General features: G+C 57.6%; 56 protein-coding genes and 2 tRNA genes (2 of these 58 cut by a window edge). 23 read left to right on the top strand and 35 right to left on the bottom strand.

Annotated features, from left to right (window positions below):
* The 3 genes in view from OKC43_RS15365 to OKC43_RS15355 are tightly spaced (at most 1 nt apart) and all read right to left on the bottom strand, a layout consistent with a single transcriptional unit that may run on beyond the window.
* On the bottom strand, positions 1-152 hold the 5' end (the start) of the coding sequence (locus tag OKC43_RS15365) for a type IV pilus modification PilV family protein (RefSeq protein ID WP_236271708.1). 241 nt of this gene lie to the left of the window's left edge; the window shows 152 of its 393 coding nt (coding positions 1-152); the start codon lies at positions 150-152; the stop codon falls past the left edge of the window.
* Positions 149-568 (bottom strand): GspH/FimT family pseudopilin, encoded by a 420-nt coding sequence (locus tag OKC43_RS15360; protein ID WP_236271707.1) that lies wholly within the window; start codon positions 566-568, stop codon positions 149-151. Before OKC43_RS15360 ends, OKC43_RS15365 begins: the two co-directional genes overlap by 4 nt.
* Before the next feature lies 1 nt (position 569).
* Positions 570-959, bottom strand: coding sequence for a type IV pilin protein (locus tag OKC43_RS15355; RefSeq protein WP_236271706.1), 390 nt, complete (start codon positions 957-959; stop codon positions 570-572).
* A gap of 408 nt (positions 960-1,367) precedes the next feature.
* Between OKC43_RS15355 and OKC43_RS15350 the strand changes: the two genes are divergently transcribed.
* Both OKC43_RS15350 and OKC43_RS15345 read left to right on the top strand, forming a co-directional pair.
* The gene (locus OKC43_RS15350; RefSeq protein WP_236271705.1) at positions 1,368-2,912 is read left to right on the top strand and encodes an AlkA N-terminal domain-containing protein; all 1,545 of its coding nucleotides are present in this window, start codon (positions 1,368-1,370) and stop codon (positions 2,910-2,912) included.
* Positions 2,909-3,382, top strand: coding sequence for a methylated-DNA--[protein]-cysteine S-methyltransferase (locus OKC43_RS15345; RefSeq protein WP_236271704.1), 474 nt, complete (start codon positions 2,909-2,911; stop codon positions 3,380-3,382). The genes OKC43_RS15350 and OKC43_RS15345 overlap by 4 nt, the downstream gene beginning before the upstream one ends.
* A gap of 66 nt (positions 3,383-3,448) precedes the next feature.
* Here the strand turns inward: OKC43_RS15345 and OKC43_RS15340 are convergent, their stop codons facing one another.
* From OKC43_RS15340 to OKC43_RS15330, 3 genes are all read right to left on the bottom strand, one after another.
* Entirely contained in the window at positions 3,449-5,308 is a 1,860-nt protein-coding gene (locus tag OKC43_RS15340; protein WP_236271703.1) for a peptidase U32 family protein, read from the bottom strand.
* A 97-nt stretch (positions 5,309-5,405) separates the two neighbouring features.
* A complete protein-coding gene (locus OKC43_RS15335) occupies positions 5,406-6,014 on the bottom strand; it encodes a LysE family translocator (RefSeq protein WP_203119562.1) in 609 nt (202 codons plus the stop codon).
* Positions 6,015-6,141: 127 nt separating this feature from the next.
* Positions 6,142-7,083: a LysR family transcriptional regulator gene (locus tag OKC43_RS15330; protein ID WP_236271702.1), complete on the bottom strand. Its 942-nt coding sequence runs from the start codon at positions 7,081-7,083 to the stop codon at positions 6,142-6,144.
* A 226-nt stretch (positions 7,084-7,309) separates the two neighbouring features.
* Between OKC43_RS15330 and OKC43_RS15325 the strand changes: the two genes are divergently transcribed.
* The 11 genes from OKC43_RS15325 (at position 7,310) to OKC43_RS15275 (ending at position 19,542) form a co-directional block, all read left to right on the top strand.
* Complete coding sequence (locus tag OKC43_RS15325; protein ID WP_042080660.1) at positions 7,310-8,398, top strand: ketoacyl-ACP synthase III; 1,089 nt, start codon at positions 7,310-7,312, stop codon at positions 8,396-8,398.
* A 252-nt stretch (positions 8,399-8,650) separates the two neighbouring features.
* Positions 8,651-9,865, top strand: coding sequence for a methyl-accepting chemotaxis protein (locus OKC43_RS21705; protein WP_322112496.1), 1,215 nt, complete (start codon positions 8,651-8,653; stop codon positions 9,863-9,865).
* Between the two features lie 9 nt (positions 9,866-9,874).
* A complete protein-coding gene (locus OKC43_RS15315) occupies positions 9,875-10,243 on the top strand; it encodes a response regulator (protein ID WP_236271701.1) in 369 nt (122 codons plus the stop codon).
* A 13-nt stretch (positions 10,244-10,256) separates the two neighbouring features.
* On the top strand, positions 10,257-10,583 hold the full coding sequence (locus OKC43_RS15310; protein WP_179903249.1) for an STAS domain-containing protein: 327 nt from the start codon (positions 10,257-10,259) through the stop codon (positions 10,581-10,583).
* Between the two features lie 22 nt (positions 10,584-10,605).
* Positions 10,606-12,816: a chemotaxis protein CheA gene (locus tag OKC43_RS15305; RefSeq protein WP_236271700.1), complete on the top strand. Its 2,211-nt coding sequence runs from the start codon at positions 10,606-10,608 to the stop codon at positions 12,814-12,816.
* A gap of 10 nt (positions 12,817-12,826) precedes the next feature.
* A complete protein-coding gene (locus OKC43_RS15300) occupies positions 12,827-14,752 on the top strand; it encodes a HAMP domain-containing methyl-accepting chemotaxis protein (protein ID WP_236271699.1) in 1,926 nt (641 codons plus the stop codon).
* Between the two features lie 12 nt (positions 14,753-14,764).
* Complete coding sequence (locus OKC43_RS15295; protein ID WP_042080654.1) at positions 14,765-15,334, top strand: chemotaxis protein CheW; 570 nt, start codon at positions 14,765-14,767, stop codon at positions 15,332-15,334.
* A gap of 43 nt (positions 15,335-15,377) precedes the next feature.
* On the top strand, positions 15,378-17,132 hold the full coding sequence (locus OKC43_RS15290) for a methyl-accepting chemotaxis protein (protein WP_179903246.1): 1,755 nt from the start codon (positions 15,378-15,380) through the stop codon (positions 17,130-17,132).
* Positions 17,133-17,188: 56 nt separating this feature from the next.
* Positions 17,189-17,992, top strand: coding sequence for a CheR family methyltransferase (locus tag OKC43_RS15285; protein ID WP_040068586.1), 804 nt, complete (start codon positions 17,189-17,191; stop codon positions 17,990-17,992).
* Positions 17,993-17,995: 3 nt separating this feature from the next.
* Positions 17,996-18,487, top strand: coding sequence for a chemoreceptor glutamine deamidase CheD (gene cheD / locus OKC43_RS15280; RefSeq protein ID WP_042080650.1), 492 nt, complete (start codon positions 17,996-17,998; stop codon positions 18,485-18,487).
* Positions 18,484-19,542: a protein-glutamate methylesterase/protein-glutamine glutaminase gene (locus OKC43_RS15275; protein ID WP_042080649.1), complete on the top strand. Its 1,059-nt coding sequence runs from the start codon at positions 18,484-18,486 to the stop codon at positions 19,540-19,542. Before cheD ends, OKC43_RS15275 begins: the two co-directional genes overlap by 4 nt.
* Positions 19,543-19,640: 98 nt before the next feature.
* Here the strand turns inward: OKC43_RS15275 and pnp are convergent, their stop codons facing one another.
* The 15 genes from pnp to rlmE form a co-directional block, all read right to left on the bottom strand.
* Positions 19,641-21,788 (bottom strand): polyribonucleotide nucleotidyltransferase, encoded by a 2,148-nt coding sequence (gene pnp / locus OKC43_RS15270; RefSeq protein WP_236271698.1) that lies wholly within the window; start codon positions 21,786-21,788, stop codon positions 19,641-19,643.
* Positions 21,789-21,955: 167 nt separating this feature from the next.
* Positions 21,956-22,225 carry a 30S ribosomal protein S15 gene (gene rpsO / locus OKC43_RS15265; RefSeq protein ID WP_005338797.1) on the bottom strand — a complete coding sequence of 90 codons (270 nt, stop codon included), beginning with the start codon at positions 22,223-22,225 and terminating at the stop codon, positions 21,956-21,958.
* A 144-nt stretch (positions 22,226-22,369) separates the two neighbouring features.
* Positions 22,370-23,320 carry a tRNA pseudouridine(55) synthase TruB gene (gene truB, locus OKC43_RS15260; RefSeq protein WP_005338798.1) on the bottom strand — a complete coding sequence of 317 codons (951 nt, stop codon included), beginning with the start codon at positions 23,318-23,320 and terminating at the stop codon, positions 22,370-22,372.
* 1 nt (position 23,321) lies between these two features.
* The gene (gene rbfA / locus OKC43_RS15255) at positions 23,322-23,759 is read right to left on the bottom strand and encodes a 30S ribosome-binding factor RbfA (protein ID WP_005338799.1); all 438 of its coding nucleotides are present in this window, start codon (positions 23,757-23,759) and stop codon (positions 23,322-23,324) included.
* Between the two features lie 55 nt (positions 23,760-23,814).
* Positions 23,815-26,508 (bottom strand): translation initiation factor IF-2, encoded by a 2,694-nt coding sequence (infB, locus tag OKC43_RS15250; protein ID WP_005338806.1) that lies wholly within the window; start codon positions 26,506-26,508, stop codon positions 23,815-23,817.
* A gap of 20 nt (positions 26,509-26,528) precedes the next feature.
* A complete protein-coding gene (gene nusA / locus OKC43_RS15245; protein WP_005338808.1) occupies positions 26,529-28,031 on the bottom strand; it encodes a transcription termination factor NusA in 1,503 nt (500 codons plus the stop codon).
* A gap of 14 nt (positions 28,032-28,045) precedes the next feature.
* Positions 28,046-28,504, bottom strand: a complete 459-nt coding sequence (gene rimP, locus OKC43_RS15240; RefSeq protein WP_005338809.1) for a ribosome maturation factor RimP — start codon at positions 28,502-28,504, stop codon at positions 28,046-28,048.
* 166 nt (positions 28,505-28,670) lie between these two features.
* Positions 28,671-28,747 (bottom strand) — tRNA-Met (locus OKC43_RS15235).
* Between the two features lie 92 nt (positions 28,748-28,839).
* A tRNA-Leu gene (locus OKC43_RS15230) sits at positions 28,840-28,924 on the bottom strand.
* A gap of 7 nt (positions 28,925-28,931) precedes the next feature.
* A complete protein-coding gene (gene secG / locus OKC43_RS15225; protein WP_005338811.1) occupies positions 28,932-29,258 on the bottom strand; it encodes a preprotein translocase subunit SecG in 327 nt (108 codons plus the stop codon).
* Positions 29,259-30,023 carry a triose-phosphate isomerase gene (gene tpiA / locus OKC43_RS15220; RefSeq protein WP_236271697.1) on the bottom strand — a complete coding sequence of 255 codons (765 nt, stop codon included), beginning with the start codon at positions 30,021-30,023 and terminating at the stop codon, positions 29,259-29,261. It lies immediately after the preceding gene.
* Positions 30,024-30,154: 131 nt separating this feature from the next.
* The gene (glmM, locus tag OKC43_RS15215; RefSeq protein ID WP_270659433.1) at positions 30,155-31,489 is read right to left on the bottom strand and encodes a phosphoglucosamine mutase; all 1,335 of its coding nucleotides are present in this window, start codon (positions 31,487-31,489) and stop codon (positions 30,155-30,157) included.
* 15 nt (positions 31,490-31,504) lie between these two features.
* Positions 31,505-32,350 carry a dihydropteroate synthase gene (gene folP, locus OKC43_RS15210; RefSeq protein ID WP_236271696.1) on the bottom strand — a complete coding sequence of 282 codons (846 nt, stop codon included), beginning with the start codon at positions 32,348-32,350 and terminating at the stop codon, positions 31,505-31,507.
* Between the two features lie 59 nt (positions 32,351-32,409).
* Positions 32,410-34,356 carry an ATP-dependent zinc metalloprotease FtsH gene (gene ftsH, locus OKC43_RS15205; protein ID WP_042060094.1) on the bottom strand — a complete coding sequence of 649 codons (1,947 nt, stop codon included), beginning with the start codon at positions 34,354-34,356 and terminating at the stop codon, positions 32,410-32,412.
* A gap of 45 nt (positions 34,357-34,401) precedes the next feature.
* Positions 34,402-35,031, bottom strand: coding sequence for a 23S rRNA (uridine(2552)-2'-O)-methyltransferase RlmE (gene rlmE / locus OKC43_RS15200; RefSeq protein ID WP_005338828.1), 630 nt, complete (start codon positions 35,029-35,031; stop codon positions 34,402-34,404).
* Between the two features lie 97 nt (positions 35,032-35,128).
* Between rlmE and yhbY the strand changes: the two genes are divergently transcribed.
* Positions 35,129-35,425: a ribosome assembly RNA-binding protein YhbY gene (yhbY, locus tag OKC43_RS15195; RefSeq protein ID WP_005338829.1), complete on the top strand. Its 297-nt coding sequence runs from the start codon at positions 35,129-35,131 to the stop codon at positions 35,423-35,425.
* Positions 35,426-35,528: 103 nt separating this feature from the next.
* Complete coding sequence (locus OKC43_RS15190) at positions 35,529-36,110, top strand: hypothetical protein (protein WP_043822834.1); 582 nt, start codon at positions 35,529-35,531, stop codon at positions 36,108-36,110.
* 76 nt (positions 36,111-36,186) lie between these two features.
* Here the strand turns inward: OKC43_RS15190 and greA are convergent, their stop codons facing one another.
* From greA to pomA, 3 genes are all read right to left on the bottom strand, one after another.
* On the bottom strand, positions 36,187-36,663 hold the full coding sequence (greA, locus tag OKC43_RS15185) for a transcription elongation factor GreA (RefSeq protein WP_005338833.1): 477 nt from the start codon (positions 36,661-36,663) through the stop codon (positions 36,187-36,189).
* 156 nt (positions 36,664-36,819) lie between these two features.
* Complete coding sequence (locus tag OKC43_RS15180) at positions 36,820-37,713, bottom strand: flagellar motor protein MotB (protein ID WP_103250974.1); 894 nt, start codon at positions 37,711-37,713, stop codon at positions 36,820-36,822.
* A gap of 8 nt (positions 37,714-37,721) precedes the next feature.
* A complete protein-coding gene (gene pomA, locus OKC43_RS15175; protein ID WP_005349525.1) occupies positions 37,722-38,480 on the bottom strand; it encodes a flagellar motor protein PomA in 759 nt (252 codons plus the stop codon).
* Positions 38,481-38,691: 211 nt separating this feature from the next.
* Here pomA and xseB point away from each other — a divergent pair, with 211 nt between their 5' ends.
* The 3 genes from xseB to dxs are packed head-to-tail and all read left to right on the top strand — an operon-like array spanning position 38,692 to position 41,724.
* Positions 38,692-38,943 (top strand): exodeoxyribonuclease VII small subunit, encoded by a 252-nt coding sequence (gene xseB / locus OKC43_RS15170; protein WP_005338838.1) that lies wholly within the window; start codon positions 38,692-38,694, stop codon positions 38,941-38,943.
* A complete protein-coding gene (gene ispA, locus OKC43_RS15165; protein WP_270659429.1) occupies positions 38,944-39,834 on the top strand; it encodes a (2E,6E)-farnesyl diphosphate synthase in 891 nt (296 codons plus the stop codon).
* Positions 39,835-39,855: 21 nt separating this feature from the next.
* Entirely contained in the window at positions 39,856-41,724 is a 1,869-nt protein-coding gene (dxs, locus tag OKC43_RS15160) for a 1-deoxy-D-xylulose-5-phosphate synthase (RefSeq protein WP_236271694.1), read from the top strand.
* A gap of 161 nt (positions 41,725-41,885) precedes the next feature.
* On the opposite strand, the gene ushA is transcribed toward dxs, so the two are convergent.
* The gene (gene ushA / locus OKC43_RS15155) at positions 41,886-43,610 is read right to left on the bottom strand and encodes a bifunctional UDP-sugar hydrolase/5'-nucleotidase UshA (RefSeq protein ID WP_236271693.1); all 1,725 of its coding nucleotides are present in this window, start codon (positions 43,608-43,610) and stop codon (positions 41,886-41,888) included.
* 268 nt (positions 43,611-43,878) lie between these two features.
* Between ushA and OKC43_RS15150 the strand changes: the two genes are divergently transcribed.
* From OKC43_RS15150 to OKC43_RS15140, 3 genes are all read left to right on the top strand, one after another.
* On the top strand, positions 43,879-44,223 hold the full coding sequence (locus tag OKC43_RS15150) for a DUF2956 domain-containing protein (protein WP_005349520.1): 345 nt from the start codon (positions 43,879-43,881) through the stop codon (positions 44,221-44,223).
* A gap of 144 nt (positions 44,224-44,367) precedes the next feature.
* Positions 44,368-44,703: a hypothetical protein gene (locus OKC43_RS15145; protein WP_005335280.1), complete on the top strand. Its 336-nt coding sequence runs from the start codon at positions 44,368-44,370 to the stop codon at positions 44,701-44,703.
* Positions 44,704-44,816: 113 nt separating this feature from the next.
* Entirely contained in the window at positions 44,817-45,686 is an 870-nt protein-coding gene (locus OKC43_RS15140) for a hypothetical protein (RefSeq protein WP_236271692.1), read from the top strand.
* Between the two features lie 55 nt (positions 45,687-45,741).
* Here OKC43_RS15140 and OKC43_RS15135 read toward each other — a convergent pair whose 3' ends face one another.
* Both OKC43_RS15135 and fkpA read right to left on the bottom strand, forming a co-directional pair.
* Positions 45,742-47,148 (bottom strand): sigma-54-dependent transcriptional regulator, encoded by a 1,407-nt coding sequence (locus tag OKC43_RS15135; RefSeq protein WP_100654426.1) that lies wholly within the window; start codon positions 47,146-47,148, stop codon positions 45,742-45,744.
* 151 nt (positions 47,149-47,299) lie between these two features.
* Positions 47,300-48,103 (bottom strand): FKBP-type peptidyl-prolyl cis-trans isomerase, encoded by an 804-nt coding sequence (fkpA, locus tag OKC43_RS15130; RefSeq protein WP_005335283.1) that lies wholly within the window; start codon positions 48,101-48,103, stop codon positions 47,300-47,302.
* A 118-nt stretch (positions 48,104-48,221) separates the two neighbouring features.
* On the opposite strand from fkpA, the gene OKC43_RS15125 reads away from it, so the two are divergent.
* Positions 48,222-49,190: a hypothetical protein gene (locus OKC43_RS15125; RefSeq protein WP_021230804.1), complete on the top strand. Its 969-nt coding sequence runs from the start codon at positions 48,222-48,224 to the stop codon at positions 49,188-49,190.
* Positions 49,191-49,204: 14 nt separating this feature from the next.
* Complete coding sequence (locus tag OKC43_RS15120; RefSeq protein WP_005335285.1) at positions 49,205-49,420, top strand: SlyX family protein; 216 nt, start codon at positions 49,205-49,207, stop codon at positions 49,418-49,420.
* Positions 49,421-49,547: 127 nt separating this feature from the next.
* Here the strand turns inward: OKC43_RS15120 and OKC43_RS15115 are convergent, their stop codons facing one another.
* The 8 genes from OKC43_RS15115 to ribH form a co-directional block, all read right to left on the bottom strand.
* Positions 49,548-50,489: an ABC transporter permease gene (locus OKC43_RS15115; protein WP_040068611.1), complete on the bottom strand. Its 942-nt coding sequence runs from the start codon at positions 50,487-50,489 to the stop codon at positions 49,548-49,550.
* 2 nt (positions 50,490-50,491) lie between these two features.
* On the bottom strand, positions 50,492-51,466 hold the full coding sequence (locus OKC43_RS15110; protein WP_236271691.1) for an ABC transporter permease: 975 nt from the start codon (positions 51,464-51,466) through the stop codon (positions 50,492-50,494).
* Positions 51,467-51,565: 99 nt separating this feature from the next.
* The gene (locus OKC43_RS15105) at positions 51,566-53,122 is read right to left on the bottom strand and encodes an ABC transporter substrate-binding protein (RefSeq protein WP_236271690.1); all 1,557 of its coding nucleotides are present in this window, start codon (positions 53,120-53,122) and stop codon (positions 51,566-51,568) included.
* A 70-nt stretch (positions 53,123-53,192) separates the two neighbouring features.
* Complete coding sequence (locus OKC43_RS15100) at positions 53,193-54,917, bottom strand: dipeptide ABC transporter ATP-binding protein (RefSeq protein WP_236271689.1); 1,725 nt, start codon at positions 54,915-54,917, stop codon at positions 53,193-53,195.
* 487 nt (positions 54,918-55,404) lie between these two features.
* Positions 55,405-55,899: a phosphatidylglycerophosphatase A family protein gene (locus tag OKC43_RS15095; RefSeq protein ID WP_216977131.1), complete on the bottom strand. Its 495-nt coding sequence runs from the start codon at positions 55,897-55,899 to the stop codon at positions 55,405-55,407.
* Positions 55,896-56,855, bottom strand: a complete 960-nt coding sequence (gene thiL, locus OKC43_RS15090) for a thiamine-phosphate kinase (protein WP_026034998.1) — start codon at positions 56,853-56,855, stop codon at positions 55,896-55,898. Before thiL ends, OKC43_RS15095 begins: the two co-directional genes overlap by 4 nt.
* A 57-nt stretch (positions 56,856-56,912) precedes the next feature.
* Positions 56,913-57,326: a transcription antitermination factor NusB gene (gene nusB / locus OKC43_RS15085; RefSeq protein ID WP_005343514.1), complete on the bottom strand. Its 414-nt coding sequence runs from the start codon at positions 57,324-57,326 to the stop codon at positions 56,913-56,915.
* Positions 57,327-57,340: 14 nt separating this feature from the next.
* Positions 57,341-57,671, bottom strand: partial view of a 6,7-dimethyl-8-ribityllumazine synthase gene (ribH, locus tag OKC43_RS15080; protein ID WP_005338866.1) — the 3' portion only. Its footprint extends 140 nt past the window's final position; 331 of the gene's 471 nt are visible here — the last part of the coding sequence; its start codon lies off the right edge, out of view; it ends in the stop codon at positions 57,341-57,343.

The raw sequence follows: 57,671 nt of genomic DNA, 5'->3' as shown, positions 1-57,671 counted from the left end.
GCCAGCGTGCTCTGCAAGCTGTAATGCGCCTGCTGCAACGAGACCACCTGCCCCTTGGCGAGACCGAGAAACACCATCACCGCCAACACCATGGAAACCATGATCTCCACCAGATTGAAGCCTTGCTGGCGGGCAAGTGCGGCGTATCTCATGAGCAGCTCCCTTGCAGCAGCTGGCCGCTCGGGGCCACGCAGAGCACCCGCTGCTCACCGAGGCGATTGGCCAGAATGATCTCGGCGTGGCTGCTGCTGCCGGTTGGCGCGAGCTGGATGGGGTCAAACGGCTTGATCACCACGCCGCCACCAGGAGCCGATGCCTGACGCAACCGCTGGCTGTCGGCCATCACCTCCCAGCCACCGTTCTCGGTGCCCTGCAGCACCACCGGCAGGGTCAGCTTGACCGCTTCGCTGCGGGCAAAGCGGTAGGCTGACGCGAGTTCGGTCGCACTGCGATCGAGCCGTTCGGCCGCGAGGCGCTGACTCATGGAGGGCAACCCGACCAATAGCAAGATGGCGGCGATGCCGACCGTGATCATCAACTCAATCAGAGTAAATCCGCGCACATTCATCTTATGATCCCCAGCAGTCATGGCGATTGGCCGCGCGATAACCGGTCTGGTCGAGGGTCAGAGTGCCGCACTCATCCTGTTGTCGCGTCGTTGGAATGGCTTTGAGCAGGTAGTCGCCAGCATCTTGCTGGCTGTAGCTGAACTGGTAGAAATCCGTGTTGGAAGGGGTAGCGAACGTATCGGGATAACGGCCCTGTTGGGTATAGATACGTTCGAGGGCGAGCGCCTGCTCCAGCAATTGCTGCTGCGCTTCGTAACGACGTCCCTGTTGCATATAACCCTGATACGCTGGCAACGCGATGGCCGCGAGAATGCTGACAACCGTCATGGCGATCAACAACTCGATCAGACTAAACCCACGGCAATGGGGCCATGCCTTACAGTCGTTCACTTATCATCCTTGGCAAGTGTTGTTATTGGTCGGCCCTGGGCCGCAAATGCGATGACTTAATAATCATCAAAAATTAACTGACTCGATTGAACAACACAAAATCGCCACACTCAATGTAAAAAAGATAGTTATGTGATCTGTTATTAATTTTTAAGCAGTTTTCGCCGCCACTAATCTCGCTAAGCAAATAAAGCTAGGCCAATCGTGCCTACGACCCGTCCGTTATGCCCCCTTCTGTCGAGCCGCGATACATGAATAACAGCGTGACGAAGAGTGAAACCCGGCCGTGCAATAAAAGAGCAAAAAAACCTTTGGCCAATTTTTGCTATCCCTGTCCGTTTCTGGCTAGTCACAGCCCCTGAGCCCCCTTACTCTCTTGCCATCTATTCCAGCAAAGCCGCCCACACCATGAATGCAAAGCCCAGCCCAGAGTCGTCACAAGATGAGGTGATCAACCCCCTCAGCCGTGAGCAGTGCCATGCCGCACGGCTCGCCCGCGATGCTCGCTTTGATGGCCGCTTCTTTACCGGCGTGCTCTCGACCGGCATCTACTGCCGGCCAGTCTGCCCGGCACGGCCACCGCACGAGCACAATGTGCGCTACTTCCAAAGCGCCGCGGCCGCCGAGCAGTATGGGCTGCGCCCCTGCCTGCGCTGCCGCCCCGAGCTGGCCCCCGCCGCCCGTGGCGATCTGCCGGTTGAACTGGCACGTCTGCTGGCGCGCATCGATCGCGGCGAGCTGGCTGAGGGCACGCTCGCTGAACTCGCCGCTGAGGCAGGGATCAGCGAACGCACCCTGCGCCGCCAGTTCGAGCAACATCTAGGCGCCTCGCCAAAACAGGTGGAGCAAACACGCCGCCTGCTGCTTGCAAAAAGGCTGCTGACCGAAACCGGGCTGCCCATCACCGACATCGCGTTTGCTGCCGGCTTTGCCAGCATCCGCCGCTTCAATGACGCCTGGCTCAACGCCTACGGACTGGCCCCGCGCTCCCTGCGCCAGCAGGAGCAGCACGATGACGCGCCAGAGCACATGAGTGCGCAGCCCCGCGGCGCCCCCCTGACCCTGCAACTGCCCTACCGCCCCCCATATGACGTGGCGGCCATGCTGGCGTTCTACCGGCTGCGGGCGATCCCCAGGCTGGAGCGGGTAGATGGTGAGGTGTATGAGCGGCGCTACCGGGTCGGCGATCAGGTCGCGCTGGTGCGCATCGCGCAGGGCAAGGGGCACAGCTTGCAACTCACAGTCCATGATCTGCCGCTCGCAGCGCTGCCCGATCTGCTCTATCGGGTGCGCAGGATGTGGGACCTCGATGCCGACATGCAGCGGATCGGAGATCTGCTCGGTCAGGATCCGCTGCTCGCCCGCTTGCAGGCGCGCTGGCCCGGCGTGCGGCTGCCTGGTGGTTGGGATGAGTACGAAGTAATGCTGCGCGCCATCGTCGGCCAGCAGGTGTCGGTCAAGGGAGCCATCACCATACTCGGGCGACTGGTAGCCCGTACCGAGGCGCAATTCGGGGTGGCGCAACTACCGGTCCCCGCCCAGTTGTGCGAACTCGATCTCGACGGTATCGGCATGCCCGGCAGCCGTATTCGTACCCTGCGAGGAGTGGCGAAGGCACTGGCCAGCGGTGAGCTGACCCTCACGACAGCCAGTGATGAGCAGTTGCTGGCACTACCGGGCATAGGCCCCTGGACGGTCTCTTACTGGCGTCTGCGCTGCGGGCTGGATACCGATGCCTTCCCCGCTTCCGATCTAGTGCTGCAAAAGGCACTCGGCGGCGGCACCAAGCTGCCGGTAAAAGAGGTGTTGGCGCAAAGCGCAGTATGGCAGCCGTGGCGCAGCTATGCGGCCAGCTGGCTGTGGCACGCCATGAGTGAAGCGCCCGATTTGCTGTTCCGTGCTACCGGCAATGAACAACAGCCAGATATCCAACAACAGGAGAGAACCCCATGATCCGCTACGATATCCTGCCGACCCGCTGCGGCGATCTGCTGGTTGCCATCAATGAATCTGGTCTGGTGCACGTAGACTTTGTGGCGGGCCTGCGGGCACTGCCCGATATGAGTGGCTGGCAGCAAGATCACAGAGCACTGGCTCCCTTCCTCGCCGAATTTGACGCCTATTTTGCCGGTCGCTTGCAGCGCTTCTCCCTGCCCCTTGCCGCCCGCGGCACCGCATTTCAGCAAGCGGTATGGCAAGCATTGTGCGACATCCCCTACGGCGAGACCCGCAGCTACAGCGATATCGCTCGCACCATCGGCAAACCTGATGCGGTGCGGGCAGTGGGCGCGGCGAATGGCCGCAATCCGCTCTCGATCATCGTCCCCTGCCATCGGGTGATCGGCCAAAACGGCAGCCTGACCGGCTATGCGGGGGGATTGGAGATTAAAAAAACGCTGCTGGCGCTGGAGAGGGACAATTAAAGGAGGGTAGGCAGAGAACCTGCGATAAAAATTGCCCCTTTCCGGATGGAGAAAGGGGCTCATTGATCAGCGTTTCAGGCTGCCCATCACATGCATTTCGCAGCGGTTGCAGTCAAAGCGCAGGCGGAAGGTATCTTTACCCATCTTGAGCTCCAGCGGCTCGGCCTTGAGACCGGGCACCTCGTTCGGACAGAGGTTCTGGCTATAGCGGATGCAATGCTTGGTGATCATCAGCACCACTTCCCGCTCCTCCTTGTTCGCCTCATAGGCGGGAGCGATGCGCTCCACCCCGTGCTCGCGGAAGAACTGTTCGGCCGCGCTGTTCAGCACGTTGCCAAGGTAGGAGAGGCGGTGCTGGGGATAGTTGATATCCCGCAGGGCGATGCGTCGCTCAGGGCGCTGGTAGCTGGCCACCCGTGCCGCCTCCAGCGCAGCGATGCCGTCCCGACGCAGACCGTTGAGCTGTGATGCGGCGATAAAGAGCGGGTGAGTGAATGCCAACTCAATCTTGCGCGCCACAAACAGGGTATTGCCGAGTTTGCCAAGTTGATCCCGCGCCTGCTGCAGCGCCCGCTCCGGGTTGTCGGCAGGCTGTTTGTCGCAAGGCAGGGTCACCGTGGCACTAATGCCCTGCTCGTCGGTGAGCGTGAGGATCACGCCCTCATCGCACTCAGCCAGCACCATATCGACTCGGATGCGGCGATCCGCGCTCGCCTTCTCCAGCATCTTGCTGAAGGCCTGATCGTGGTTGCGGTAGATTTCTGTCCCCACCTTCAAACCCGGCATGCGTTCTGACAGGAGTAACTGCTTACCTTCGACCTTGTTGAGGCGCATCCCCACCAGCTCGTTGTTCGGCTTGAAGAAGCCCAAACCGTCGCCGTTGTTGAGGGTGACCTGTTTGCCGTCGATCTCGATGCCGTCACGGGTCACCTTGGTAACACGCCCCAGCGGTTCGCCCACATATTTTGGGCTTTTGGTGGAATCGATCCCCTGCTGGCGGCCATGGAGGAAATAATCGGTGCTGCCGCGGTTGAAGCTCTTCTTGGGGTCAGGCGTGAAGCTGTAGCTGCAACGACCCGCAGAGGCTGCGACCAGATCGGAGCGACTATCGAGAATGGCGTCCAGCTTCTGGCGATACCAGGCAGTAACGTTTTTGACGTAGTCGAGCCCCTTGAGGCGCCCTTCAATCTTGAAGGAGCGGATCCCCGCCTCGATCAAGGCCTCCAGGTTGTCGGTCTGATCCATATCCTTGAGGGACAACAGGTGGCTGTCGGCCACCAACACTTCGCCATCCGGCTTTTGCAGCGAGCAGGGCAGACGGCAGAGCTGGGCACACTCGCCACGGTTGGCGCTGCGGCCGGTACGGGCATGGCTGATGTTGCACTGACCGCTGTAGGAGACACAGAGCGCGCCGTGGATAAAAAACTCCAGCTGCACATTGGTCGCCGCACTGATCTCGCGGATCTGCGCAAGAGACAGTTCGCGCGCCAGCACCACCTGAGAGAAACCCACATCCTGCAGAAACTTCACCTTCTCCGGCGTGCGGTTGTCGGTCTGGGTACTGGCATGGAGCGCGATGGGAGGCAAATCCAGCGCCAGCAGTCCCATATCCTGCACGATGAGCGCATCGGCACCGGCTTCGTAGATCTGGTGGGTCAGCCGCCGGGCCTGCTCCAGCTCATGATCATGCAGCAGGGTGTTGAAGGCGACAAAGACCTGGGCACCGAAGCGATGGGCGTGGCGCGCCAGCGCTTCGATATCTTCGATGGTGTTGCCCGCCGCACTGCGGGCGCCAAAGGCAGGGCCGCCCATGTAGACGGCATCGGCGCCATGGTTGATGGCTTCGATGCCGTAGGCGAGGTTCTTGGCCGGAGCCAGCAGCTCCAACCGGTTGTTGTGGCTTAACGGGTGCTTGTTCTGGTGCATGGTCTCGGGATCAGGGCGGACAGCAAATGGGCGCTACTCTAGCCCATTCACCACCCGCGTGCCTTGATCCCGCTTAAGGTATCTGCGAAATACAGGATTACATGACCACCTTGAGTGCCAGCCCGAGCAGCACCAGCCCGCTCACCTTGTCGATGACAAAAGATTTGGCTTTAAGCCACGCCAGCACCGGCCCGCGGGAGAGCACCAGCGCCACCAGCACGTACCAGACTGCATCGATCCCGCCAGCGGTAAGCATCATGATGCCCCCTTCGCTCCAACCGGTATCGGCCCGCACAAACTGGCTGAACAGGGCGATGAAGAAGACCGCCAGCTGGGGATTGAGGAAGGCCACCATAAAACCTTCAAAGGCCCCTTGCCGACCACGCAGCTGGTGCACCTCTTCACTCGCTTCACCACTGGCTGGTTTTGCCAGCAGGGCTTTCACCCCAAGCCAGGCAAGAAACGCTGCACCGCCGTAGCGGATAAGATCAAACAAGATCGGGGTCTGGGTGATCAAAATGGAGAGGCCCAGTGCGGTAACCAGCGCATAGATACCAACCCCGAAGCCGTGGCCGAGCGCGGTTGCGACGCCATGCCCCTGCCCACCCTGCACCGTGTTGCGGATGATCAGCGCCAGACTCGGCCCCGGGCTGATGGCGCCCATCACGCAGATTGCGGCCAGTGCCAGCCAACTCGTCAGTTCCATGTTTTTCCTCTTTATATGCTCGATAGGATGCCTGCATTCAGGGTACGGGCTGAGCCGTTATGCCAGTAGTGAAAGTTATGAATAGAACCCATAACCCATGGCTATAACGCAACACAACTGACCGAGGCTAACCGCCGAGATCAAGCAGCTTGCGACTCTCGCCGACGGTATGTTGCAGGTGATCCCGCAGGAAGGGGTAGGCCAGCTCGCGAAACCAGCGGTGGGCCGGATCCTGATGGTGGCGCTGGTGCCACAGCAGATGATACTGCTGGTCGCGGGCCGCAAAGGGCAAGTCGACAAAGGTGAGCTCATGGCCGCAGGAGAGCTGCCAGGCGATATGAGCAGGGGTGGTCATCAGGCAATCGGTGCGCAGCAACACCTCCACTGCCGCCTGAAAGAAGGGAACTCTGGCAAACCAGTGCCGACTCAGTCCCTGCGGCGCCAATACCTGCTCCACCGGGCTGTCCTTGTCACCTCCCCCGCTCACCTGCAGGTGAGGCCAGGCGAGATAGTCATCGAGACTCAGCGCCTTGCCCGCCAACGGGTGATGACGTCCCATCAACACCGCCAGCCGATCTTCCCCCTGATGCAGACCGCGTATCTGCTCCGGTACCTGCTCGGTGATGGTAGAGACCAGATCGAGCTCGGACTGCCACAACTGCGGCAGCTGACGCTTGTCCCACAGGCTGTACTCCAGCGCCGCCAACGGCGCCTCTTTGGCGAGCGCGGCACAGATATCGGGCAGGATATGCTGGGCAACATAATCAGAAGAGGCGAGTCGAAATACCCGCTCGCAGCGGCTCGGGTCAAATCCGGGCGCCTCGTAGAGCCGCTCCAGCGCACCGAGAGAATCCGCCAGCTGGGCGGCCAACATTTCGGCCCGTGGCGTCAGCAACCAGCGTTGCCCCTCCCGTACCAGCAACTCGTCATCAAACTCGCTGCGCAACTGGGCAAGCTGCTTGCTGATGGAGGGCTGACTCAGGTGCAGCAGCTCGGCGGCGCGGCTGATATTGCGGGTCTCCAGCAGCACCTTGAGGGTCGGCAACAAGTTGAGATTGGCTCTGAGCAAGGAGATACCCTCATCGGTGGCGAAATGCCTATCTTAGGGCAGAGGAGTCCCGCGCTTTAAGCGAAATTTCCTGCCATGTTCGGCACATTGCAGCCCTTTGCGACCAGATGGCGCAGCCGCTCGCCCTGCACATAACCATGACCACAAGATGACAGTGGTTGTCTCGTACGGCATAATTGCACGATTTTCCGCCCGCGGGCGATCCACTTTGAGAAGCGGTAACAAGATGAAATACGCCAATATCACCGGCTGGGGCAAATGCCTGCCTCCCTCCGTGCTGACCAACGATGACCTCAGCACCATCATGGATACGTCAGACGAGTGGATCTATCCGCGCACCGGCATCAAGGCCCGCCGGATCTCCCATGTCAGCACCTCGGATCTCGCCACCCTGGCCGGTCGCCGCGCGCTGGCCTGCGCCGGTCTGGAAGCGAGCGATCTCGATGGCATCATCCTGGCGACCGCCACCCCGGACAACCTGCTGCCAAGCGCAGCCTCTGCGGTGCAGAAGAAGCTTGGCGCCGTCAACGCCGCTGTGTTTGACCTCAACGCTGCCTGCACTGGTTTCGTCTACTCCCTTTCCGTCGCTACCTCGCTGGTGCAGACCGGCATGATGAAGAAGGTGCTGGTGATCGGCGCCGAGCGCCTCACCTACCTGCTGGACTGGGCGCGCCGCGATACCGCCGTGCTGTTTGGCGATGGTGCCGGTGCCGTGGTAATCGAGGCGAGCGAGCAGGAATGTGGCCTGATCGCCAACAAACTGGGCTGTGACAGCGAAGCGCGGGAGATCCTGCACGTACCGAACTTCGGTACCGATCGGGTGCGTTTTGCCGATATCGATGGGCTATTCACCTTCAACTTCGAAGGGCCGGAGATCTTCAAACGCGCCGTGCGCGGCATGGGTGAGGCCACTAGCACTGTGCTGGCGCAGGCCGGTATTGCGCCGGAGCAGGTCGACCTGATCGTTCCCCATCAGGCCAATATCCGCATCATCGAGACCCTCGCCAAACGGATGAATGCGCCGATGGAGAAGGTGATGGTCAACATCGAAAACTACGGCAACACCTCCGCCGCCACTGTACCCATCGCCCTGTGCGAAGCGCTGGAGCAGGGCCGCGTCAAACCGAACTCCTATCTGCTGACCGCCGCTTTCGGTGCCGGCCTGACCTGGGGTGCCGCCATCATCAAGTGGGGAGATCGCGTCACCCCCATCAAGGCGTGTGATGCCGAACTGCCCCCCTGCGACCAGAGTGCGCTGGAGCTCATCGCCCATGCTGTGGAAGGTTGCCAGAAGGCTCACGCCAACGAGGCCTGATCCTCATCAGGAGCCTGAATCCTCAGGCTCCTTCTCTCCTTTTCATCCCCACCTAGCTCTGCCACCACCTCGCAAGCCGCTTGATACGGCAATCGCTGATACAAACAACTCCTATTTGCAGCCAATTAATTTTTTTCCGCTAACCTTATTGTGCCAACTATAAATAAAGAAAAGAGCGTCAAGGGGCACCATGACTGTTTCGGTCCTGCGCCTTTACCTCTTACCAAATAATTGCACAGGGATAAGCTACGTATGGCACAACACAAAAGTGGCGTGAACACACCGCTTTGGGAACCGGTTTGCTGGATTTGCTGCATCGGGCTTGCTCTGCTGAGCTGCCTGTTGCTGCAGCTCGCCGATGCGCTGTCACCTCTCTACCTGCTGCTCAATGTGCTGGTTGCCATTGCCGCCGCGCTCTGGACATCGAGTCACTTCCACCAGCACACACTCCCACATCGTGCAGGAGAGGAACAAACCGTCGCAACCGATCCTCTCGCCCACTCCATCATCGGGCTCGAACAGGTGTGCGAGAAGGCTCTACCTATCTGGTCCCAGCAAATTGAAAGCTCTCGTCAACAAACCGAAGCCGCGATGATTGACCTGACTCAACGCTTCAGCGGCTTGGCCAACAAGCTGGAAGAAGCAGTCAATGCTTCTCATCTGGCAGCCGGAGAATTGGGTGATGCCAATTCCCGTGGCATGGCTGGAGTCTTGAGCGAGAGCCAGCAGCAGCTCAATGAAGTGGTTGCCATCCTGCATTCCGCCCAGGCCAATCGAGACGCCATGCTGGGTGAGATAAAAAGCCTGACCACCTACACCATAGAGCTCAACAGCATGGCCATGGATGTGGCCAAAATCGCCTCCCAGACCAACCTGCTGGCCCTCAACGCCGCCATTGAAGCGGCCCGCGCAGGGGAAGCAGGCCGTGGCTTTGCTGTGGTCGCTGATGAAGTGCGCAACCTCTCCCGCCTCTCCAGCGAAACCGCCCAGAAGATGACCGACAAGGTAGACACCATCAATACTGCTATCGGCCGCGCATTCCAGATTGCCGAAAATGCTGCCGCACGGGATCACGCCTCGGCACTCAACTCGGAGCAGACAATCGAACAGGTACTGGCCCGTTTTCGCCATGCCACTGACAGCCTGGCGGAATCCGCCTCCCTGCTGCAAAACGAGAGCACCGATATCCATCGCGAAATCTCCAGCGTCATTGTCTCGCTGCAATTTCAAGACAGGGTCAGCCAGATCCTCAGCCACGTCAGACAAAACATGGAGAGCCTCTCAAGCCATCTGGTTGCTTCGGAGAAGAGCAGCAATGCGACAGGGCCAATCCAGATCGATGCCAATCGCTGGCTGGCAGAGATGGAACTCTCATACGCCACCGACGAACAGCGCAATATTCACCATGGTCGCACCACCCGTTCTGTCAACGCGCAACCAAGCAGCGCCGACATCACATTTTTCTAGGAGAGAGATATGGGCAAAACGATCCTGATCGTGGATGACTCGGCAACTATTCGCCAAGTCGTGGGCATGACCCTCAAGGGCGCCGGTTATGAGGTCATGGAAGCCTCTGACGGCAGAGATGCGCTCAACAAACTTGATGGCAAGAAGATCAACCTGATCATCAGTGACGTCAACATGCCGAACATGGATGGCATCACCTTCGTCAAAGAGGCCAAAAAGCTGGCCAACTACAAATTTACCCCTGTCATCATGCTGACCACCGAGTCTCAGGACAGCAAGAAGCAGGAGGGACAAGCCGCAGGAGCCAAAGCCTGGGTGGTCAAACCCTTCCAGCCCGAACAGATGTTGGCCGCAGTCGCCAAGCTCATCATGCCGTGATCCGGAGCACATCATGCAACTACAGAGTGAGCAACTCGACAACAAGGTAGTGGTGACCATGCCGGACGAGATCACCATTTATACAGTCAGCGAGCTGAAAGATGCTCTCTCGCCCTTATTGCATCAGGGGAACGAACTGGAGCTGAATCTGGCGGCGGTATCCGAGATAGACAGCGCCGGGCTGCAACTGCTGCTGGCAGCGAAGAAGACCGCTCTGCAGCAGGGCACCTCCCTGGCGCTGGTCTGGCACAGCCATGTTGTGCTTGAACTGCTGGAGCTCTGCCAGCTCTCGGCCTTTTTTGGCGACCCCACCCTCATCACCCATGGCGAACGGCCCTGAGCCACCATGACAAGGAGTCACCGTGAGCATCGATCTTGATCAGGCTTTACAAACCTATATCGCCGAGGCACGCGAGTTGCTTGAAGAAATGGAGTCAGCCCTTCTATCACTGGAATCTGACCCTGACAATAGCGAGCTGATTGGTGCCATCTTTCGTGCTGCTCATACCATCAAGGGGTCAGCTGGCCTGTTTGGTCTGCAACCCATCGTCGGGTTTACCCATATTGTCGAGGATCTGCTAGACCAGATCCGCAATCAGCAGCTCACCGTCACCTCTCCTCTGATTAAGGATCTGCTGGAGAGCTGTGACCATATCCAGACGCTCATCAGTGTCGTTGCAGAACAGGGCAGCACGTTAAGCGAGGGCGATGCCAACCAAGATGAACGGCTGAGGCTCACCCTCACTCGTCATCAGTGCGTCCCCCATGCCACGCTGCCAGATACTGTGCATACGCCGGAACCCAAGATCGAAAAAGAGGGAGGAATTACCAGCTCCGCCTCCTTGTGGCATATATCCCTGCGTTTTGGTCCCGATGTGCTGCGCAATGGCATGGATCCGGCCGCATTTCTGCGCTATCTCGGCACCCTCGGAACCATATGCTCGGTGGAGACCATCCATCAGGCGTTACCGGATTGGGAACAGTTCGATCCGGAGAATTGCTACCTAGGCTACGAGATAGACTTCGACTCGCAGGCAGACAAGACGGCCATCAGCGATGTCTTTGAATTTGTCAGAGATGACTGCCAGATCACCATCTTGCCACCCCACAGCAAGATCGCCGAGTTCATCAACCTGATCGAGTCGCTGCCGGAAGATAGCGCCATGCTGGGGCAGTTGTTGGTCAACACCGGCGCCCTGACCGCAGAGGAGTTAGCCAGCGGTCTGCAGGCACAACAAGCGACCCCGGCAGAGCAAGCGCCCAAACTCGGGGAGATCCTGATTGCGCAGGGTGCCGTCAACGAAGCCGTCGTCGATGCCGCCCTGAAAAAACAGAACCAGACCAAGGAGAGCAAGAGCAAAGAGGGCCGTTACGTCAGGGTGCATGCCGACAAGCTGGACGATCTGATCAATCTGGTCGGGGAGTTGGTAGTCGCCAGTTCAGGAGCCAATCTGCTGGCCCAACGCACCCGCGAAAGCCAACTGCAGGAAGCCACCTCGGTCATTGCCATGCTGGTGGAAGAGATCCGCGACAGTGCACTGCGCCTGCGAATGGTGCCTATCGGCGATACCTTCAACCGCTTCCAGCGGGTGGTGCGCGATGTCAGTCAGGAACTGAACAAGGATATCACTCTGGTGATCTCCGGAGCCGAGACTGAACTGGACAAGTCGGTGGTAGAGAAGATCGGCGATCCGCTGATGCATCTGGTCAGAAACTCGATGGATCATGGCATTGAATCGGCAGAGCAACGGCTGCTGGCAGGAAAACCCCCCCGTGGCACCCTGAATCTCAATGCCTATCACGACTCCAACAGTATCGTCATCGAAATTCGGGATGACGGTGCAGGTCTCAACAAAGCCAGGATCCAGCAAAAAGCCATCGAGCGCGGTCTGATCAGCCCAACCACCACGCTGACGGATCAGGAGATATACAACCTGATCTTCGAGCCGGGGTTCTCTACGGCCGAGGCGATAACCAACCTCTCCGGTCGCGGGGTGGGCATGGATGTCGTCAAACGCAACATCACTGCCCTGCGCGGCACGGTCGATCTGGACAGCATCCCGGGAAAAGGAACCCGTGTGCAGATCCGCCTGCCGCTTACCCTTGCCATCATCGACGGCTTCCTGGTGCGAGTCTGCGACACCCACTATGTCATTCCCCTCGATATGGTGATCGAGTGCGTTGAATTGACCCAGAGTGCACTGGCCGATACCCAGGGTCGTAATTACATCAATTTGCGTGGCGAGGTGCTGCCCTTTATCCGCCTGCAACACTACTTCGATACCAATGGCAGCAAGGGGCGGCGCGAGAACATTGTCGTGGTCAGCCACGCAGGCAAAAAATCCGGACTGGTAGTGGATGAACTGCTGGGAGAATTCCAGACCGTCATCAAACCGTTGGGAAAATTGTTCCAGCGCCTACAGGGCATCAGTGGCTCAACCATTCTGGGGGGGGGAGAGGTCGCCCTGATCCTCGACATTCCTTCGCTGATCCAGCACGCAATCACTCAGGAATCCTGTCAGCTCAACAGGTTGACAGTGTCGCGCAACCTGCCTCAATCCAGCATCAACTGAGGGGACCATCATGTTAAAAAATTCCACCATCAAATTGCGTCTTATTGTACTGCTCTGCATGCTCTGCCTACTGCTGCTGGCCGTTGGCAGCCTCGGGTTATACAACATGCAGAGCAGCAATACCGGGTTGCAGCGCGTTTACAACGACAGGGTGGTTCCCCTTAAGCAGCTGAAGACCATCTCCGACAGCTATGCCGTCTCGATCATCGACAACCTCAACAAGGCCAATGCGGGGCTGATCCCGGCAGAAGAGGCTTTGAAGCAGATACAACAGGCACAGCAGACAATCAAAAACGAGTGGCATCACTACCAGTCCACCACTCTCACACCAGATGAACAGCGTTTGTCAGCCGAGGCGACAACCCTGTTCAACGCGGCCGATACTGATATTGGCAAGCTGGAGAAATACCTCGCCACCCAGCACGGCATGATTACTGGCATGCTGAACAATTTTGACGGTGCCCTCTATGGCTCCATCGACCCGATAGGCAACAAAATCACCGAGCTGGTCAACCTGCAGCTCAATGTGGCCAAGTCAGAATATACCGCAGCGCAATCCTGGTATGACGTCATGCTTATAACCATGGCGGTGGTTATCGCGGTCGGCATCGCACTCGCAGCTTGGTTTGGCACCTTGCTGATCAAAAGCATCATCACCCCCATCGAACAGGCTCTGCGCGTGGCCAATAGTCTGTCCGATGGCAATCTGGATGTATCGATCCGGATAGAGTCCAACGATGAAGCGGGTCAGCTCTTGATGGCGATGGATAACATGGTCAAGAAACTGGGGGCCTTGATCACGGATATCGAAACGCTGGTCACCGCCGCTGTCGAACAGGGCGACTTCAGCCACAAGATTGCGCTGGAGGATCGTCAAGGATATATCAAGCGGGTATCCGAGCTGCTGAATCGCCTCTCCCATGTGACAGATACCAGTCTGGAAGATGTGATGCGCATCGCCACCGCGCTCTCCAAGGGGGATCTGACCCAACGGATCGATGAGCCCTACCCAGGTATTTTCGGCCAGACCAAAGACGGCCTCAACAGGACCATCACTGCGCTGACCAATATCATCGAAGAGGTACGCAACGCCGCCGACAACCTGACCAATGCCTCCAATCAGGTGAGCAACACTGCGCAGGCATTGAGCCAGGCCACCAGTGAGCAAGCAGCCAGCGTTGAAGAGACCAGCGCCTCTATCGAGCAGATGAGCGCCAGCATCAATCAGAACACCGAGAACGCCAAGATCACCGACAGCATGGCCAGCAACTCGGTGCTGGAGGCAACCGAAGGGGGCCAATCCGTTCAACAGACGGTGACCGCCATGCAGCAAATTGCCAAGAAAGTCAGCATCATCGACGACATTGCCTACCAGACCAACCTGCTTGCCCTCAACGCCGCCATTGAGGCGGCTCGCGCCGGAGAGCATGGCAAAGGCTTCGCGGTGGTTGCTGCCGAGGTGAGAAAGCTGGCAGAGCGCAGCCAGATCGCTGCTCAGGAGATTGGCGAGCTCTCCTCCGACAGCGTCAGCAAGGCAGAGCGGGCTGGCAACCTGCTGGAGAGGATCGTCCCCTCCATTCGCAAAACCTCTGATCTGGTACAAGAGATCAATGCTGCTTCCGGGGAACAGGCCAGCGCAGCCAACCAGATCAGTCTGGCCATGAACCAGCTTAATCAGGTGACACAGCAGAATGCGGCCAGCAGCGAGGAGCTGGCGGCCACGGCCGAAGAGATGAGTTCACAAGCCAGCGAACTGCAGCAAACCATGGCCTTTTTTGCTCTGGAACAAAGTGCACAGCTCAACACCAGGCCCCATGAAACCGGCCACAAGGGCATGCCTCCCAGAGGCAGTTTCATCGCCCCCCCACAACGGGCCAGCCAGCCCAATCAACCATCATCCCATTCCATTGATGACGCGGATTTTGTCCGCTTTTAACCGGAGGCGACCATGCATACATCCACCGACATCACGGTGCCATCAGCGGCCGCTGACGAGAGCAGTGGCGATGCCCAGTACCTGACATTTCTGATCAACAACGAGATGTTCGCCATCAATATTCTGGGGGTCAAAGAGATCATCGAATACGGCAATATCACTCCGGTTCCGATGATGCCGGGTTTTATTCGCGGCGTAATCAACCTCAGAGGAGCGGTAGTGTCGGTCGTAGACTTGAATGCCCGCTTTGGCAATGCACCTTCGGTCATCACTCGCCGCAGTTGCATCGTCATTATTGAGGGGGTGGCCCCGCAGGGCGATGAACCTGTAGGTCAGGATATTGGCGTTGTGGTGGATTCCGTATCGGAAGTACTGGGTATCCCACAAGCAGATATCGAGCCCCCACCCAGTTTTGGTGCCCGCATCCGGGCCGATTTCATCAGTGGCATGGGCAAGGTCAACGGCAAATTCGTCATCCTCATCGATACCGGAAAAGTGTTGTCACTCGATGAGATGGCTCAACTCAACGAACTGGCCCAGCCACAGGCAAGGTTGCCACAAGGCAACCTGCAACCCTCCTGAACAGGCCTCCATACTCCACGACATGCAGCATAAGGAAACGCTCATGACCCAATCACTCTTAGGAAAACTCTTCGGAGACAATGCCACCGAAGTGAGGCAGCGGACCCTGTTACTCGACGCAATCGGCCAACTGCAACACGCAGTCCTGGCAGAGCAGGTTCCAGCACCACTCGATCTTTCCGGTATGGATAGCCCCTTGCGTGAAGTAGGACATGCCATCAACGAGGTGGTCACCTTGCTCAGTGACAAGCTGGAACAGAGCCGCAACGACATTAAAAAGAACCAGGTGTTGCTCCATGAGAACCAGCTGGTTCGCAAAGCCCTCGACTGCGCCAGCACCAACGTGATGATTGCCGATACCAACCTCGACATTATCTATATGAACGAGGCAGTGACCGGCATGCTCAATCAGGCCGAGACCGACATCAAGAAAGAGCTATACAGCTTCAACGCCAATCAGCTGATGGGCGCCAACATCGACAGCTTTCATAAAAATCCCGGCCATCAGCGCGCCATGCTGGCCAAACTCAACAGCACCTACCGTACCCAGATTCAGCTGGGGGGGCGCACCTTCTCCCTGATCGCCAATCCGGTCTTCAACGATACCGGAGAACGGTTGGGATCCGTGGTCGAATGGGCCGACAGAACCAAGGAGGTAATGATAGAGAAAGAGATGTCCGACATTGTGCAGGCCGTGATCAATGGCGAGCTGCACCGCAGGATGGAACTTGCTGGCAAGAGCGGCTTCTTTCAGGCGATGGGAGAAGGGATCAACCAGATTGCCGAAGTGATCGACAGCACACTCAACGACGTCATCCGGGTCGTGCAATGTCTGGCAAAAGGTGACCTGACCCAACAGATTGAGGCGGACTATCCCGGCGTGTTTGGCACCACCAAGGATGCGCTCAACAAGACCATCGCATCGCTCACCAACATCGTCACCGAAGTGCGCGGCGCCTCTGACAACCTCTCCAGTGCCGCCGAGCAGGTAAGCGCGACCGCCCAGTCGATCAGCCAATCCAGCAGTGAACAGGCCTCCAGCATGGAGGAGACCAGCGCCTCCATCGAGCAGATGAGCGCCAGCATCAACCAGAATACCGACAATGCCCAGGTCACCGATGGCATGGCCAGCAAGGCAGCCAAAGAGGCCGTAGAGGGAGGAGAAGCGGTCAAACTGACTGTGGATGCCATGAAGCAGATCGCCAGACGGATTGGCATCATCGATGACATCGCCTACCAGACCAATCTGTTGGCACTCAACGCAGCTATCGAAGCGGCGCGGGCAGGCGATCACGGCAAAGGCTTTGCCGTAGTGGCGGCGGAGGTGCGCAAACTGGCCGAACGCAGCCAGGTGGCAGCACAGGAGATTGGTGAGCTGGCCTCCAGCAGTGTCGAGATGGCGGAAAAAGCAGGTCGCTTGCTCGATCAAATGGTGCCCTCCATCAATAAGACCTCGGATCTGGTGCAGGAGATCAGTGCCGCTTCGGTTGAACAATCCACCGGTGTCAGCCAAATCAATCAGGCCATGAACCAGTTGAGTCAGGTTACCCAGCAGAACGCCTCTTGCAGCGAAGAGCTGGCTGCCACGGCAGAAGAGATGAGCAGCCAAGCTGAACAGCTGCAGCTGGCCATGGAGTTCTTTACCCTGGAGGTCCACGCCAAAGAAGGTAAAGCAGCCACCTCGCATCTTCACCCCAATACCCGAGGTCGCTTCATGAACGAGAGCAATGCGAACAGTCGGGAACGAGCCGCCACAGGCCAACGCCCCATCGGCGATGGCGATTTTGTCCGGTTCTAGTCACGGGAGAGGCGTTGCCTCTCCCATCGCCACAACACAGGTAGAGGGACAGTTTTTTGTATCAAACCCAGCTGCATGATGATGAGTTCTCCCGTTTCCAACGCTGGCTTCATCAAACGGCGGGGATAGAGCTGTCTCCAGCCAAGAAGGCGCTGGTAGCCAGCCGCCTGGCGAAAAGGCTCTGTCACTATGAGCTGGATAGTTATGACGACTATTTCCAGCTCATCATGAACGATCGCAGCAGCGAACTGCAGCTGGCGCTTGATCTGCTTACCACCAACGAAACCTACTTTTTCAGGGAGCCCAAACACTTCGAGTTTCTGACGCGGGAGATAGTCTCAGCGCTCCCGCCCGAGCAACCACTACGGGTCTGGAGCGCTGCCAGCTCATCCGGCGAGGAGCCCTACAGTCTGGCCATGACCCTCGCGGAAAAACGCAGCACCTTCAACTGGGAGATCCTGGCCTCCGATATCTCGTCCCGGGTGCTGGAACAGGCGATGAGCGGGCGCTACCCCATCGAGCGGGCGCAAAATATTCCACTGCCCTTTTTGATGAAATATTGCCTCAAGGGTGTGGGCCTGCAGGAGGGCATCTTCATCATCGATCGCAAGTTGCGGGACAAGGTGCAGTTCATGCAGATCAACCTCAATCAGGATCTGCCGGACATAGGCATGTTTGACGTCATCTTCATCAGAAACGTGATGATCTACTTCAACAAGGAGACCAAAGGGCAAGTATTGCAGCGGCTGGTACCCAGACTCAAACCCGGTGGCTACCTGCTGGTAAGCCACGCCGAGAGCCTGCATGGCCTGCACCACGGTCTGCAGCTTGTCTCGCCTTCCATCTATCAGAAGAGATAAGTCATGGCTCGGGAGGTGATCCTGCAACCGGGAGAGCTCTTTTTTGGCAAGGAGGATGTGGTGGTCAGAACCGTACTGGGCTCCTGTATTGCCATCACCTTGTGGCATCCGGAGCAGAAACAGGGAGGAATGTGTCACTACATGCTGCCAAGTCGGCGCAATCCCTCTGCCAAGCTGGATGGGCGCTATGCCGATGAAGCCCTCGCCTTGCTGCTGCAAGCGGCCAGTCACTATCCCGCCCCCATCCATGAATATGAGGCCAAGTTGTTCGGGGGTGGCAACATGTTTACCGAGCCTCAATACGCACAGAGCGACAACAATGTCGCCGCCAAAAATATTCAGGCAGCCTGGCAGCTGACCCGACACCTTGGCCTTGATATCAAGGCTCATCATCTTGGCCATAGCGGCCACCGAAGCTTGCTCTTTGAGCTCAGCAACGGCAGTGTCTGGCTCCGCCATCATCGTCTGCCACATCAACGGGAGTCGCGAGAATGAAGCAGATCCGGGTCATGCTGGTGGATGATTCCGCCGTGGTCAGACAGGTATTGCAAGCGGTGCTGGAGCAGGAGCCTGATATCCGGGTGATCGCCACGGCATCGGATCCCCTGTTTGCCCAGGAAAAACTGAAGAAAGAGTGGCCTGACGTCATCGTGCTCGATGTGGAGATGCCCCGTATGGATGGCATCACTTTTCTCTCCAAGATCATGGCAGAGCATCCAACCCCGGTGGTGATCTGCTCCTCCCTCACCGAAAAGGGGGCCGAGACCACTTTGCAGGCAATGGCTGCCGGCGCGGTGGACATCATCACCAAACCGACCATGGGGATAAAAAGCTTTCTGCAAGAATCTGCCCACGACCTGGCCATGGCGGTACGTGCCGCGGCCCAGGCCAACCTCAAGCGCGTGGGCAAGCCCTCATCTGTGCCGGTCAGCACCAAACTCAACGCAGATGCCATGCTGGCGCCCAACCAGCACGCCATGGCACAAACCACCGAGCGGCTCATCGCCATCGGCACCTCGACCGGCGGCACCCAGGCGCTGGAAGCCGTGCTGACTGCCTTGCCCCGGGTCAGCCCCGGCATTGTCATCGTGCAGCACATGCCGGAGAAATTTACCGCCATGTTTGCCGAACGGCTGAACGGGGTCTGCCAGATAGAAGTGCGGGAGGCGAGGAACAATGACCGGGTGATCCCGGGGTTGGCGCTGATTGCCCCCGGCGGCAAGCATATGCTGCTCAAGCGCAGTGGTGCCTACTATCACGTCGAGGTGGTCGACGGGCCGCTTATCAACCGCCATCGCCCCTCGGTGGATGTGCTGTTTCGCTCCGTCGCCAAATATGCCGGCAAGAATGCCACCGGCATCATCATGACCGGCATGGGGGATGATGGTGCCCGGGGATTGCGCGAGATGCTGGATGCGGGTGCCAACACCTATGCCCAGGATGAGGCCTCCTGCGTGGTCTTCGGCATGCCCAAGGAGGCGATCAAGCTGGGAGCTGCCCGCCATGTGCTCCCCTTGCAAGAGATGCAGTACGCCATCCTCGGCAAGTAATCCCTTATAGCGCGTTTTGACCATAAAAAAGTCCGGCTCCCATTGGGGAGCCGGACTTTTTACATCAACCGGAACCAATCCGGTATCAGGCGAGCAGATTACTCAGCAGCAGGCGCTTCTTCAGCGGCCGGAGCGGCGTCAGCAGCAGGTGCTGTTGCTTCGGTCGGGGCGTTCGCTTCCTTGATGGAGAGACGTACGCGGCCCTGACGGTCCACTTCCAGTACCTTCACCTTGACTACGTCACCGATGGTCAGGTGGTCAGCCACGTTCTGCACGCGAGCGTCGGTGATCTGGGAGATGTGTACCAGACCATCTTTGCCCGGCAGAATGTTGACGAATGCACCGAAATCGGCCAGACGAACTACTTTACCTTCATAGATGCGGTTCACTTCGATCTCGGCGGTGATAGCCTCGATGCGACGGATCGCTTCCATGGCGGCTTCGTTGGCCACGGCGGAGATACGTACAGTACCGTCATCATCCAGCTCGATGTTGGTGCCGGTCTCTTCGGTCAGCGCACGGATCACGGAACCACCCTTACCGATCACGTCCTTGATCTTCTCGGGATTGATCTTGATGGTGTGGATACGCGGTGCAAAATCGGAGATCTGGGCACGGGGAGCCTGGATAGCTTCGTCCATCACTTTCAGGATGTGCAGACGAGCGCCACGAGCTTGCTTCAGAGCAATCTCCATGATCTCTTTGGTGATGCCTTCGATCTTGATGTCCATCTGCAGCGCGGTCACACCTTCGGTGGTACCGGCTACTTTGAAGTCCATGTCGCCCAGGTGATCTTCGTCACCCAGAATGTCGGACAGCACGACGAAACCTTCTTCTTCCTTCACCAGACCCATGGCGATACCGGCAACGGAGGCTTTGATCGGCACACCGGCATCCATCAGCGCCAGAGAGGAACCACAGACAGACGCCATGGAGGAGGAGCCGTTGGACTCGGTAATTTCAGACACCACGCGCACCACGTACGGGAACTCGGCGGCGCTCGGCATCACGGCGGCAACGCCGCGCTTGGCCAGACGGCCGTGACCGATTTCACGACGCTTCGGGCTACCCATCATGCCGGTCTCACCGACGCAGTATGGCGGGAAGTTGTAGTGCAGCATGAAGCGATCGGCACGGTTGCCGGTCAGCTCGTCGATGTTCTGGGCGTCACGCTCGGTACCCAGAGTGGCCACCACGATGGCTTGAGTTTCACCACGGGTGAACAGGGCAGAACCGTGAGCACGGGGCAGAATACCGGTACCTACGCTCAGGGCGCGGATCATTTCCGGATCGCGACCATCGATACGCGGCTCACCACGTACTACGCGACCACGAACGATGCGGCTTTCCAGGCTGTGGAACTCTTCGCCGATCTTCTTGGCATCTTCTTCCACGCCGGAAGCGATAACTTGCTCAACCACACGGCCCTTGATGGCAGCGATGGTTTCGTAACGAACAGCCTTCTCGGTGATGCGGTAGGCTTCACCCAGTTCGGCGCTTGCCAGCTCGGCAACCTTGGCTTTCAGCGCTTCGTTGACGGCAGGCGGAGTCCAGTCCCACGGCTTGGTGCCGACGGCAGCGGCAAACTCGTTGATCGCATTGATCACGATCTGCATCTGCTCGTGACCGTATACCACGGCGCCCAGCATCACCTCTTCGGAGAGGATGGCCGCTTCGGACTCAACCATCAGTACCGCGTTGGCAGTACCGGCAACCACCAGATCCAGATCGCTCTGCGGCAGTTCGGTGGTGGTCGGGTTCAGCACATACTGACCATTCATGTAACCCACGCGAGCAGCACCGATCGGGCCGCCAAACGGGATACCGGAGATGGCCAGTGCAGCAGAGGCACCGATCATGGCAACGATGTCGGGGGATACGGCCGGATTCACGGACATTACGGTCGCAACGACCTGAACCTCATTGAGGAAGCCTTCCGGGAACAGCGGACGAATAGGACGGTCGATCAGACGGGAGATGAGGGTCTCACCTTCGCTCGGACGGCCTTCACGACGGAAGAAACCACCCGGGATACGACCAGCAGCATAGGTACGCTCCTGGTAGTTGACGGTCAGCGGGAAGAAATCACGGCCGTGATCGGCCTCTTTCTTGCCGACTACGGTCACAAATACGCAGGTATCGTCCATGCTGACCATAACGGCCGCAGTGGCTTGACGGGCCATCACACCGGTTTCCAGAGTGACGGTGTGTTGACCGTACTGGAATGACTTTACAATAGGATTCACGTGAATTTCCTTTTTACAATTTGGCTCTTTAAATTCGCGCACAAGTATACTTGATTCGATGCAAAAGGTAAGCGGTGACGCGAATTCTGTGAGGCAGGCAACGGCTTGAAGAGCAATAAAAAAGGGGAACCTGACGGTTCCCCTTTTTCGCGAAATCTGATGGTCGATTAACGACGCAGACCCAGCTTGGCGATCAGAGCAGCATAACGCTCGGAATCTTTACGCTTCAGGTAGTCCAGCAGCTTACGACGCTGGGAAACCATGCGCAGCAGACCGCGACGACCGTGGTGGTCCTTGGAGTGCTCTTTGAAGTGACCTTGCAGATGGTTGATCTGGGCAGTCAGCAGGGCAACTTGCACTTCGGGGGAACCGGTGTCGTTTGCGCAACGAGCGTTGTCAGCAACGATTTGAGCTTTGATCTCAGCATTTAGAGACATGGTAATACTCCAGTAGAGTGTTTAAAGGTTCACAGCCAATCTCTAATTCAGCCGTGAAATGAGGGCGGTATCATAATCGTCCCCGCCCCTTTTCGCAACGATAAAGAGGCGAAACGGGAAAGACGTTCTGATACCGCCTGAGGATCACTCCTCGTCGTGATAACGCACCAGTCGCTTGGGAGCGACGCGGCCATCATCATCAATCTCGCCAACCCCGATGAACTCGCGCTCCGGGCCGACCGTCATGCGAACCTGACCGCTTTGCGGCGCACCTGCCACCTGCACGGCCTGGCCCTGATTCACATAGGCAGCCACAACAGCCAGCATGTTCACCTCGGGCAAGCTTGCCACGGCGGTATCCATCGGCAACAACAGCGGATCCAGCTGCTCGCGCGGCGGGATGCTCTCGGCCTTGGCCTGCTCGAAGATGCACTCGAGTTGCTCCAGAGTCAGCATCCGCTCATACGGATAGCTGGCCACCTGGGTACGGCGCAACTGAGTCACGTGGGCACCACAGCCCAGCACTTCACCCAGATCATCCACCAGAGAGCGGATGTAGGTGCCTTTGCTGCAGTGCACTTCAAGGCGCACTTCATCACCTTCAAAGCTCAGCAGTTTGAGCTCGAATACGGTGATGGGACGGGCTTCTCGCTCGATCTCGATGCCTTCGCGGGCATATTCGTAGAGCGGACGGCCGTTGTGCTTGAGCGCGGAGTACATGGAGGGCACCTGCATGATGGGGCCGCGGAACTGGTCCAGCGCCTCGATCAGGGTACCGACAGCCACGTTCACCGGACGGGTGGAGACCACCTCACCGTCGGAGTCGCTGGTGTTGGTGCGCTCGCCCAATTTGGCGGTCACCTCATAGCGCTTGTCCGCTTCCAGCAGATACTGGGAGAACTTGGTGGCCTCGCCGAGGCAGATCGGCAGCATGCCGGTCGCCAGCGGATCCAGTGCGCCGGTGTGACCGGCCTTGGCGGCATTGTAGATGCGCTTGACCTTCTGCAACACATCGTTGGAGGTCAGGCCGGTCGGCTTGTCCAGCAGCAGAATGCCGTGCACATCACGGCCCTTGAAACGACGTCTTCGGGTCATCTCAGGCTTTATCCTCAGTCGTGTCATCCGGTGCAGATTCAGCTTCTTCGTCACGGCCGGATTCGGCCATGCGACGCTTGTCTTCACGCACAGTGTTGGTCACCAGGTTGGAGAGACGCATCCCCTCGACCAGGGTCTGGTCGTAGTAGAAACGCAGCTCGGGCACCACGCGCAGACGCATGGCACTGCCCAGCAGACTACGGATATATCCGGCTGCTTCGGTCAGACCCTGCAAGCCTTCCTTGATGCGCTCGGCATCATTTTCCAGCTGCAAGAAGGTGACGTAAATCTTGGCATAGTTGAGGTCACGGGACACTTCCACATCGGAAACAGTCACCATGCCGATGCGCGGGTCTTTCACCTCGCGCTGCAGGATCAGCGCAATTTCACGCTGGATCTGCTGTCCGACCCGACGGGTCCGGCTGAATTCTCTGGCCATATTCTATCCTGCGATAAAAGGGGGCCGCGGCCCCCTATTTTGTCTAACTCTCGGCTTACAGAGTCCGTTGGATTTCAACAGTCTCGTAAACTTCGATCTGGTCGCCTTCGCGTACGTCGTTGTAGTTTTTGACCGCGATACCACACTCGTAGCCGTTGCGAACTTCGTTGACGTCATCCTTGAAGCGACGCAGGGATTCCAGCTCGCCTTCATAGATGACCACGTTGTCACGCAGAACGCGGATACGGTTGGAACGCTTGACCACACCTTCGGTAACCATACAGCCGGCAACGGCGCCGAACTTCGGAGACTTGAAGACGCTACGCACTTCAGCCAGACCGATGATCTCCTGACGATACTCAGGGGCCAGCTTGCCGCTCATAGCCTGCTTCACTTCGTCGATCAGGTCATAGATAACGGAGTAGTAACGCAGATCCAGGCTCTCGGATTCGATGACCTTGCGCGCAGATGCGTCGGCACGGACGTTGAAACCAACCAGAATGGCGCTGGAAGCAGCAGCCAGGGTCGCGTCGGTTTCGGTGATACCACCTACGCCGGAACCCACGATCTTCACCTTCACTTCGTCGGTGGAGAGTTTGACCAGCGCATCGCAGATCGCTTCCACAGAACCTTGTACGTCGGCCTTGATCACCACGTTCACTTCGGACACTTCGCCCTCGGTCATGTTGGCGAACATGTTTTCCAGCTTGGCCTTCTGCTGGCGAGCCAGCTTGACTTCGCGGAACTTGCCCTGACGATAGAGCGCCACTTCACGGGCTTTCTTCTCGTCACGGACAACGGTGGCTTCGTCACCGGCAGAGGGAACGCCGGACAGACCCAAGATTTCCACCGGCAGGGACGGGCCCGCTTCCTTGATCTCGCGACCCAGTTCGTCACGCATGGCGCGAACACGGCCGTACTCGAGACCACACAGAACGATGTCGCCCTGACGCAGAGTACCTTCTTGAACCAGTACGGTAGCAACCGGACCACGACCTTTATCCAGGAAGGATTCGATCACGACGCCGTTGGCCATGCCGTCAACCACCGCTTTCAGTTCCAGTACTTCAGCCTGGATCAGGATGGCTTCCAGCAGGTCGTCGATGCCTTCGCCAGACTTGGCGGACACGTGCACGAACTGGCAGTCTCCACCCCAATCTTCGGACATGACGTTGTAACGGGCCAGTTCGGTCTTGACGCGATCCGGATCCGCTTCAGGCTTGTCGATCTTGTTGACCGCAACAACCAGCGGCACACCGGCAGCCTTGGCGTGCTGGATAGCTTCGATGGTTTGCGGCATCACGCCGTCGTCAGCTGCAACAACCAGAACAACGATATCGGTCGCCTTGGCACCACGAGCACGCATGGAGGTAAACGCCGCGTGACCCGGGGTATCCAGGAAGGTGATCATGCCACTGTCAGTCTGGACGTGGTAAGCACCGATATGCTGGGTAATACCACCGGCTTCGCCAGCAGCAACCTTGGCTTTACGAATGTAGTCGAGCAGTGAGGTCTTACCATGGTCAACGTGACCCATGATGGTAACGACCGGTGCGCGCGGCTTGGCTTCGGAGGTCTCGTCACGATCGGACAGTACCGCCTCTTCCAGCTCGTTCTCACGACGCAGCACAACCTTGTGACCCATCTCCTCGGCGACCAGCTGAGCGGTCTCCTGGTCGATCACCTGGTTGATGGTGGCCATGGCACCCATCTTCATCATCACCTTGATGACTTCAACGCCCTTGACGGCCATCTTGTTGGCCAGCTCGGCCACAGTGATGGTCTCGCCGATGACGACGTCGCGGTTCACCACGGCAGCCGGCTTGTTGAAGCCGTGCTTCATGGCGTTCGGCATGGCGACCTTGCCGCGCTTGCCTTTGCGGGCACGCGGGTTGCGAGAGTCGCGATCATCTTCACGACGACCGGCTTTCTTCGGTGCCTTGGCAGCTGCGGCAGTGCGGCGGCTGGTCTCTTCTTTCCGATCCAACTCGTCTTCTGCGGCTTGCGCATGCTTGTTGGTGGTCAGATGGTAGTCGCTGCTCTCTTTGGCGCGAGCGGCCTCTTCTTCGGCCCAGCGGGCTGCGTTCTGTTCCGCCATGAGACGAGCCTCTTCGGCTTTCTTCGCGGCGAGTTCTTCAGCTTTTTTCAAAGCTGTTTGTTCCTGTTGGCGCTTCAGTTCTTCTGCTTCGCGCTTGGCCATCTTTTCTGCCTCTTGCTGAGCTGTGCTACTGGCTGCTTTGGCGGGCTGTGAAGCCTGTCGAGCCTTTGATTGTGCCTCGATCCGCGCCTTTTCCTCAGCTTCACGACGAGCTTGCTCAGCCTCACGGCGAGCCTTCTCTTCAGCTTCGAGGCGAGCCTTCTCTTCGGCCTCGCGACGAGCTTTTTCTTCTGCTTCCAAACGCGCTGTTTCCTCGGCTTCCGCCTGACGCTGTTCATCTTCCAGCGCCGAGCGTCTTACATAGGTGCGAGATTTGCGTACTTCTACCTGCACTTCCTTGTTCTTGCCGCCAGTCCCCTGAACACTAATGGTGCTCTTGGTCTTGCGCTGCAAGGTCATGCGGGCAGGAGCGGCGACCTCGTCACCTCCATGCTGTTTCTTCAGGTGTGCCAGCAGAGCCTGTTTCTCAGACTCGCTGACCATGTCGTCGGCCTTGCTCTTGCTGATACCGGCATCGACAAACTGCTGGAGAAGACGATCAACCGGTGTGTCGATGTCAGTGGCAAGTTGTTTGACTGATACTTCTGCCATTCATTTTCCTCCGTTTGATCTTACTCGGACTGCTCTTCTCCGAACCAACAGATATTGCGAGCAGCCATAATGAGCTCACCTGCCTTCTCGGCAGTCAGCCCTTCAATATCAGCAAGGTCATCGATACCTTGCTCAGCCAAATCTTCCAGGGTGCCCACGCCACGGCCCGCCAGAGCGTAAGCCAGTTCGCGGCTCAGACCGTTCAGATTGAGCAGCTCTTCGGACGGCTCAACGCCATCAAAAGACTCTTCTTTGGCCAGTGCCTTGGTAGTCAGGGCATCTTTGGCGCGCTTGCGCAGCTCTTCGACCATGTCTTCATCCAGACCGTCGATAGCCAGCAGCTCGTTGACCGGTACAAAGGCGATCTCTTCCAGGGTAGAGAAGCCCTCTTCCATCAGCAGACCGGCGAAATCGTCGTCGATGTCCAGGGTGCTGGTGAACAGGTTCATGATGCGGTCGTTTTCGGCCTGGTGCTTGGCACGCATGTCCTCAACGGTCATCACATTCAGCTCCCAACCAGTCAGCTGGGAGGCCAGACGCACGTTCTGACCATTGCGACCGATGGCCTGAGCCAGGTTGGCAGCTTCCACGGCGATATCCATGGTGTGGTTGTCTTCATCAACGATGATGGAGGCCACATCGGCAGGCGCCATGGCATTGATTACGTACTGGGCCGGGTTGTCATCGTACAGCACGATGTCGGCGCGCTCACCGCTCAGCTCGGCGGAGACAGCTTGCACACGGGCACCACGCATGCCGATACAGGCACCAATCGGGTCGATACGACGATCGTTGGTCTTCACCGCGATCTTGGCGCGGGAACCCGGATCACGGGCAGCGCCCATGATTTCGATCATCTCTTCACCGATCTCCGGTACTTCGATACGGAACAGCTCTTTCAGGAAGTCCGGGCTGGAACGGCTGACAAACAGCTGGGAACCACGAGCTTCCGGGCGTACTGCGTAGAGCAGGCCACGGACACGGTCGCCCGGGCGGAAGGTTTCACGCGGCAGCATGTCATCACGGAAGATCACGGCTTCAGCATTGCTGCCCAGATCCAGGATGACGTTGTCGCGGTTACTCTTCTTGACCACACCACTGATGATGGTGCCTTCTTTATCTTTAAACTGATCAACTACTTGTGAACGCTCGGCTTCACGCACTTTCTGCACGATAACCTGCTTGGCGGTCTGGGTAGTGATACGGTCGAAGGTTACAGAGTCGATCTGGTCTTCAACATACTCACCGATCTGGATCTCCGGCTGATCAATTTGTGCCGCTTCCAGGGTGATTTCAGCATAGGGGTTCTCCATCGCGGCTTGATCCGCAATGACTACCCAGCGGCGATAAGTGTCGTAGTCACCGGTCTTGCGATCGATTTCGACCCGAACTTCAATCTCGCCTTCATATTTCTTCTTGGTCGCAGTCGCCAGCGCGGTTTCCAGAGCCTGGAAGATCTTCTCGCGGGGTACCGCTTTCTCGTTGGATACTGCGTCAACGACCAGCAAAATCTCTTTATTCATATCCGATAGCCTCGTTAACCAAAGTTCGGCACTATGTTCGCTTTTTGGATATTGGTGAAAGCCAACACGTCGTCCTTACCATCTACTGTCAGGGTGATCATGTCGCCTTGCACAGCTTTGATTACGCCTTTGAACTTGCGGCGGTTGTTTGTTGCCATCCGAAGCGTTACCGCCGCCTCTTGGCCAACGTATTTTTCGAAATGGGCAACCTTGAACAGGGGACGATCCAGACCGGGGGAGGATACCTCGAGGTAATACTCCTCGGTGATGGGATCTTCGACGTCCATGATGGCGCCAACCTGATGGCTGACCTCAGCACAGTTCTCGACAGTCACACCCTGCTCGCCGTCGATATAGACACGCAAGGTGGAGTGTTTACCCGCACGGATAAACTCAATACCCCAAAGTTCAAAACCCAAGGCAACGACCGGAGCCTCGAGCAGATCGGTCAAACGTTGTTCCAACGTAGCCAAAGTCACCCTCCGAAAAACAAAAAAAGGGCATAAAGCCCAGATAGATATCGATTCAGAGTAAATTGCACATAACAAAAAGCCCCGATGTCAAATCGGGGCTTGGCGCTTTACCCTGATTGTCGCCTCGCAGCGACCGCCTTCCTGAGCGTAGGAAATGCGTGAAATTTGGTTGCGGGGGCCGGATTTGAACCGACGACCTTCGGGTTATGAGCCCGACGAGCTACCATGCTGCTCCACCCCGCGTCCGAAATCGTGCGAGATTATAGCCACTTCACTCTCTCGATACAAGACTGACTGGCTATAATACACTCGGTTTCCCGAGCTCACTGCTTAATTGGTGCCGTGGGCGGGACTCGAACCCGCACACCCTAGAGCACTACCCCCTCAAGATAGCGTGTCTACCAATTCCACCACCACGGCAAAACTCTTACTCGGGAACGTCAGTATCTTTCTTCACTGGCGCTTTGGTCTGCTCAACCTGTTGGGTTTGTTGCAGATTTTCCCATTCACTACCCTGCTTTACCTTGTTGCTGGACATAGATCCAAGCACCAGGCTGATAACGAAAAACAGAGTAGCCAAAATTGCTGTTGTTCGGGTCAGGAAACTGCCTGAACCACCGGAGCCGAATACTGTGTTCGATGCCCCTGCGCCGAAGGAGGCGCCCATATCAGCCCCTTTACCTTGCTGAATCATCACCAGACCAATCAGAGCCAGTGAAACCAGCAGATAAACGACTAAAAGAATCTCGTACATTTAACTTGCACCCTTTGCCGCTTCAACAATTCCTAAAAACGCATCGCTATCGAGGCTTGCTCCGCCAATCAGTCCGCCATCAATGTCGGGCTGTGCAAACAAATCTCTCGCGTTGCTCGGCGTTACGCTCCCACCATAGATGATTCTAACTTTCTCACCTATTACCGGAGTATCCTCCGCCAAGCGACCGCGTATAAAGGAATGAACCTCTTGTGCCTGCTCGGGTGTGGCGCATTTACCTGTACCTACAGCCCAAATCGGCTCGTAGGCGATGATAGCATTATCGAAAGCCATCGCGCCATTTTTCTCTATGACTATATCCAGCTCTTCAGCGATCACCTCGAAGGCTCTTCTCGCCTGCCTCGCCGCACCTGATTCACCTAAACAGAGGATGGGAATCAAGCCTGCCGCTCTGGCTGCCGCAAACTTCTCTGCGACGATAAAACTGGTCTCACCAAAGAGACGCCTGCGCTCGGAGTGCCCTACCAATACGTAACGACACCCTGCCTCAACCAGCATCCGACACGAGATTTCTCCAGTGTAAGCGCCAGTAGCGTGCTGACTCACATTCTGAGCCCCCAACTTTATTACCTTCTGCTCATTGAGCAGTGAAGCGCTAAAATCGAGATGCACATGGGAAGGACATAGAACCACATCTACTTTTCCGTCAACGCCGTTTAGACACTGACCCGTAAACTGCTCTAACTGCGACCTACTACCGTGCAACTTCCAGTTGGCTGCTACAAACGGCTTGCGATATCCCATCGACAACTCCCTTGCGAAAGCGGGGCTGATAATATCCAGAGGATGCTCAGCTGACAAGTGCTATTTTTAAATTTTTGAATCGTTTGAACAAGATACAACCAGGGCGGCTAAAAAGCCGCCCTGGTTGTTCATTAAAACGCCGATTCAACCTGCTTGGCGATGCGCTGAGCCATGTCACGTACGTGCTGTTCATGCTCCCCTTCGACCATGACCCGGATCAGCGGTTCGGTACCTGATTTACGCAACAGTACGCGACCACGGCCAGCCAGCTCCTGTTCCACCTTGGCAACCTCAGCCATGACAGCATCCGCGGCCAGCGGATCCTTGCCTTCGGCAAAACGAACATTCACCAGCACCTGCGGGAACTTGCTCATGCCGGAGCGCAGCTTGGCCAGCGGCATCTCGGCACTGCGCATGGCGGTAAGCACCTGCAAGGCGGCGACGATGCCATCACCCGTAGTTGTCTGATCCAGGCAGATGATGTGGCCGGAGTTCTCGCCACCAATACGCCAGCCCTTCTCTTCCATCATCTCCAGCACATAGCGGTCACCCACCTTGGCACGGGCAAACGGAATACCCAGGGTTTGCAGCGCCAGCTCCAGACCCATGTTGGCCATCAGGGTGCCGACGACACCGCCTTTGAGTCGACCATTGCGCAGAGCATCGCGCGCGATGATATAGAGCACTTCATCACCATCGATGAGATAGCCGGTGTGGTCAACCATGATCAGACGGTCACCATCACCATCAAAGGCAACCCCCAGATCGGCCTTGCACTCCAGTACCTTGGCAACCAGAGCGTCAGGTGCAGTCGAACCGACACCATCGTTGATGTTGAGACCATCCGGGGCACAGCCCATGGTGATCACTTCAGCACCCAGCTCGCGGAAAACCGACGGCGCAATGTGGTAAGTGGCACCGTGACCACAATCGACCACCATTTTCACCCCATCCAGATTCATGTGAGAGGGGAAGGTGCTCTTGCAGAATTCGATATAGCGACCGGCGGCATCATCAATGCGCACCGCTTTGCCAAGTTCGGCCGACTCGACACACTTGAGCTCGTGATCCAGCTCGGCTTCGATAGCCAGCTCGACATCATCGGGCAGCTTGGTGCCGTCGGCGGAGAAGAACTTGATGCCGTTGTCGTAGAAGGGGTTGTGGGAAGCACTGATGACGATGCCAGCTTCGGCACGGAAAGTGCGAGTCAGGTAGGCAACCGCCGGCGTGGGCATGGGCCCCATCAGAATGGCTTTAAGGCCTGCCGCGGAGAGCCCCGCTTCCAGCGCGGATTCCAGCATGTAACCGGAGATTCGGGTATCTTTGCCAATCAGCACCTTTTTGGTGCCCTTCTTGGAGAGCACCTTGCCGGCAGCCCAACCCAATTTCATTACAAAATCAGGGGTGATCGGGTATTCGCCAACCTTGCCGCGTACACCATCGGTACCGAAATACTTTCTTGCCATTGTCTGTTCTCTTTATTATCTGGAAATAAAATCTTGTCCCGTCATTGCCAGCCAACCGACGCGCAATGCGTCCATGGTCTCCCGTACATCGTGTACCCTGATGATGCGGGCCCCATGCTGCATGCCGATAAGGGCGCATGCCAGACTGCCCGCCAGACGCTCATCCACCGGACGGCCCAGCAGGTTGCCTATCATAGACTTTCGCGACATCCCCACCAATAGCGGCAAGCCATAATCAAGCAGTTCCTTTTGAGCCGCCAACAGCTGATAGTTGTGGGCAAGGGTTTTGCCAAAGCCATATCCCGGATCCAGCAACAGCTCTTCACGACGGATCCCGACCGCCAGACAAGCCGCAATACGCTCATCAAAGAAGGCGCGTACCTCCCCGATCAGGTCGTCATAGTGCGGCTCGACTTGCATGGTTCGCGGCTGACCTTGCATGTGCATCAGGCAGACAGGAACAGCAGCTTCGGCCGCGGCCTGCAGCGCTCCAGGCTCTTGCAGCGCCCGCACATCGTTGATCAGATGGGCACCTGCCTTGCAACCCTCCCGCATCACAGCCGCTTTGGAGGTATCGAGGGAGATCATCACATCCAGCTCACGAACCATCTGCTCCACAACAGGAATGACCCTGTCCAGCTCCTCCTGCTCGTTCACATCGGGCGCACCAGGGCGGGTTGACTCGCCACCGATGTCGATGAGGGTCGCACCGTCAGAGACCATCTGGCGCGCATGGGCCATTGCCCGTTCAAACTGGTTGAAATTACCGCCATCAGAGAAGGAGTCGGGCGTCACATTGAGGATCCCCATCACATGGGGACGATCGAGGGAGAGGCTGAGCCCCTTGCTGGTTAACTGCATTTTCACGTCCATCTGATAAAGAAAAACCCCGGGCAAGCCCGGGGTTTGGAGAGTCACAATTATTTGGCCGGAGCGTCGTTGGCTTTGTCGATAGTGACATCCGCCACCGGTGCAGCCTCATCGGCAGGCTTGGCCTCGGCAGCCACGGTGGAACCGCCTTGCGGGGTATCACCGTGCTCGTCATGCCAGTTGCTCGGAGCACGAACCTCGCGACGCGCCATCAGATCATCGATCTGCTTGGCATCGATGGTTTCGTACTTCATCAGCGCATCTTTCATGCTGTGCAACACGTCCATGTTATCCAGCAGGATCTGCTTGGAACGGGCGTAGTTGCGGTCGATGACCTGCTTGACTTCGGCATCGATAACGCGAGCGGTATCGTCGGACATGTGCTTGGCCTTGGCCATGCTGCGACCGAGGAATACTTCACCATCTTCTTCCGCGTAGAGCATTGGGCCGAGACGCTCGGACATACCCCACTGGGTCACCATCTTGCGTGCAATCTCGGTCGCCCGCTCGATGTCGTTGGAAGCGCCGGTCGATACCTTCTCGGCACCGTAGATCAGCTCTTCTGCCAGACGACCGCCATACAGGCTGGAGATCATCGACTCCAGATGCTGCTTGGAGTGGCTCCAGCGATCCTGCTCCGGCAGATACATGGTCACACCCAGCGCACGACCGCGCGGAATGATGGAGACCTTGTAAACCGGGTCATGATCAGGGACCAGACGACCAATGATGGCGTGACCGGCTTCGTGATAAGCCGTCATCTCCTTCTCGGACTCTTTCATCACCATGGAGCGACGTTCCGCACCCATCATGATCTTGTCCTTGGCCTTCTCGAACTCGGCCATGGAGACCACTCGGCGGCTCTCACGAGCAGAGAAGAGGGCTGCCTCGTTGACCAGGTTGGCCAAATCCGCCCCGGAGAAACCGGGGGTGCCACGGGCAATCAGCGCCGGATTGACGTCATCCGCCAACGGCACTTTGCGCATGTGCACTTTCAGGATCTGCTCGCGACCACGGACATCCGGCAGACCGACGACAACCTGACGGTCGAAACGGCCCGGACGCAGCAGTGCCGGATCCAGTACGTCAGGACGGTTGGTGGCAGCAATGACAATGATGCCTTCATTGCCTTCAAAACCATCCATTTCGACCAACATCTGGTTAAGGGTCTGCTCACGTTCATCGTGACCACCACCCAGACCGGCGCCACGCTGACGACCGACCGCATCAATTTCATCGATGAAGATGATGCAGGGGGAAGATTTCTTGGCCTGTTCGAACATGTCACGCACCCGGGAGGCACCGACACCGACGAACATCTCCACGAAATCGGAACCAGAGATTGTGAAGAACGGCACCTTGGCCTCGCCCGCAATGGCCTTGGCCAGCAGGGTCTTACCGGTACCGGGAGGACCAACCAGCAGCACACCGGTCGGGATCTTGCCACCCAGTTTCTGGAATTTGCTCGGGTCGCGCAGATAGTCGACCAGCTCCTTCACCTCTTCCTTGGCTTCATCACAACCTGCAACGTCGGCAAAGGTAGTCTTGATCTGATCTTCGCTCATCAGGCGAGCCTTGCTCTTGCCGAACGACATGGCACCTTTGCCACCACCGCCCTGCATCTGACGCATGAAGAAGACCCAGACACCGATCAGCAGCAGCATCGGGAACCAGGAGATGAAGATAGAGGTTAACAGAGACGGCTCTTCCGGCTTCTCACCCATCACTTTGACATTGTGATTGAGCATGTCGTTGAGCAGCTGGGGATCCGGCGCAGGGATGATGGTGGTGAATCGTTCACCAGTACGCTTGACGCCATTAATGACCTTACCGTCCATCCGCACTTCACGGATCTGCTCTTGGGTCACCTCTTTAACGAAGCTGGAATAGTCCAGCTGGCGACTGGTGGTATCGCTGGGGCTGAAGCTATTGAACACCGACATCAAAACGACGGCGATGACCAGCCACAGGATTAAGTTTTTCGCCATGTCACTCAAATCAGTAACCTCGCAGACTGACAGTTAACGATGAAGGTTAGGGTACTACAGTTTAAAACCGGTAGCCACAATGTAGACTTCCCGTGATCTGGCGCGGGATGAGTCTGGTTTACGAATTTTGACAGCGGAGAAAAGTTTACGAATTTCATTGAGATAGGCATCAAAGCCCTCTCCCTGAAACACCTTCACTACGAAACTGCCGTCACTACGCAATACCTGATTGCACATGTCCAGCGCCAGCTCGACCAGATACATGGCGCGAGCCTGATCCACCTGCTGGGTACCGCTCATGTTGGGCGCCATATCAGACATCACGACATCGACCTTGTCGGGGCCCACTCGCTCCAGCAAGGCGCCGAGTACAGTTTCCTCCCGAAAGTCTCCTTGCAGGAAATCGACACCAGCAATGGGATCCATCGGCAAAATGTCACATGCGATGACGCGACCCGAATCACCAACCTGTTCAACCGCGAACTGGGACCAACCACCGGGGGCTGCTCCCAAATCCACTACGGTCATGCCATGTTTCAGCAAGCGATCCTTGCCCTGGATCTCGTCAATCTTGAAAACAGCACGAGAACGCAGGCCCATTTTCTGGGCTTTTTTGACGTATTGATCGTCGAAATGTTCTTTTAACCAGCGAGTTGAACTGGGGGAACGTTTTTTCTGGGTCATGATAATCGACTTTAAAAAACCACAAGGGTTATTAGTATTAAGGGCTAAGTGGGGGTAGAATACGCCCCTTTCAACCCTGACTTATGAAGAAATTGCGATGATTCTCAACAATAAACAGAAACAGTACCTCAAGGGCCTTGCCCATAGCCTCAAGCCTGTCGTCCTGCTGGGTCAGCATGGTCTGACCGAAGGTGTACTGGCCGAGATCGATCTGGCACTGAACCATCACGAGCTGATCAAGGTTAAGGTTGCCTCTGAAGATCGCGAAATGAAACAACTGGTTATGGATGCTATCGTCCGTGAAACCGGTTCAATCAAGGTGCAAAGCATGGGTCATGTGCTGACCATTTATCGTCAAGCCAACGAACCCAAAATCCAGCTGCCCCGCAAGTAAAAGGAAAGAGCATCGCTCTTTCCTTATTCCACTTCTTCCCGAGTCGCTTGCCAAAGTAGTCGCAAAGCCCTTAACCTGCGATGAATACTTCCGGACACGCATTATGGCTCACCATCCTATTCTGACCGACGATGAGCTGGCCATGCTGCGGGACTTGGGGAGCAATCAGGACACCCATGTTCTGAGTGGTCACCTCGATGCCCCCATGCTTGGCTTGCTGCAAAAAGCCGAACACCTTGTACTCGAAGCCCGCTTCGCAGGCCATCAGCTGCGTTTTCCCCTGAGCTTTACCCAAGGGGAAGATGGCTTCGTCGAGCCCCGGTTATCTGCACCGGTCATCAGGGAGCTGGGATTTGCGCAACCGCGCGCCTGGCGTCTCACACAAAAAGCCAAACTTTGCAGCGAGCTGGGCCTGTTTCAGGTACTCAGCCTCTCCCTCAACGGCCTCATCGTGGAAAATTTGCCAACCGACATGGTGGCCGATACCCCCATCAACGGCGAGCTCTGCATCGAGCAAGAGGCCCCTCTTCCACTGCAGGGACGACTGGTAAGGCGCATCAAAGCCAATGCCGACCATGCCACCTGGGCACTGAGCTTTCAAATGAGCGAGAGCAACATCGAACGGCTGCGCCACTGGTTGTTTCAGCGTCATCAGGACGCATTTACCGAGGCGTATCTGTCCTGATTTTTATCAATAATCATATAGATAAAGACAAACAGGGGAGCGCCAGCCCCCCTGTTTCATCGTCTGTAGCATTCGCTTAGATGTAAGCGACTTCCAGTACTTCGTATTCCACATCACCGCCCGGCGTCTTGACGATAGCGACATCGTCCACTTCCTTGCCAATCAGGGCGCGGGCAATGGGAGAGTTGACAGAGATGAGGTTCTGTTTGATATCAGCCTCATCGTCACCCACGATGCGGTAGACCACCTCTTCCTCTGTCTCGCTCTTGAGCAGAGTCACCGTCGCGCCAAAAATCACGCGACCGTTGTTGGTCATCTTGGTGACATCGATCACCTGCGCATTGGAGAGCTTGGCTTCAATCTCCTGAATGCGGCCTTCACAGAACCCCTGCTGCTCGCGAGCGGCATGGTATTCGGCGTTTTCCTTCAGATCACCGTGCTCACGGGCATCGGCAATCGCTTCGATAATCTGGGGACGAAGCTCGGTCTTGAGATAATCGAGCTCTTCGCGCAGCTTCTCAGCGCCGCGAACAGTCATCGGAGTATGATTCATAGTCGAAACCTGGGTTGCTTGAAAATAGAAACTGCGGCCATCTGCAAGGAGGCCGCAGCAATCGGTTCGGATGAGGCATCTTAATATGAAGCCAACACAAAATCCACGTCAGCCCCCTGATGCAGATCCCACTTGCGTCATCGACATTCCCTTCGCTTACTTCCCTTCCGGTACGGAAATGGGGGACGAAACGGTCGGTTTGCCCTGCATGATGGCGATCTCGACCCGCCGGTTCATCCGACGATTTTCCGGGGTGGTATTGGGCACCAATGGTTGGGAGTCCGCCATCCCCTGCACCACCAGTCGCCCCTGATCAAAACCGGGGACCTTCAGCATCTGGTGCGCCACCGCCACCGCCCGTTGCGACGACAACTCCCAGTTGGACTGGAACAGCTCATCTTCGGTCGCCACGTTGTCGGTGTGACCGGAGATGGTGATTTCACCCGGCACATCCTTGAGCAGGGTCGCTACCTTGCGAATGACCGGCCAGAACTGTGGCTGCAGAAATGCCGAACCGGCCGGGAAAGATGCTTTTTCCCTGATCCGGATGATGATCTGCTGGCCCAACGCTTCAATTTCGATGGCACCATCCTGGATCTGATCTTTCATTTGCTCGGCGAGTGCTTTGGCCAGGGTATTGGACTGTTCTTGCGCCTTCTTCGCATCCTGCGCGGTATCGCCCCCCGTCTGCTTGCCATCACTCTTGTCCTGACCACCGGCCTGATCCGACTCGCCGGGCAGAAACTCCAGTTCTGTCTGGGTCAGATCGATAGTCTGCTGCATCACAGTATCAATTGGCGTGGGTTCCGGGCGACCGGGCCTAAACTCCTGGGCAATCACCGAGGTTCCCTTGGGAATATCTTTCACCTCAAGGATGTTCTGTACCCCGAATGCCTTGTCCATGGAACCGGCTATCTGTTTGAACTTCTGCACATCCATCTCGGCAAAGGAGAGCAACAGCACGAAGAAGCACATCAACAGCGACATCAGGTCGGCAAAGGTTCCCATGTAACCAGGGAGACCTGGTGGCGGGCACTTGCAATCAGACATAGCGCCCCCTATTCGGTGCCAGTATTACGTTTGGACTGGTTCAGATAGTTTTGCAGCATGGACTGGATCACCCGCGGGTTCTGGCCATCCTGAATCCCCATAATGGCATCAAGGATCAGGGTACGACTGAGCTTCTCCTCCCCGCTGCGCAGCTCCAGCTTGTCGGCAATCGGGATCGCCAACATATTGGCCTCTATCGCACCGTACAGGGTGGTAAGCAAGGCCACCGCCATCGCCGGCCCGATCGACTTGGGGTCACTCATGTTGGCCAGCATGGCCACCAGACCCACCAACGTACCTATCATCCCCATGGCAGGGCCCAGATCCCCAAGGGTACGGAAGACCTTGATGGCAATGACATGGCGCTCGGCTGTCAGGTCGATATCCTTTTCCATCACGGCGCGCACCACTTCGGCATCGTGACCATCCACCAGCATATCGATCCCTTTTTTCATAAATGCATTGGGGATCTCTGCGGCCTCCAGCGCAAGAAAGCCCCCTTTGCGAGCCGCGTCAGCCAGTTCAACGGCTTTGGTAATCAGGTCTTCAAGCTTGTCGCCCTTGTACATAAAGGCTTTGCCCGCCACCTTGAATGCCATCAGGAACTGGCCAAGGTTGAACTTCATCATGGCGATGAAGATTGAGCCCAATACAGTGATGTAGACCGATGGCATATCCACATACATGCTCATGGGGCCACCCAGCAGCATGCCGTACACCACCACCCCGAAACCCAGCACTATCCCTATCAGACTGCCTAGATCCACGTCCCTACTCCTGTCACCGGTTCTTATGTCTATTTATAGTCTGTTGAATTTTCTGCTATTGCGACCCATGCGGCAAGCATGCATCCACTGAGAATGATGGCTCATTATCGGCCAGTTTAGCGAGAGTTTGAGAGGGCAATGCTTTTCTGCCTCCCCCCTGTGGACGGTCGATGTTAATATAAGCCGTTTTTTTCAATCCCCGAGGATGGACATGGCCAGTAAAAAAATCGACCGTCTGAGTTTTGATGCCACTCTGGAAGAGCTGGAAACCATCGTTCATCAGCTGGAACAAGGTTCCCTACCCCTGGAAGAGGCACTCAAGCAGTTCGAGCAGGGCGTTCATCTGGTTCGGGCCGGTCAGCAGAAGCTGGAACTGGCCGAACAGAAGATCCAGATCCTGCTCAGTCAAGCCGATGGCAGTGACCAGCTCGCCCCCTTCCAGCCAGAACAAGGAGAGGAGTGAGTGGCGCTGGACCATTTTTCCCGTCTGCATCGTCAGCGTATTGACGACTGTCTGTCAGCACAACTTGAATCCTTGCCCGCCATGGCGCCGCGTCTGCGCGATGCCATGAGTTATGGCCTGCTGCTGGGCGGCAAACGGGTTCGCCCGTTTCTGGTCTACGCGGTCGGCGAGATGCTGGGCGTCAAGAGCGAACTGCTGGATGGCCCCGCGGCTGCCGTGGAGTGCATCCACGCCTACTCCCTGCTGCACGATGACCTGCCCGCCATGGATAACGACGACCTGCGTCGTGGTCAGCCAACCGTTCACAAGGCGTTTGACGAAGGCACCGCCATTCTGGCCGGTGATGCGCTGCAGACCCTGGCCTTCTCCATTCTGGCCGATCACCCCATGCCCGATACCTTGATGGCCAACCGGGTGCGGATGCTGAGTACCCTCGCCCGCGCCTCCGGCTATCTGGGTATGTGTGGCGGCCAGGCGCTGGATCTGCAGGCCGAAGGGCGCCAGATCTCGCTCGCCGAACTGGAGCAGATACACCGCCACAAGACCGGTGCACTGATTGAATGTGCCGTGGCGCTCGGCGCCCTGTGCAAAGCCGATGTCGATGACGCCACGCTGGCTGCCCTGCAAACCTATGCCGCCGCAATTGGCCTCGCCTTTCAGGTGCAGGATGACATCCTTGACATCACAGGTGATACCGCCACCTTGGGCAAGCCACAAGGTTCTGACCTGGCGCTGGAGAAAAGTACCTATCCGGCCCTGCTCGGACTCGAAAATGCCCGTGAGCTGGCTCGCGAACTGCATGGGAAAGCCTTAACAGCCCTGCAATCCTTGCCCTACAATACCGACATTCTGGAAGCGTTTGCCGATTACATCATCGAGCGAACCCACTAAACGCTGGATAACAGTAACAATATGAGCGTTGATATTAGCAATTTCCCCAACCTGGCCCTCGCGGACACTCCGGTCGAGCTGCGTTCCTTGCCCAAAGATCGGCTGCCGGTGCTGTGCAACGAGCTGCGCGAATATCTGCTGCGCTCAGTCAGCCGCTCCAGCGGACACTTTGCCTCCGGTCTCGGCACGGTCGAACTGACCGTCGCCCTGCACTACGTCTACAACACCCCGTTCGATCGGCTGATCTGGGATGTGGGCCATCAGGCCTATCCCCACAAGATCCTGACTGGGCGCCGTGACCAGATCCACACCATCCGGCAGAAGGATGGCCTGCACCCCTTCCCCTGGCGTGGCGAGAGCGAGTATGACGTGCTCTCCGTCGGCCACTCCAGCACCTCCATCGGTGCGGCGCTCGGTATGGCGGTCGCCGCCGAGAGTGAAGGGCTGGGTCGCAAGGTGGTGGCGGTGATCGGTGACGGTGCCATTACCGCAGGGATGGCCTTTGAAGCGCTCAACCACGCCGGCGATGTCCATAAAGACATGCTGGTGATCCTCAACGACAACGAGATGTCCATCTCCGAGAATGTCGGGGCGCTGAACAACCATCTGGCCCGGGTCATGTCCGGCAAGCTCTATACCACCATCCGCGAAGGTGGCAAGAAGGTGCTGGCGGGTCTGCCGCCGGTCAAGGAGCTGGCCAAGCGGGCCGAAGAGCACCTCAAGGGGATGGTGGTGCCCGGCACCCTGTTCGAGGAGTTCGGCTTCAACTATATCGGCCCCATCGACGGTCACGATATCGAGGCGCTGGTCGAGACCCTGCGCAACATGCGCAACCTCAAGGGCCCGCAGCTGCTGCACGTCAAGACCAAGAAGGGCAAGGGTTACGAGCCAGCAGAGAAAGATCCCATCGGCTATCACGCTGTGCCCAAGTTTAATCCGGACGAATGTTCCCTACCCAAGGCAAGCGGTGCCAAACCCACCTTCTCCGCCATCTTTGGCCAGTGGCTGTGCGACATGGCTGCCAAAGACGAGAAGCTGGTTGGCATCACCCCCGCCATGCGCGAAGGTTCCGGGCTGGTGAAATTCAGCCAGCAGTATCCGGATCGCTACTTCGATGTGGCCATTGCCGAGCAGCATGCAGTCACGTTCGCTGCGGGTCTTGCCATCGCCGACAAGAAGCCGGTGGTGGCTATCTATTCGAGCTTCCTGCAGCGCGCCTACGATCAGGTGATCCACGACGTAGCGCTGCAAGATCTGCCGGTGCTATTCGCCATCGACCGGGCCGGTCTGGTGGGCGCCGATGGCCCGACCCATCAGGGGGCGTTCGACATCAGCTTCCTGCGCACCGTGCCCAACATGGTAGTGATGACGCCATCTGATGAGAACGAGTGCCGCCAGATGCTCTATACCGGCTATATCCATCAGGGCCCTGCCGCAGTACGTTACCCGCGCGGCAGCAGCCTGAGCGATACGCCCATCTCGTCAGAGATGCAGGCACTGGAGCTTGGCAAGGGACGCATTATTCGAGAGGGCAAAGGCACAGCTATTCTGGCCTTTGGCACCCTGCTGCACCACGCGAAAGCGGCGGCCGAAGCACTGGATGCCACCCTGGTGGATATGCGCTTCGTCAAGCCGATGGATGAGGCGCTGGTGCTGTCGCTGGCGGCTAGCCACGATCACTTCGTCACCATCGAAGACAACGCCATCATGGGCGGCGCCGGTTCGGCGGTGAACGAACTGCTGATGCGCAGCAAACAGTGCAAGCCGGTGCTCAACCTCGGCCTGCCGGATCGCTTCGTCGAACAGGGCACCCAGCAGGAGATCTATGCCCTGCTCGGTCTGGACGATGCTGGCATCCAGCGCAGCATCGAAAGCTGGCTGCAAGCCTGACGAGACACGAACAGCTCAGAAAGTGCGTGTCACCATGATGTGATGCAATAGACAGGAAAATTCAGTAACGGTTCGAAAAAATCCCCAGGTAATGCCTGGGGATTTTTTTAAGATGACAGCAGAGTGTGACTACTGTTGTGACGATACCGAATCGACAGCTCTTAGTTACACCCTTCGGCAGATGTTGAATTCAGATAGGTCACCTCATTGGACGGTTGATAATCGGCCACGTTGATCACCTTCTTGATCTCGATGAACTCTTTCAGCACGGCTGCATCCACCAAGCCGGCATTGATGGTATCGATCTTCGGATAGCCGTCACCACCAGAGGCGCTGAAGCTCGGGATCGCGAAGCTGTAGGTTGCTGCCGGATCAAACGCCTTGCCACCGATACTGGTGATATTGACGCTCTTGGCCTGGCAATCTACCGCCATGTTGATACCGCCAAACTGGGCATAACCACCGGTATTGCGAGTCTTGCTTGCCACCTGGCCCAGATAGGTCGCCAGATCGCTTCCCTTCATGACAGCCTTGTTGACCGTGTTGCCAAACGGGTGCACCAGCAGCACGCTGCGGTAGGTGATATCACCGGCCGGGATGCTGTCGCGCACACCGCCTGAGTTGACGATACCAAAGTCGACACCCAGCTTGCTGCTGGTCGCAGTGGTGATGAGGCGACCTAGGTTGGTCTGCTTGTTGCGAACCGAGTTGCGATCACCAACCAGCAAGCCATCTGCCGAGCCAATGACGACATTCAACTCTTGCTGACCTTTCTCCTGATAACCCAGCAGGGTGTTATACAGCTCGGGATCCTTGGTGATCTCGTCCTGTACGAACTGCATCTTGGCTGGATCCTTGGTCACGGCGCCGTTGGCATCGATCGCCTCGCCCTTGGCGTTGCGCTTGATCAGGTTGACCGGGATCAGGTCATAGCTGGTCAGGGTCAATTTGCCATTCTGGTACTCAAACTGGGCACGGCCCACATACTTGCCCCACTCGTGAGCCTGCATGATCCAGGTACCGTTCTGCTGATCTGGCTGGCAGTTATCACCCGGTTTGAAATTGGCGTACTTGTTGGTGGTGCCCGGCTCCATACAGACCGGATTCTGGGAGTGGCCACCAATGATGGCATCCAGAGTCCCTGCCGGCAGTGCACGAGCCATCTCTACATCGCCCGGCGCATTGCTGCCGTGCTGACCATTCTCGTAATGGCCCATGTGAGTGATGGCGAAGACCAGATTGGCCTCCTTGTTGCTGCGGATCTGCTGGCCCAGTTTGGCCGCCTCGCTGGTCGGATCGCGGAACTCCAGGGTCTGCACGTTGTTGGGATCAACCAGCTGGGCGGTATCCTCGGTGGTCAGACCCAGTACGGCAACCTTGAGACCGCTCTCCAGCTTGAACACCTTGTAGGGGTCAAAGTAGTGTTTACCGCTGGCCTTGTCATAGATGTTGGCCGAGAGCATGGGGAACTGGGCCCACTTGCGCTGCTTCTCCAGTACGCTGAGGGGATTGTCGAATTCATGGTTGCCCACCGCCATGGCATCGTAGCGAATGTTGTTCATCGCCATGAAGTCAGGCTCGGCGTCCTGCAGATCGGACTCCGGCACCCCGGTATTCACATCACCACCGGAAAGAACCAGTACGTCACTGCCAGCAGCCTTGGCATCGGCACGCAGCTGCTCGACCAGAGTCTTCTGGGCAGCCATACCATACTCATTTTCAGCGTTGTGCCAGAAACGGCCGTGGGTATCGTTGGTGTGCAGGATAGTCAGTTTGCAGACATTTTCGGTGCAGGGTGCAACGGTGTCATTGGTCGAGGTATTACAGCCAGTCAGTGCAGCAAGCACGGCCAGTGCCACGCCGCCTTTGATAAAGTTATTATTCATTTCCATATCACCTTGATTGTTTTGTTATTTATCAACCCTGTCCAGCGGGTCGGGCGCCAATATAACAAACAACAGATGACCGTTTTTCATCGATGACTCACAAATTCTGCTAATTGTGATCTTCGGCCCAACATCCGGCTTCCTGCTGATTTGTCAGGTTTTTTGTTGAGCTGTCACTCACTTGTTCCCCTCCCGCACCAAGGAGACGCCACCCGGACGCGCCTTTATGGCATACTCCCCAGCCAGCCATGCCCGAGGAGATGATTTGATGGCCAAGTACGACAAGATTTCCCCCGAGACCCAGCAGGAGGCGATGAAAATTGCCCGTGCCAACCAGAAGCCGGGGCAGACCAAGGAACAGACCCAGCTTATCGCGCAAGGGATCCAGAAAGGCATCGACGAATACAAGAAACAGATGAAGGCGCGGGCCCGTGAAGCGAGCCGCCAGAAGAAATTGCAGGCCAAAGCCAGGCAGCCACAGGGCGCGCCCCAAACCGAAGAACAAGACGATCAGCTGGAGCTGGTTGAAGTAAGCCATCAGCATCCCCTGCCCTGGATATTGCTGGTGCTGAGCTGGCTGGGATTTGCTGCAGCCTGGTTCTGGTTGCACTAAGAGTGCGCTAGCAAACTTTTATCCGGGATCCTCTTCACAGCCCGGACCCGGACTGCTGGTGATTACCTGCGAAGAGTGATTAAATCCCGCGCCTCTTGCACCGGACACCCGGTTTTTTGACGATCAGTTTTCAGGAAAGATGTTATGAACCCCGCTCCGCTCTATCTGCTGGCCCCTTTTGTTCTGTTCCTTGTGACCATGCTGCTCTATCGCATTTCGCCGCTGCGGGCGGTCGCCGCCGGCGGGGTACGCTGGTTTATCCTCCCCGCCTTCACCCTGTTTATTTTACTGATCATCATCAACGGTGCCGCCGATCCCACCCTGCGCGATCCAGCATTCCACTGGTTGATGCCGGGCCTTGGCTTTGCCCTGAGCCTGTTTCCGGCCCTGCCCAAGGCGCTGGTGCCACGGCTCGCCATCAAGGAGGGGGCCTTTGCCGCCCTCGGTCTGATGCTGATGAGCCTGGCCATGGTCTACTGACCAACCGGCCACAGCACTTAGCATGATGCAAGGGGCGCTCTGTGACGGGCACCCCTTGTACAAACAATGGCCTGCAGGCATCTTGGTGACAGGATAACCAGCAAGGAGGCCAAATGGACAATCCGCCCGATTTCATGGCGCTGTGGGATTATCAGGATCCCGCCGCCAGCGCCCTGCGTTTTCACACCCTTCTTCCCGAAGCGCGCGCCGCCGCCGACCTGCAGCTCGAACTGGAGTTGCTGACCCAAATTGCCCGCACCCATTCGCTGCAGCGCCAGTTTGCCGAAGCCCATCAGCTGCTCGACGAGATAGCGCCTCGCCTCACCGATAAAACCCCCAGAGCGCGGATCAGGGCCCTGCTGGAACGAGGCCGCACCTTTAACTCGGCGGGCGACAAAGCCAGTGCCAAACCGCTGTTTGAACAAGCCTGGCAATGGGGGCTCAAGGAGAAAGAAACCTATCTCGCCATCGACGCCGCTCACATGATCGCCATCGCCGCACCGCTGGAAGAGCAGAGCCGCTGGCATCAACTGGCGATGGAGCTGGCGGAACGCAGCAGTGACGAGAAGGTGCGTGGCTGGCTGGCCCCCCTTTACAACAATCAGGGCTGGACCCTGTTCGAACTGGGCCGCTTTGATGAGGCGAAAATCCAGCAGCAGAAGTGTCTGGCCTGGCATCTGCAACATAACCAGCCGGCCAAGGCGTTTATCGCTCGCTGGAGTCTGGCTCGCCTGACCCGGGCCCAGGGTCAGCACCAGCAGGCACTGGCAGAGCTGCACCAACTCAAGGCCGATATGGCCGAGGCTGGCGAACCTGAGGATGGTTATCTGTTCGAGGAGCTGGGGGAGAATGCCTTGGTGCTGGACGATCCGCTGGCCGCGGAATACTTCTCCCGCGCCTGGTTTCTGCTGTCACAGGACCGCTGGTTCAGCGCCAACGAGGGGGAGCGACTGGCCCGCCTCAAGCGCCTCGCCAAACTCTGATCCCCCAAAATAGAAAGGGCGGCACGCTAGCCGCCCTTTCTGCTGGCAAGATGGTTCAGGCCCGATTGGACTCCTCCCACCCCTGCTTTTTACGGTAAATGGTGGAGGGGCTGATCTCGAGCAGTGCCGCCGCCTTGGGAATGTTGCCGTCACAGCTGGCGATGGCCTGTTCGATCACCTCTTTTTCCACCAGCCAGAGCGGACGAATTGGCCCGTTGGCCACGCCGGTGGCTGCCGGAGCCGATGCCACCGCAGCCGCAATCGCAGTCGGTAGCTGGGGACGAACCCCATTGAGCGGTGGCGGCAGAATATCCGGGCTCACCAGCTCCTTGTCATTGAGCACCACGATATTGCGTACCACGTTTTGCAACTCGCGTACGTTGCCGGGCCAGGGGTAGTCGAGCAGCACTCGCGCCGCCTCGACATCGAAATCCTTGAAGCGTTTGTTCTCCTCCTTGGCGTAGCTCTGCAGCAGGGTGCGCGCCAGCAGCAGGATATCCTCACCCCGCTCCCGCAGCGGCGGCAGGGTGAGCGGAATGACGTGGAGCCGATAGTAGAGATCCTCGCGAAAACGGCCCGCTTTTACCTCGACCAGCGGATCCCGGTTGGTGGCGCAGATAAAACGCACATCCACCGTCTCGAGCTTGCCGCTACCGACCCGCTGCACTGTGCCGGTCTGGATAAAGCGCAGCAGCTTGCTCTGCAGATCCAGGTCCATCTCGCAGATCTCGTCGAGAAACAGGGTACCGCCATCGGCCAGACTGGCTGCCCCTTTGCGATCCCCCTGGGCGCCAGTAAAAGAGCCCTTCACATGACCGAAGATCTCGCTCTCCATCAAATCATGGGGAATGGCGGCGCAGTTGAGGGCAATAAAGGGCTGTTCGCTGCGGGGACTGCACTGGTGAATCGCCTCGGCACACACCTCTTTGCCGGTGCCGCTCTCGCCAGTGATAAAGACGGTCGCCTTGCTGGGCGCCGCGCTTTCGATGATGCGATAAACCGCCTGCATCGACATGGAGGCACCGATAAAACCGAAAAACGAGCTGCGTTCGAAATTCTCCCGATAGTGGGCAACCAGCGAGCTCAACTGCTGGTGTTTCAAGGCATTGCGAACGGTGGCGCAGAGCCGCTTGCTGTCAAACGGCTTGGTCAGAAAATCGAAGGCACCGAGGCGCATCGCCTCCACCGCCACATCTACCGAGCCGTGGGCGGTGATCACCACCACAGAGCAGGGCAACTGCTGTTCGGTGATCATTTGCAGAATATCCATACCGGACATATCCGGCAGCTCCAGATCCAGCAGCACCACGGGGGGAGGGCTTGCCAGCAACTGCGCCAACGCCTGTTGACCGCAGTCGGCCAGCACCACCTCGTACCCCTCCTGGCGCAGGTACTGTTCATAGACCACCGCCAGACTACGGGTATCTTCCACCAGCAGGACACGCGATTTATTTTCAGCCACTGGACTCATCCTTGTATTTGATTCTGCGATCTATTTTGCCTTATTTTCGCGCGCAAACCCAACGCCAAGACAGCTCTGTTATCCCGCGATTGCAGGGAATACACAAGTAAAAACGGCTCCTTAAGGAGCCGTTTTTAACTACAAGAAGGGATTACTTCTTGGCGTCGTCAGCAGTCGGCTTCTCGATAGCCAGCAGCTCAACGTCAAACACCAGCACGGCGTTCGCCGGGATGGAGCCTGCACCGTGCTCGCCATAGGCCAGCTTGGACGGCAGGAAGAACTTGAACTTGGAACCAACCGGCATCAGCTGAACACCTTCAGTCCAACCCGGGATAACCTGATTGAGCGGGAAGGTAGCCGGCTCGCCGCGATCGACGGAGCTGTCGAACTTGGTGCCGTCGGTCAGGGTACCGGTGTAGTGAACCTTGACGATATCGGTAGATTTCGGCTTTGCGCCAGTGCCCATCTTCTCGACCACGTATTGCAAGCCGGATTCAGTGCTCTTAACACCCTCTTTCTTGGCGTTGGCAGCCAGGAACTCTTCGCCCTTCTTCAGATTCTCAACGGCGTCTTTCTCGGCCTTGGCCTTGGTCAGCTCGTTGATCTTGGCGTCGTAATCCTGCAGTACCTTCTGGATCTCTTCATCAGTCATCTTGGCTTCTTTGCCCAGACCGTCAGTCACCCCTTTCAGGATCACGGCGTTGTCCAGTTTGATGCCCAGTTCCTGCTGACGCTCCAGGGTATTGGCGATGTAACGACCCATGGAGAGGCCAATTGCGTAGCCAGATTGCTCTTCAAAGCTCTTGGCTTCGGCCTTGGTCGCCTCTGCCGGCTTGCTGGCTTCTGCCTTCACTTCGGCGGTATTGGCCGCAGCAGGCTTCTCGTCTTTTTGGCAAGCAGTCAGACCGACGGCAACGGCCGCCGCCAACAGGGACACCTTCAGAAATTTGTTCATCAGTTTCTCCAAACTCCAAATACCGCTCTCGGTTCCATCGTGAAATGAGAGGTTTATCGTGATAAGCGCCTTATACTAACGCCGTGATCGCAGGTAACAAAAGCGTGAGACCGCAAAAATGATAAAAAGTGCCATTTATCTGGTGAGCCTCTGTTTAATGCTCACCGGTTGCGAGCAGAGCTCCCAACCCAACCAGCAAATGACCCTCGCCAGCACGGGTCTGCTGACCGCAGATCTCTCCAGTGATGGCAAGCAGGCCATCGTCTCCAGCATCAGCCAGGGCATCATCGTCTGGGATCTGGAACAGAACCGTCAACGCTGGCGCTGGAAGCAATCCGACTCGGCGGATGATCTGGTATTCATTACCCGTTTTTCCGAAGGCAACAGCCATGCCGTCACCGCCACCCCAGACACCTTTGCTACCTGGCGGCTGAACGACGGGCAATCACAAGGCTACTACTCACTTCCTGAATCCAGGCTGAGGGACATCGCGCTCTCTGCCGACGGTCGTTATGTGCTGATAGGTCGGGAAGATGGCAAGGCCGAGTGGCTCGATACCCGAAGCGGTCGTCGCCTGCAGTTTCTGGGGCACACCGAACAGGTCAATACGGTGGATCTATCCGCCAACGGTCGCTACGCCCTGACCGGCGGCAACGACTACAGCGCCTATCTGTGGGATACCCGTAGCGGGCAGGTAATTTGGCGCTTCAACCATGGTGGCCGGGTGATCATGGCCAGACTGGAGCCGAGCGGCCGCTACGCCTTCACCGCCGACAGCAGCCGGGCCAGCATCTGGGATCTGAAAACCGGCAAAGAGGTGAGTCAGCTGCAATATGATCACCGCTTCGAGGTCTACACCAGCGCCCGCTTTGCCAACGATGGCAAGTGGCTGATCACTGGCGCCCCTTCCCGTCAGCTCTCCCTGTGGCAAGTGAGCGATGGTGCCCTGCTGCAGAGCTGGCGCGTCTCGCCGCAACCCAAGGTGAAACCGCCCAGCGCAGTGGTCTACGGCGTCGCTTTGCGCGACAATAGCCACCTTGTCAGTGCCAGCTCCAGTGGTCTGGCCGAAATCTGGACAATCAAGTAAGGACCCGAAGGCCCATGAGTCAGCAACTTAACGATCGCATCGAAACCCTGGAAACCCGTCTCGCCTATGCGGAGTACACCATAGAGCAGCTCAACGACGAGGTAACTACCCAGGGCCGTGAACTCGATCGGCTCAAATACCAGATCCAGCTGCTGATCGACAAACTACAAAGCGTACAGCCCAGCCAGATTGCCAGCATGGCCGAAGAGACCCCGCCGCCGCACTACTGATGGGTGTGCAATCAACAAGCTGTCTGCTCAAGACCAATAAAAATCCGAAACCGGCTAAACCGGTTTCGGATTTTTTTCATCCAAATGGCCTAACAGCTGCGACTCGGCACCTCAGAGTCGGCCCGCGTTAACCTTTGTAGATCTTGGGGTTAAACACATCCCGCAGCCAGTCACCCAGCAGATTGATGACCAGCACCAGCACCACCAGACAGATTCCCGGGAAGGCGGTGATCCACCAGGAGCCGGAGAAGATGTAGTTGAAGCCGACGCTGATAAGCGAACCGAGCGAGGGCTGATCAACCGGCATCCCCAGACCGAGGAAGGAGAGTGCAGCTTCACTCATGATGGCGTTGGCCACCTGCACGGTGGAGATGACCAGAATGGGCGACAGGCAGTTGGGCAGAATGTGGCGGAACATGATGCGCGGGGCGCGGAATCCCATCACCTTGGCCGCTTCCACATACTCCTTCTTCTTCTCCGCCAGCACAGAGGCGCGCACGGTACGGGCGTACTGCGGCCACTCGGCGATCCCGATGATCACCACCAGCATCATGATGGCAAACTTCGAGTAAAACTCGGAGCCAAATGTTGCCTGAAAGATGGCGGAGATGATGATCGCCACCATCATGGTGGAGAACGACAGCTGCACATCAGCAAAGCGCATCAGCAGGTTGTCGATGCGACCACCGAAGTAACCGGCAATCAGACCGATGACGATACCGAGCACCAGCTGCAGCGCCACCGCAAACAGACCGATAGTGAGGGAGATACGGGCGCCATAGAGGATGGTGCTCCAGATATCCCGCCCCTGGTTGTCGGTACCGAGCCAGAAGCGCTCCTCGCCACCTTCGAGCCAGGAGGGGGGCAACTCGGCATCCATCAGATCAAAACTGGTCTGGTCATAGACGTTGTGCGGGGCGAGCCAGGGGGCCAGCAGCGCCGCCAGCACAAATACCACGAACACCGCAAAGCTGAACATGGCTACCTTGTCCCGCAGGAAGTAGTAGACGATGTCAGAGTTCTTGAATCGTGCCCAACGGCTTGGGCTTGCAGTTACAGCGTTACTCATGCTTACCCCTTGGCAGTCAGGTTAACGGTCGGGTTAATCAACCCGTAGAGCAGATCGACCAGGGTATTGGTCACCACGAAGATCAGTCCCACGAAGATGACGTAGGCGGTGATGAGGGGCGTATCGACCCGGTGGATCGCCTCGAGGAACAGGAAGCCGGTACCCGGCCACTGGAACACGCTCTCGGTCAGGATGGTGTAAGCCACCATGGTGCCGATCTGCACCCCACCGACGGTAATGACTGGCAGCATGGTGTTCTTCAGAGCGTGGCTGTAGTAGACCTTGTTGTTGTCCAGCCCCTTGGCACGGGCGAACTTGACGTATTCAGAGGAGAGCTGCTCCAGCATCTCGGAGCGCACCAGCCGGATAAACAGCGGCAACATGATGGAGGAGAGGGACACCGCCGGCAGGATCAGGTGCAGGATGCCATCCCAGGTAAAGAAGCCCGACTCCCAGCCCAGCAGGTTACGGGTCTCGCCGCGGCCATAGGCCGGCAGCCAGCCCAGCTGGATGGAGAAGAGGTACATCAGCATGATGGCGGTCAAAAATACCGGGATCGAGATACCGATACTGCTCCCCGCCATGATGAGCTTGGTGGGAATGCTGCGCGGGCGGATCGCCGAATAGACACCGAGTGGAATGGAAACCACCACGATGATGAGCGCGGCAGCAAACACCAGCTCAAGGGTAGCCACCAGCTTGTCGAGGATCACCTCGAGAGCGGGTCGCTTGAAGAAATAGGAGGTGCCCAAATCCCCATGCACCGCATTTTTCAGAAAGCGGCTGTATTTGATGAGGAAGGGATCGTTAAGGCCCATCTTCTCGCGCAACTCGTGACGCTGGGCTTCGGAGACGGATTGTCCCACCAGCTCGCGCAACGGGTCACCCAAGTTGTCCTGGATGGAGAAGGCGACCAGGCTGATGACGAACATCACTATCACGGCCTGATAGAACCGTTTCAGCAGGAATGTAAACATGCTTGTCCTTCTACGTGGCCTGTGTCGTGGCACAGGCTTCTGTTAGTGGGCGGAGTGGCCAGCTGACCACCCCGCCCCGTCCTTCCTTGCGACGTTCTCTTACTTGCTGACCACCAGGTCACCCAGGTAAGGGAAGTTCATCACGTTGACCACTGGCTTGATGTCGACGTTCTTCTTGGCGCCATAGGCCAGATCTTCCCAGTGCAACGGCACGTAGGCAGCATCTTCGATCAGCATGGCTTCGACCTTCTTCAGCATCTCGGCACGCTTGGCCGGATCGGTCTCGGCGTTGGCATCCATCACCAGCTTGTCAGCTTCGGCGTTGGCGTAACCGGCGCAGTTGTACTGACCCATACCGGTCTTGGCATCCTTGGTGAAGGTCAGGAACTCGAAGAAGTTCGCGGTATCTTCGGTGTCGGAGTGCCAGCCAATCAGCTGCATGTCTGCGGCGCACTTGTCAAACTCAGGCCAGTACTGGGCCACCGGCATGGTCTTCAGATCCACCTTGATGTTGATCTTGGCCAGCATGGCGGAGACAGCCTGGGCAATCTTGACGTCGTTGACGTAGCGGGCAGCCGGGGAGATGAAGGTCATCTTGAAGCCTTTCTCGTAACCGGCCTCCTTCATCAGCTCCTTGGCCTTGGCCAGATCATACTGGGGCACCAGCGCCTCGTTGTGACCGGCATAGCCTTTCGGACTCAGCTGACCAGCAGGGGTACCGAAGCCCTTGTTGATCTTCTCGACGATACCCACCTGGTTGATGGCGTAGTTGATCGCCTGACGTACACGCTTGTCTTTCAGCGCCGGGTTGGTGTTCTGGTTCAGCTCGATGATGATGGCGCGGGTACCGGACAGGGTAACCAGCTGGGAGTCCTTGCCATTCTTCACGCGATCCAGATCGTTCGGCGCAACCGGATAGATCATGTCCACGTCGCCACCCAGCAGGGCAGCAACACGGGTCGCATCTTCCTTGATGGGCACCACGGTCAGGTTCTCGACGTTACCCTTGGAGGCTTTATCCCAGTAGTTGGCGTTGCGGGCATAATCCAGCTTCACACCCTGCTCGCGGAACTTGACGGTGAACGGGCCAGTACCGGAGACGTGGGTAGAGGCGTAGGAGTCGCCGTTTTTGACAATCTCGGCCTTGTCTTTGCCCGCTTCGGTCTTGCCGGTGTAGAACTTGGAGTCCATCGGGAAGATGTAGGTAACGGTCTGCAGCACCAGCGGGAACGGCTTGGCGGTGACGAGATCCACGGTGTAGTCATCGACCTTCTTCACTTCGCTGATGGGATCGAAGATCGCCTTGAAGTCGACGGAGGATTTCAGGCGGTTGACGGTCCACACCACGTCGTCTGCAGTGAAGTCGTTACCGGAGTGGAACTTGACCCCTTTGCGCAGGTGGAAGCGGACAGTCTTGTCATCGACACGCTCGAACTTCTCGGCCAGACGGGGCTCGAACTGCAAGTCCTGGGTGTAACGCATCAGGGGATCGAATACCAGGTGCGACATCTCCAGGGTCTGACCGGAGAGCTGCTCCTGCGGATCCAGCGAAGTGGCGTCAGAAGCGACACCCACCTTGATATCAGCGGCTGAGACACTGAAGGCGAAACCGGCGGCAAACAGCGCCAGGGCAATCTTGGACAATCCTTTCTTCATCTTATTCTCCATGCTTTTGGCTTTCTTATGACACTTTTTTTAACAAGCAGACCGGCGCACCGGCGCTCTCCTAGCTTGCGATTTCCAGCCCCTCGCGGGACATTCCCTTGAACTCCGGCATGAGGGAGATCAGCTTGCGGCTGTACTCATGCTCGGCATTGGTAAAGAGTTTCTCGGTCTCGGCCACTTCCACCAAATGGCCGTGCTGCATCACCCCGATGCGGTCGCACATCTGGCGGATCACCGGCAGATCGTGGCTGATAAACAGCATGGTGAGCTTGAGCTCCTGCTGCAGATCCTTGAGCAGGTTGAGGATCTGGGCCTGCACCGACACATCCAGTGCCGAGGTCGGCTCGTCGCAGATAAGGAAGCGCGGGCGAGTGGCCAGGGCGCGGGCAATGGAGATACGCTGGCGCTGACCGCCGGAGAACTCGTGGGGATACTTGAGGCCAGCACCACGGCCAAGACCCACGTGATCCAGCAGATCGCCGACAATTCCCTCAATCTGGCTCTCGCTGCTCGCCAGCTGATGGAAGCGGATCGGCTCGGCAATGATGTCGCGCACCTTCATCCGCGGGTTCATCGAGGAATAGGGGTTCTGGAACACCATCTGCATCTGGCGACGCAGCGGGCGGCGCTCGCGCTCGCTCTTGAGGGCAGTCAGATCGATCCCCTCGAAGAAGATTTTGCCGGTATCAGGCGGATAGAGACCTGTGATGGCGCGGGCAATGGTCGATTTACCGGAGCCCGATTCCCCCACCAGACCGAAGGTCTCCCCTTCGAAGATCTCGAAGCTGATGTTGTTGCAGGCGCGCACATACTGGCGGCGGCTCGGGAAGATGGAGTCCTTGGTGACGAATTTCAGATCGACATTCTCCACCCGCAGCAGCGCCCCTTCATAGGCACGCTCGTCCTGACTCTGGCCGAGCCAGTGGGTCTTGAGGTCGATATTGGTATCCGGCGCACTGGCATCCTCAATATAGGAGACCAGCGGGAAGCGCACCAGCTTCACATCGGAACGGGGGACCGCCGAGATGAGGCTGCGGGTATAGGGGTGATTGGGGCTGCCCAGCACCTGTTCGGTCAGGCCGAACTCCACCAGATCGCCGCGATACATCACCGCCACCTTGTCGGTAACGTTGGAGACCACGCCCATGTCATGGGTCACCAGCATGCAGCCCACCTGACGCTCTTTGCAGAGGGCGCGGATAAGCTGGAGGATCTGATCCTGAATGGAGACGTCCAGCGCCGTAGTCGGTTCATCTGCGATGATCAGCTCCGGATCGCAGGAGAGCGCGATGGCGATAACCACCCGCTGACGCATGCCACCGGAGAACTGGTGCGGATACTGTTTGATGCGCAGCTCCGGCTGCGGAATACCCACCGCCCCCATCAGCTCCAATGCCTTGGCAAAAGCAGCCTCGCGAGAGAGGTCGGTATTGGCCAGAATGGTCTCCACCAGCTGATGCTCAACGGTGAACAGCGGGTTGAGGGAGGTCATGGGGTCCTGGAAGATGAACCCGATACAGGAGCCACGGATGGCCCGCATCTCGTTCTGGCTCTTGCCGGAGATGAGCTCGCCATTGAGATAGATATCGCCACGGGCGATGCGACCCGGCGGGCTCAGCAGATCGATAACGGCGTTGCCGATGGTGGACTTGCCGGCGCCGGATTCACCGACCACCCCGACAATCTCACCCTTTTCGATAGAGAAAGAGAGATCCTTCACCGCGGCCAGCACCCCGTAGCGGGAGGGGTACTCGATCCGCAAGTTCTTTACTTCGAGCAAGGACATGTTTACCTCTGCGGGGGACATCCGTCCCAAATAATTCGTCCGTAAATCAGCCGCAGATGCCGGTTGTTACCTTGGGCAATATTTGCTCAATCCATGAGGCAGCGAAACCAGCGATCCGGGCGGGTTTTTTGCATTTTTTTGGAATAACCCGCGAGTAACTTAGACGGTTTGACCACGGGTGTAAATGATTGAGTTATACAATTCCGCAATGTTTTGTGCAGATAACCACCAATTCGGCAGAGATAAATGATGATTTTCATCACAAAAATGGCCGGTGCGTCCGTACATCTATTGGTATCATTACTTTAATTTCAACAACAACGCAACAAGCAGCATTTATCACTATTTCCAAAACAATCACCAGCCCCGAATGAGTAGTGAATATTTATGTGAAATGGATGATAAACGGCAGCATATGCCGATGAATGAAAATTAAGCAGATATAAATCGGGGGATGCCAGAACGGTCATCCCCCGGAAGATGGCTCTCAACCGAGCCAGAATGCCAGTAATTGCATACAAAATAGGGCGAACAGGCCGGCGATCAGATCGTCCAGCATGATGCCCAGGCCACCGTGGATCCGGCGATCAAACCAGGAGATGGGCCAGGGCTTGAGCACATCAAACAACCGGAACAGCGCAAAGCCCGCCACCACCCACTCCCAACCGGCTGGCGCGGCGATCATGGTGACGCCAAAGCCGATCACCTCGTCCCAGACGATGGCGCCGTGATCCGGCATGCCGATGGCATCGGTGGCGCTCTGGCAGATGCGGATACCGATCAGGAACCCCACCACCAGCAGAGCGATAAACCAGTGGGTCGGCAGCCCGCTCACCAGCAGGTAGAGCGGAATGGCCGCCAGGGTGCCCATGGTGCCCGGCGCTTTGGGGCTGAGACCGGAACCAAACCCCACCGCCAAAAAGTGAAGCGGATTTTTCAGATCCAGTCGTGTCAGCTCGGGCTTTATCCTGAACAAACTCATGCGAAGTGATCCCACCCTTTCAGTTGCAACTCGACCGCCTGGTCGCCACGCAGGTAATCGATGCCCGGCTCGCCCGCCACGATGCGGCCAATGCGGCTGAACTTGACCCCGCTGTGGGCCAGCGCCGTATCGAGCGCGCCGCGGTGCTCCTCCGGTACGGTGAAGCAGAGCTCGTAGTCATCGCCACCGGCCAGCGCCAGTTGCCACGCCTCCTGCTCGCTCACCGCATCCTGCAGCACCGGCGAGAGCGGCAGCAGATCGAGATCGATCTGGGCCCGCACGCCGGAGGCCTTGAGGATATGACCGAGATCCGATGCCAGACCATCGGAGAGATCCAGCGCACTACCCGCCAGCCCGCGCAGCGCCTGACCGGCCAGAATGCGGGGATGGGGGTGGTCGAGCCGTGGCAGCACGGCAGCCAGCTGGTTCTCGTTGAGGGTGCGTTTGCCCAGCAGGTGGGAGAGCGCCAGCGCGGCATCACCCAGAGTGCCGGTCACATAGATGCCGTCACCGGCTTTGGCGCCGCTGCGCATCAAGGCGCGCCCGGCAGGCACCGATCCCTTCACCGAGATGGTGATGGAGAGCGGCCCGCGGGTCATGTCTCCGCCCACCAGCGCCACATTGTAGTACTCGGCCAGCTCCAGAAACCCTTCGGCAAACCCGGCAACCCAACCTTCGTTGATGGCAGGCAGAGTCAGTGCCAGCGACACCCAGCGCGGCTCGGCCCCCATGGCGGCGAGATCGGAGAGATTGACCGCCAGCGCCTTGTAGCCGAGATCCACCGGATCCATGTCGGGAAAGAAGTGTACGCCGCTCACCAGAGTGTCGGTGCTCACCGCCAGCTGGGTATCGGGGGGCAGGGTCAGCAGGGCACAGTCATCTCCAGGGCCCATCACCACGTCCTTGCGGGCGTGGGGGACCTTGAAGTACTTATCAATCAGCTCAAATTCACCCATACAGTAAAAAGCCAGCAATAAGCTGGCTCCTCTCTTAGATGCTGACGGACAGCAGGATCAACGCTTGTTCAGCGACTTGATCACCTTGTCCAGTACACCGTTGACAAACTTGTGGCTGTCATCGGCAGCAAAAGCTTTGGCCAGCTCGATCGCTTCGTTGATGACCACGCGCGGCGGTACATCATCACGACGGGTCAGCTCGTAGGTCGCCAGACGCAGGATCGCCTTGTCCACCATGTCCACTTCTTCCAGCGGACGGGAGAGGAAAGGTGCAAACACCTTGTCCAGCTCGCTGCAGTGGAGGGCTACCCCGAACAGCAGATCGCGGAAATAGTTCAGGTCTACACCCTTGGTGTCCTGATCGATCTTGAACTGCTCTTCGATGTCACCCACGTTAGCCTTGGTCATCTGCCACTGGTAGATGGCCTGGGTGGCGCAATGGCGGGCTTTACGGCGCTCAGACGGTTTCAATGTACTTCTCCTCGTTACACGTCCAGTTCTTTCAGGACGTTGATCATTTCGAGCGCTGCCAGTGCAGCCTCTGCACCCTTGTTACCCGCCTTGGTACCTGCACGCTCGATGGCTTGTTCAATGTTTTCAGTGGTCAACACACCGAAGGCAACGGGAATTTCATATTCCATCATTACCTGGGCCATGCCCTTGCTGTTCTCGTTTGCCACCAGGTCGAAGTGATAGGTGCCGCCACGGATGACAGTACCGACCGCCACGATGGCGTCGTATTGACCACTCTTGGCCAGCTTCTTGATGACCAATGGCATTTCAACCGCGCCCGGCACTTTTACCAGTGTCAGGTTG

It is taken from the genome of Aeromonas sp. Y289-2 (genome assembly GCF_027705925.1).
Classification (GTDB): Bacteria; Pseudomonadota; Gammaproteobacteria; order Enterobacterales; family Aeromonadaceae; genus Aeromonas; species Aeromonas veronii.
The sequence above is the reverse complement of the archived record's forward strand: the minus strand, read 5'-3'. Positions and strand labels throughout refer to the sequence as shown.

Excerpts from the sequence above, each read along its gene's own strand:
- OKC43_RS15360 (WP_236271707.1), bottom strand. The coding sequence starts at position 568 with ATGAATGTGCGCGGATTTACTCTGATTGAGTTGATGATCACGGTCGGC.
- OKC43_RS15350 (WP_236271705.1), top strand. The coding sequence starts at position 1,368 with ATGAATGCAAAGCCCAGCCCAGAGTCGTCACAAGATGAGGTGATCAAC.
- OKC43_RS15345 (WP_236271704.1), top strand. The coding sequence starts at position 2,909 with ATGATCCGCTACGATATCCTGCCGACCCGCTGCGGCGATCTGCTGGTT.
- OKC43_RS15340 (WP_236271703.1), bottom strand. The coding sequence starts at position 5,308 with ATGCACCAGAACAAGCACCCGTTAAGCCACAACAACCGGTTGGAGCTG.
- OKC43_RS15335 (WP_203119562.1), bottom strand. The coding sequence starts at position 6,014 with ATGGAACTGACGAGTTGGCTGGCACTGGCCGCAATCTGCGTGATGGGC.
- OKC43_RS15325 (WP_042080660.1), top strand. The coding sequence starts at position 7,310 with ATGAAATACGCCAATATCACCGGCTGGGGCAAATGCCTGCCTCCCTCC.
- OKC43_RS21705 (WP_322112496.1), top strand. The coding sequence starts at position 8,651 with ATGGCACAACACAAAAGTGGCGTGAACACACCGCTTTGGGAACCGGTT.
- OKC43_RS15315 (WP_236271701.1), top strand. The coding sequence starts at position 9,875 with ATGGGCAAAACGATCCTGATCGTGGATGACTCGGCAACTATTCGCCAA.
- OKC43_RS15310 (WP_179903249.1), top strand. The coding sequence starts at position 10,257 with ATGCAACTACAGAGTGAGCAACTCGACAACAAGGTAGTGGTGACCATG.
- OKC43_RS15300 (WP_236271699.1), top strand. The coding sequence starts at position 12,827 with ATGTTAAAAAATTCCACCATCAAATTGCGTCTTATTGTACTGCTCTGC.
- OKC43_RS15295 (WP_042080654.1), top strand. The coding sequence starts at position 14,765 with ATGCATACATCCACCGACATCACGGTGCCATCAGCGGCCGCTGACGAG.
- OKC43_RS15290 (WP_179903246.1), top strand. The coding sequence starts at position 15,378 with ATGACCCAATCACTCTTAGGAAAACTCTTCGGAGACAATGCCACCGAA.
- cheD (WP_042080650.1), top strand. The coding sequence starts at position 17,996 with ATGGCTCGGGAGGTGATCCTGCAACCGGGAGAGCTCTTTTTTGGCAAG.
- OKC43_RS15275 (WP_042080649.1), top strand. The coding sequence starts at position 18,484 with ATGAAGCAGATCCGGGTCATGCTGGTGGATGATTCCGCCGTGGTCAGA.
- rpsO (WP_005338797.1), bottom strand. The coding sequence starts at position 22,225 with ATGTCTCTAAATGCTGAGATCAAAGCTCAAATCGTTGCTGACAACGCT.
- truB (WP_005338798.1), bottom strand. The coding sequence starts at position 23,320 with ATGACCCGAAGACGTCGTTTCAAGGGCCGTGATGTGCACGGCATTCTG.
- rbfA (WP_005338799.1), bottom strand. The coding sequence starts at position 23,759 with ATGGCCAGAGAATTCAGCCGGACCCGTCGGGTCGGACAGCAGATCCAG.
- infB (WP_005338806.1), bottom strand. The coding sequence starts at position 26,508 with ATGGCAGAAGTATCAGTCAAACAACTTGCCACTGACATCGACACACCG.
- nusA (WP_005338808.1), bottom strand. The coding sequence starts at position 28,031 with ATGAATAAAGAGATTTTGCTGGTCGTTGACGCAGTATCCAACGAGAAA.
- secG (WP_005338811.1), bottom strand. The coding sequence starts at position 29,258 with ATGTACGAGATTCTTTTAGTCGTTTATCTGCTGGTTTCACTGGCTCTG.
- tpiA (WP_236271697.1), bottom strand. The coding sequence starts at position 30,023 with ATGGGATATCGCAAGCCGTTTGTAGCAGCCAACTGGAAGTTGCACGGT.
- glmM (WP_270659433.1), bottom strand. The coding sequence starts at position 31,489 with ATGGCAAGAAAGTATTTCGGTACCGATGGTGTACGCGGCAAGGTTGGC.
- folP (WP_236271696.1), bottom strand. The coding sequence starts at position 32,350 with ATGCAGTTAACCAGCAAGGGGCTCAGCCTCTCCCTCGATCGTCCCCAT.
- rlmE (WP_005338828.1), bottom strand. The coding sequence starts at position 35,031 with ATGACCCAGAAAAAACGTTCCCCCAGTTCAACTCGCTGGTTAAAAGAA.
- yhbY (WP_005338829.1), top strand. The coding sequence starts at position 35,129 with ATGATTCTCAACAATAAACAGAAACAGTACCTCAAGGGCCTTGCCCAT.
- OKC43_RS15190 (WP_043822834.1), top strand. The coding sequence starts at position 35,529 with ATGGCTCACCATCCTATTCTGACCGACGATGAGCTGGCCATGCTGCGG.
- greA (WP_005338833.1), bottom strand. The coding sequence starts at position 36,663 with ATGAATCATACTCCGATGACTGTTCGCGGCGCTGAGAAGCTGCGCGAA.
- OKC43_RS15180 (WP_103250974.1), bottom strand. The coding sequence starts at position 37,713 with ATGTCTGATTGCAAGTGCCCGCCACCAGGTCTCCCTGGTTACATGGGA.
- xseB (WP_005338838.1), top strand. The coding sequence starts at position 38,692 with ATGGCCAGTAAAAAAATCGACCGTCTGAGTTTTGATGCCACTCTGGAA.
- dxs (WP_236271694.1), top strand. The coding sequence starts at position 39,856 with ATGAGCGTTGATATTAGCAATTTCCCCAACCTGGCCCTCGCGGACACT.
- ushA (WP_236271693.1), bottom strand. The coding sequence starts at position 43,610 with ATGAATAATAACTTTATCAAAGGCGGCGTGGCACTGGCCGTGCTTGCT.
- OKC43_RS15150 (WP_005349520.1), top strand. The coding sequence starts at position 43,879 with ATGGCCAAGTACGACAAGATTTCCCCCGAGACCCAGCAGGAGGCGATG.
- OKC43_RS15145 (WP_005335280.1), top strand. The coding sequence starts at position 44,368 with ATGAACCCCGCTCCGCTCTATCTGCTGGCCCCTTTTGTTCTGTTCCTT.
- OKC43_RS15140 (WP_236271692.1), top strand. The coding sequence starts at position 44,817 with ATGGACAATCCGCCCGATTTCATGGCGCTGTGGGATTATCAGGATCCC.
- fkpA (WP_005335283.1), bottom strand. The coding sequence starts at position 48,103 with ATGAACAAATTTCTGAAGGTGTCCCTGTTGGCGGCGGCCGTTGCCGTC.
- OKC43_RS15125 (WP_021230804.1), top strand. The coding sequence starts at position 48,222 with ATGATAAAAAGTGCCATTTATCTGGTGAGCCTCTGTTTAATGCTCACC.
- OKC43_RS15120 (WP_005335285.1), top strand. The coding sequence starts at position 49,205 with ATGAGTCAGCAACTTAACGATCGCATCGAAACCCTGGAAACCCGTCTC.
- OKC43_RS15115 (WP_040068611.1), bottom strand. The coding sequence starts at position 50,489 with ATGAGTAACGCTGTAACTGCAAGCCCAAGCCGTTGGGCACGATTCAAG.
- OKC43_RS15110 (WP_236271691.1), bottom strand. The coding sequence starts at position 51,466 with ATGTTTACATTCCTGCTGAAACGGTTCTATCAGGCCGTGATAGTGATG.
- OKC43_RS15105 (WP_236271690.1), bottom strand. The coding sequence starts at position 53,122 with ATGAAGAAAGGATTGTCCAAGATTGCCCTGGCGCTGTTTGCCGCCGGT.
- OKC43_RS15100 (WP_236271689.1), bottom strand. The coding sequence starts at position 54,917 with ATGTCCTTGCTCGAAGTAAAGAACTTGCGGATCGAGTACCCCTCCCGC.
- OKC43_RS15095 (WP_216977131.1), bottom strand. The coding sequence starts at position 55,899 with ATGAGTTTGTTCAGGATAAAGCCCGAGCTGACACGACTGGATCTGAAA.
- thiL (WP_026034998.1), bottom strand. The coding sequence starts at position 56,855 with ATGGGTGAATTTGAGCTGATTGATAAGTACTTCAAGGTCCCCCACGCC.